Genomic DNA, 57671 nt, shown 5'->3' on the forward strand with positions numbered 1-57671 from the left:
TGAATCAAATTGTGTTAATGTCCAAGTCAGTGAATCTAGAATCCGCTGCTCATCCTCCGGCTGATAGTTTTTGAATTCCTTTGACAAGTCCACAGACGCTACTCCATCCTCCGTAATGTTGACCGAAACATCCGTATCTGCCGGAAGGACCGCCCTGAACCCATTCGGCAGCATCTCTGAAATCGGCCCATTCTCGACCAGATATTTCACAGCCTGCGTTGCCACAGCGGTTGTCTTTGGAAGGTTTAATGTCTGGGAAACAACATATCCATTCTTGTCGATAAGATAAAGCTCCGTTTTAATCGTTTCCACGGCTTCGGAAGCTGTGCTGTCCTTGATGGAGCTTGCGAGGCCGCTATCTTTTGGATATGCCGTGCTTTTTGGCGGGTCGATTTTTTTAACTGTTTCCGCTCCAAACAGCCCGCACCCTGACAGAATTAATGAAGAAATAAGAAAGGCCGATGCCAGGACTGTTTTTTTATTATTGGACATGATAATCCCTCCTGAGACAGTTTGTACTACATATATACGAGCCCTGGCTAAAAATAGACCAGGCCCGAAAAAGAAAATTCCTATCCCCGAGAATTAAAAAATAACCCGGCTCAATAAAATCCGGGCTTTGACAAGGGATCTGGCGTAATTTATGGAGTGCTTTTATAGGAGGAACTGGCTTGCCATCATCTCAATTGGGTGCTTACATTTGATCCGCTTTGGAGAACTTGCTGACACGGATCAGCGCTGAGTGACACCTTTTCGGCTTTTGGGCAAATCTTTGTCGCTCATTCGGATTTGAGTGACTTCCTTTCCGGATTTTCGCCCGATAAGGTCACTTAACGGGATTTGAGTGACATTCTTTCCAGAATTGGGCTGGAAATTGTCACTCATCCGGTTTTGTGTGACACCCTTTACAGAGTCCCCGAGATTGACCTCATTCCGTTTTGCTTCCATTCGTTTGAGTAGAGATTTTTTTAAAAAAGCCCCTAAACAAAAAACAAGCCCCCACATAATGGAAGCTTGTCTACTTTCCTAGCTCAATTGTCCTGACATCGTTAACATCATAACCGAGCCATTTCGATGCAATCCTTGCAAAAATCAAATTCGACCCGGTTGTATAAAATTCATGCTTTGGAGTACCTTCCCCGCTTTCAAGCATTCCCCGGTAATCAAGGATTGTGCTGACCTCGCGGGCCGTTTCATCACCGGAACTGATTACCTTCACTCCGCTGCCCACCACATCTTTAATTAACGGCTCCAGTAATGGGTAATGTGTGCAGCCGAGGATAAGGGTATCGATCTTTTCCCCCTGTAAGGGCTGAAGTGTTTCTTCAACGACCCTTCTTGCCAAATCGCCATCCACCTCGCCGCTCTCTACTAGAGGTACAAATCTCGGACAGGCCAGGCTTTTGACAGATACCCTGCTGACCAGCGATTTAAGGGCCTTTTCATAGGCGCCGCTCTTCACTGTCCCAATTGTCCCGATGACTCCGACCTGATAGTTATCCGTATTCTTGATGGCTGCCCGCGCACCGGGATAGATAACTCCGACAACCGGGATATCCAACTCCCTGCGGATATCATCCAGGACGGCCGCGGTAGCTGTATTGCAGGCAATGACCAGCATTTTAATATTTCTTTTTAGCAAAAAACGTGTCAGCTGCCAAGTGAATTTCTTTACCTCATGGACCGGGCGGGGTCCGTAGGGGCATCTCTTCGTATCTCCGAGGTAAATAATTTTCTCCTTAGGAAGCTGCCGCATAACTTCCTTGGCGACTGTTAAGCCGCCAACCCCAGAATCAATGATCCCTATTGGCTGTTCCAAACCTCTCGCCTCATTTTCCTCGCATTTCATGGTGCAATTTAGTCATGTTGCTGTGTAAAAGCTGAATTTCATCTGATGTAAAGTTCTTTAATATATCCTCCAAGTAATTCTGGCGCTTTTTGATTACCTCATCAATAATCCGTTCGCCTTCCTCTAGAAGATGGATCCTGACCACCCTGCGGTCCTTTGGATCCTTGACCCGCATGACGAGGCTGCTCTTCTCCATCCTGTCGACCAGGTCGGTCGTTGTGCTGCAGGCCAGGTACATTTTGTTCGATAATTCACCAATCGTCATGTCGCCTTCCTCGAATAGCCACTGGAGCGCAATAAACTGCGGAGGAGTAATCGTGTAATTGCTAAGCATTTCCCTGCCCTTTTGCTTAATAATTCCCGATATGTATCGAAGGTCCTTCTCGATGCTCGCCACTATATTCATATCAAGCTTTTCGGTTTCAGCCTGTTTCATTTTTACCACTCCCATCCTGGAACCTTGGGGAATAGGCATTCCTCGCGTCCCCTGGTTGCTCTTATTTTCTACTTTTTCCGGAAAAAATTCAAGGATTTAAAATTGAGACCGGCCTCCAGGATGGATGCCGGTCATGTTCACAGTTCAAGCTCTCCCATTCGCAGGAGCTCTACAACTGCCTGGGAACGCCCCTTTACGCCGAGTTTTTGCATGGCGTTCGATATATGGTTCCGAACCGTTTTCTCGCTTATATATAAGTCTCCAGCGATTTCTTTTGTTGTTTTGTCTTGTACCAACAGTTCGAAAACTTCTCTTTCCCGTTTAGTGAGTAATGGTTTATGGCTGAATCCGTTATCCTTCAAGTATTGTAACCCTCCTTGCCTTCGCCAGTTGTGAACCGTGGGATGGGTATATATTTAGTCACGATATAGTATGTAACAAACGCTTTATGAGTGACTGATTTTACTTGAAGATTAACGGTTTCCGGGAGATAAAAGGAGCATTTTCTCCTCCTCGCTCCATGGTACGCCCTTACCGGTTTCCCTGGATATCTGGACCATTGTCCCCCGTCCTGTAAAGCATATTTCCCCTTTTTTGTTTTTACCCATATAATTCAAGTCTACAGATGAAGTGCCGACCTTGTTCGCCTTCACGTAAATTCTTATTTCATCGTCGAAAAATACCTGCTTCAGAAAATCGCACTGAAGGTCTGCGACTACAGGAATAACCGGATTTCCCGGCTTAAGCCAGTCCCCCATGAAGCCGATCGCTTTAAAAAATTCAATCCGGGCCAATTCAAAATAAGTGAAAGGAACTGTATTATTCAGATGCCCGTACATATCCGTTTCAGAAAAACGCACCTTTACCGGATAATAAAAATCGAATTCCTCTTCCCACTCCGGCATGGAGGCGATATAGCCAATTCTCCCCACGTCCATCCTCCTTTAAAAATGAATGTCCATTCATTATATTATAGCCTTCATGAAGGAATAGAGAAAGTTTTATAGTTCATCCTAAAAGACGCTTGTCTGCAATTCAGTTTAGTTAACCTTCACCGGCTTTGCATAAATGATATATCTTTCTGGTGCATTTCCTACATAGCTGAACGGATAGCATGTTGTGAGAATTAATTCTTCCTGTTCACTCTGCAGTGTAATAATGGACCGGTCTTCCGCGTCAACGATTTTTGTTCTCTCTATTTTATACTTATGCTCACTTTTGGGCAGCCGGACCCTTAAAATATCCCCCGGTTTAAGCTCACCGAGGCGCCTGAATACCGTGTCCCTATGCCCAGACAGAACAATCTGACCCTCTTCACCCGGGAGATAGGAACCGCTATAATGGCCGACCCCTTTTTTTAGGTCATCCGGATCGGTTCCTTCAACAATCGCCAATTCGGAATCGATTGCGGGTAGTTCCAGGAGGCCAACAATCTCTCCAAAACCAGGTTTTGCAGGTTGCTCGGCTGTCTTTTCCCCCGGCATTTGCGCCTTCGCTTCAATTGGTCCGCTTTTAACGAGCCTTCTTGCTTCTTCAAGCGATTGGCCGCTTTTCATTTTCGTCTCTGCGAGTTGAAAACCACCAACCGCAAGAACAACGATGCCTGCAAATATAAAGATCCATGGCAAAATTGCCTTTCCAATCAATGGCCTCACCCCATTCTAGGTTTGCACCTTCCTACAATTATATCAAAACCGGCATAATCGGCATACCGCCTAAATACCTGCCCTAGCAAAACCTCAAACTGACCAATAATATACGCAAAAAAGCTGCCCCAATCGCGTTGGGGCAGCTTTTAAAATCAACATTCTGTTACGCTTGGTCGCTGCCGAAGAAGTTCCGGAACGATTGGAATGTCGTGTCACGGTTAAGGGCGGCAATCGAAGTTGTAAGCGGAATGCCTTTCGGGCAGGATTGGACGCAGTTCTGCGAATTCCCGCAGTTTACAAGGCCTCCATCACCCATAATCGCATTCAGGCGCTCAGCCTTGTTCATTTCACCAGTTGGGTGGGCATTGAACAGGCGAACCTGGGAAAGCGGTGCCGGCCCAATGAAGTCCGACTTGCTGTTTACATTTGGGCAGGCCTCAAGGCAGACGCCGCATGTCATACACTTTGAAAGCTCATATGCCCACTGGCGCTTTGTTTCAGGCATGCGCGGGCCAGGCCCCAAATCATAGGTTCCGTCAATTGGAATCCATGCTTTTACCTTTTTCAAAGAATCAAACATCCTGCTGCGGTCAACCTGCAGGTCACGGACGATTGGGAATGTTTTCATCGGCGCTAGGCGAATCGGCTGTTCCAACTGGTCTACCAATGCTGTACAGGATTGGCGCGGCTTTCCGTTGATAATCATTGAACACGCCCCGCAAACTTCTTCAAGGCAGTTCATTTCCCATGTGATTGGAGTTGTCTGTTTCCCGTTCTCATCTACAGGGTTCCTCCGGATTTCCATTAATGCGGAAATGACATTCATGTTCGGTCTGTATGGCAGGACAAACGTTTCTTCGTAAGGGGCGGAATCCGGTGTGTCCTGGCGAGTGATGATAAACTTGACTGTCTTGGTCGCTGTCGCAGTCTTTTCGGCTGCCATTGTTTCAGTCATCCGTTTCTACTCCCCCTTCTTTTTCGAATAATCGCGCTTCCGCGGCTTAATCAATGAAGTATCCACTTCTTCATAATGGAAAGCCGGAGCCGATTTTTGGCCTGTGAACTTGGCCATTGTAGTTTTCAGGAATTTGTCATCGTCACGTTCAGGGAAGTCAGGCTTGTAATGGGCCCCCCTGCTCTCGTCACGGTTCAACGCTCCAATTGTGATTACACGGGCAAGCTGCAGCATATGCTGAAGCTGGCGTGTGAAAGCTGCTCCCTGGTTGCTCCAACGTGCCGTATCGTTGATGTTGATTTGGTCATAACGTTCAAGCAATTCCTGAATCTTTTCATCTGTCTTGCGAAGCTTGTCATTATGGCGGACAACCGTTACGTTATCAGTCATCCACTCGCCGAGTTCTTTATGGATGACATAGGCGTTTTCAGTGCCATCAAGCGACATGATGTGATTCCATTTTGCTTCTTCTTCCATGACATGGCTTGAGAATACAGACTCTTCCAACGCATCCGCGCTTTTTTCAAGCCCATTGATATAACGGACAGCATTCGGGCCGGCAACCATTCCCCCAAAAACAGCAGAAAGAAGCGAGTTGGCGCCAAGGCGGTTCGCACCATGTTGGGAATAGTCACATTCCCCAGCGGCAAAGAGGCCAGGGATGTTGGTCATCTGGTCATAGTCAACCCACAGGCCGCCCATCGAATAGTGGACTGCCGGGAAGATCTTCATTGGGACCTTGCGCGGGTCATCGCCCATGAATTTTTCATAAATTTCAATGATTCCGCCTAGCTTAATGTCAAGCTCATGCGGATCCTTATGGGAAAGGTCCAGGTAGACCATGTTTTCTCCGTTTATTCCGAGCTTCTGGTTCACGCACACATCAAAGATTTCACGCGTCGCGATATCCCTTGGAACCAAGTTTCCGTACGCCGGATATTTTTCTTCAAGGAAATACCAAGGTTTTCCATCTTTGTATGTCCAAATGCGCCCGCCTTCACCACGTGCCGATTCACTCATCAGGCGAAGCTTGTCATCCCCTGGGATGGCTGTTGGGTGAATTTGGATAAATTCCCCATTCGCATAATAGGCGCCCTGCTGGTAAACTATTGAAGCCGCGGAACCGGTATTGATGATTGAGTTTGTCGATTTTCCAAAAATGATTCCAGGACCGCCGGTAGCCATGATTACAGCATCAGCGGGAAATGCCTTGATATCCATGGAAGTCAGGTGTTGCGCCGTAATTCCGCGGCACGTCCCGTCTTCATCAACGACAGCACCGAGGAATTCCCAGCCTTCATACTTCGTCACAAGGCCGGCTACTTCAAAGCGGCGAACCTGTTCATCAAGCGCATAAAGAAGCTGCTGCCCGGTTGTCGCTCCGGCAAACGCGGTGCGATGATGCTGTGTGCCTCCAAAACGGCGGAAATCGAGCAGGCCTTCTGGCGTCCTATTGAACATAACGCCCATACGGTCGAATAAATGGATGATTCCAGGCGCAGCATCGCACATTGCCTTAACAGGAGGCTGGTTGGCGAGGAAGTCACCACCGTATACAGAATCGTCAAAGTGCTCCCATGGGGAGTCGCCTTCACCTTTCGTATTGACGGCGCCGTTAATGCCGCCCTGCGCACAAACGGAGTGGGAACGCTTTACCGGCACAAGCGAAAACAATTCCACCTGTGTCCCGGCTTCAGCTGCCTTGATGGTAGCCATCAAACCAGCAAGCCCGCCTCCGACAACAATTATCTTTCCTTTTGCCATTCTTGACTCACTCCCTAATTAATTCCTAATCTATCAGGACCGACCTAATTTTTCAGATTACATAAATGCTAGCAAGGCGCGAATCCCGACAAAGGAAAGGGCAAAAAAGAGGCCCATTGTAAAATACGTGGAAATTATTTGTGAGCGCGGAGTCACAGTGACGCCCCAGCTGACAAAGAATGACCAAAGCCCGTTCGCGAAGTGAAAAATAGTAGAAATAACCCCTAAGAAGTAAAAAACAACCATGAAAGGAGAGCTTAAAATGTCTGCCATCATGTTATAATCTACTGTCGCGCCAAAAGCTGCCGCGACCCTGGTTTCCCATACGTGCCAGCTTACAAAGATCAGCGTAATTACGCCTGTAACACGCTGGATTGTGAACATCCAGTTACGGAAATAACCGTATCTGCCCGGGTTATTGTCTGCTGTAAAAGCGATATAAAGTCCATAAATTGCATGGTATAGCAAAGGCAAATAAATCACTACGGTTTCCAGGACAAGCCTGAAAGGGAGATTTCCCATAAAGTCTGCCGTTTTATTGAAGGACTCCGGACCTCCTGTTGCAGAATAGTTCACGAGCAGGTGCTGCATGAGAAAAACTCCGACCGGGATGACTCCCAGTAGCGAATGCAGCCTGCGGTAAAAAAACTCTCTGTTACCCGCCATAATCATACCCCCTAGTTAATGCGATGAAGGCTCCCCTTTTAGAATATAAACCTATCATCATTGTGAAAAAGTTATGAACCTTTAGTTACATTCATGTGACATGTTCATTTTACTCTCAAGGTGGGAGAGCGTCAAGAAAACGAATACATTATTTCTCATATAGACACAATCTTAAAAATATACTGATATAAGGATTATTTGAAGAGCGTCCAAGTGGAGGAAGTCACCGAGAATTCTTCGGAAATTCGTAGGAGGGGGAAGGGAAGGTAAAATAATTTGTAATAATTTTAAAGATTTTGCAATGGAAAATATGTATATAATAGAATGATAGAAAGAGAGGGAGTCGTTTGAAAGATACAGCTTCTGAATTACAGCAAACTGAATCCGTTAGCAAATTCGGCTATGAATTGATTAGGGATACCCTATTGCCGGAACTTCTTGGCAAAAATGCGCCCGAGCTTCTTTATTGGGCTGGAAAGCTGCTTGCCAGGAAATACCCGCTGAATACATTAGAAGAAGTCATCGCATTTTTTTCCCGGGCTTCATGGGGCACTCTGGCTATCCGAAAAGAATCAAAAAATGAAATTGAATTCGAATTGGCCGCTGTCCTTCTTCCATCACGGGTTACTTCCAAGGCGGAGTCCTATTTCCAAATTGAGGCTGGTTTTCTAGCCCAGCAAATCGAATTGCAAAAAGGGGTTGTGGCCGAGGCGTTCGAGCATCCGGTCAAGCGTTCCAAAATTGCTGTTTTCACAGTCAAATGGGACAGAAAAGACCCTATCGAAGGATAAACAAAATTCTAAAAATAGCCCCCCTTTCAATCCGAAAAGGGGGGCTATTTCCGTTTCAATTTAAGAGTGGATTTCGCTGCCTGCTAGGGCAAAAGCGTCATGCAGCGCTTCAACTGCTTTGACCATGAATGTCTCGTCAATTACAACGGATACCTTTATTTCCGATGTGCTGACCATTTTTACCTGGATGCCTTGATCTGCCAGTACGCCAAACATTTGCGCTGCAACTCCGGGGTTCGATACCATGCCAGATCCGACAATGGATACCTTGGAAAGGCCGGTCTCCGTTTCAATCCTGCCGTATCCCAATGCTTTTCTACTCGCTTCAAGGACCTCGATTGTTTTTTCCAAGTCTTCCGTCTTGATGGAGAATGAAAGATTTGCTGTACCATCACCTGTGATATTTTGGATGATAATGTCCACGTTAATACTATTCTTCGCCAGGGAAGCAAAAATCGACGGCAGGCCATTCAGAGATTCAGCCAAACCGATTACGGATACCCGTGTAATTTGGTCTTCAAAAGCGACTCCGCGTACAATTAAATTTTCTTCCATTGATACTTCCTCCTCTATAATGGTCCCTTCCTCTTTTTCCATGCTGGAGCGCACGACAAGCGGAATTCCGTAATTTTTCGCAAACTCGACTGCCCTAGGATGGAGGACTCCCGCACCTAAATTGGCAAGTTCCAGCATTTCGTCATAGGAAACAGATAGAAGTTTCCTGGCATTTTTCACCATACGCGGGTCTGTCGTGAAAACACCGGTCACATCTGTATAAATATCGCAGCGGCTGGCTTTCATGGCTGCCGCCAGGGCAACGGCAGTCGTATCTGATCCGCCCCTTCCGAGTGTGGTAATTTCACCATGCTCGGTAGTCCCTTGAAATCCAGCCACGATAGCAACTTTACCTTCATTTAGGATGTTTAGAACTTTTTCCGGATCAATGTCCATGATCCTTGCGTTCCCATGGACATCTTCTGTTTTTATCCCGGCCTGCCAGCCGGTAAAGGAGACTGCTTCCTTCCCTAATGCATGTAATGCCATTGCCAGCAGGGAAATGGTCACCTGTTCCCCGGTTGAAAGGAGCATGTCCATTTCTCGCTTGGAAGGCGATGAGGTAAGTTCCTTCGCCAGTCCGACCAGTTGGTCCGTTGTTTTCCCCATTGCAGAAACGACAACTGTTACACGATTGCCTTTTTCACATTCTTCCATGATCCTCCTGGCCACATTCATAATCCGCTCAGGCGAACCAACAGAGGTGCCGCCAAATTTCTGTACAATGATTGCCACTGTTTCCCCAACTTTCTCTAGTATCTTTTTTCTGATTGGAAGTAAGGTATCTGCACAAATAAAAAGGGCAATGAGAGTTATCTCATTGCCCGGATACGTGACACATCTACGCATCTATGTGAGATAGCCCTCCAGGGTAGTAAACCCTGACAATCCTGCATTTATTCAATACAGGACCAGCAAGCGTCTGGAATGGCCCATTCGCCGCTTCGGCGGTCTACCCTTTCAAAATCCCTCCTGGAATCCATTTTTCTCCGGATTTTTACTCTTGAAGCCCGCGCCTCTACCTTCACTTTAGAAATTAAAGTGATAGTATATGAAATTATCCATGATTATAACACAACTGTTTTTTATTCGGCAATCCTAAGTATTTAATTTTTTGAGAAGTTCTTCCGCAATTGGGCCCGGTATGCCGATTTTAAGGAATTCCTCCGCACTTGCTTCCTTCATTTTTTTTACGGAACCAAAATTCTTCAAAAGCAGCTTCTTCCGTTTTTCGCCAATCCCCGGAATGGAATCGAGGATGGATTGGAATGCGCTCTTGCCTCGAAGCTGCCTGTGGAAAGTAATCGCAAACCGGTGGACTTCATCCTGAATGCGCTGCAGCAGGTAAAACTCCTGGCTGTTGCGTGGGAGAGGAATTATTTCCAGCGGATTGCCGTACAGGAGCTGGGATGTTTTATGCTTCTCATCCTTCACAAGTCCGGCGAGTGGGATTTCAAGTCCCAGTTCATTTTCGAGTACGTCTCTCACAGCTTCGACGTGGCCTTTCCCGCCATCGATGATAATCATGTCCGGAAGCGGAAGTTCTTCCTTCAACGCCCGCGAGTATCTTCTTCTGGCCACTTCCCTCATCGATTCATAATCATCAGGTCCTTTAACCGATTTAATTTTGTATTTCCGGTATTCCTTTTTATACGGTTTCCCATCCATGAACACGACCATCGCCGAAACGGGGTCGGTTCCCTGGATGTTTGAGTTATCAAAAGCCTCAATCCGGTTTGGGGTATGGATGCCCAGTAGCATACCTAGATTATCGACAGCCTTAATGGTCCGGTTCTCATCACGTTCGATTAGCGAGAACTTTTCAATCAGGGCAATTTGCGCATTCTTCACGGCAAGCTTGACGAGGTCCTTTTTTGCCCCGCGCTGCGGCTGAAGGACTTTCACTTCAAGCAGCTCCTCGGCCATTTTGCAGTCTACGCTGTCCTGGATAAGGATTTCTCTCGGTTTGAAATGGTTTGCTTTTGAATAAAACTGCCCAAGGAAGGTGAGCATTTCCTCCTCCGGCTCTCCGTAAATCGGGAACAGGGAAACATCCCTTTCGATCAGCTTCCCCTGGCGGACAAAGAACACCTGGACGCACATCCAGCCCTTATCTACCGCGTAGCCGAACACGTCCCGGTCCGTAAAATCGGTCGTCGTCATCTTCTGCTTTTCCATCGTTGCTTCTATATGAGCGATTTTATCCCGGTATTCCTTGGCCCGCTCAAAATCAAGCTGCTCAGCCGCCTGGGACATTTTTTCGGTGAGCTCTTTTTTAATCTCCTTGTAGCCGCCATTTAGGAACCTAGTTATTTCATCTAACATCCGTTTATATTCCGACTCCGGAACCTGCTTCACACATGGGGCCAGGCACTGGCCTAGGTGATAGTATAGGCAGACGCGGTCTGGAAGCGTCGCGCATTTTCTTAGCGGGTATATCCGGTCTAGCAATTTCTTCGTTTCGTTGGCAGCCTGAACGTTCGGATATGGTCCAAAATACTTTCCTTTATCCCGCTTCACCTTCCTAGTGATGATCAGCTTAGGGTGGCGCTCGGCTGTCAGCTTGATGAAAGGATAGGTTTTATCATCCTTCAGCATGATATTGTATTTTGGATCATATTTCTTGATCAGGTTCAACTCAAGGATGAGCGCTTCAATATTGGAGGAGGTTACAATATATTCAAAATCCTCGATTTCACCGACCAGCCGCTGAGTTTTTGCATCATGCGAACCGGAAAAATAGGACCTTACCCTGTTTTTCAGAACCTTTGCCTTCCCCACATAGATGATTGTCCCCTGCCTGTCCTTCATTAAATAACACCCAGGCTGGTCCGGCAGCAGGGTCAGTTTTTGACTAATTAATTCATTCATTTGGCCGGCCATCCCCTTTCATTACTTTTTCCATCTATATAAAGTGTTTTCACGGTAAGTTCAGTTCAAACAGCGGGTTGAATGGAACACCCCGCTTTTTTAATTTTACCATGGAAGTCCACAGCTTGCCGCAAGAAACCTTTGGCCATTTTTCCGGTGATGCATAATACCTTTCAAAAAAAATACCCCCGGCGCAACGAACAGCCAGGGGAGGGATGTTACATATGGTTTTGCAGAAGGCTAACGAGGTTTTCTTTTGGCTGGTAGCCTACAACCTTGTCAACCTGCTCGCCGTCTTTGAAAACAAGCAATGTCGGGATGCTCATAACGCCGTATTTTGCTGAAGTTTCCGGGTTTTGATCAACATCGAGCTTAACAATCTTGACCTGGTCGCCCATTTCGGAATCCACTTCTTCAAGTACAGGAGCAATCATCTTACAAGGGCCACACCATGGTGCCCAAAAATCTACAAGAACAAGGCCTGAACCGATTTCGCCAGCGAAGTTCTGGTCTGAAACATTTGAAATAGCCATAAAAAAAAGCCTCCTAAATTTCATTCTAAAATCTACCGAAAGTATACCACCATTTGAAAGTGCATGCTAATAATATGTTCTGCACTATCGTTCCCTTGCTATTGCGGGACTATTCCTTTTCGTATCCGGCTTCTATTGAAAAAAGGACGGAAGAATCCGCCCTTTTCACATTTCCTGCTTATGAGTGGATCTTCAGCTTTTTAAACTCCTCTGTCAAAAGCGGTACGACCTCGAACAAGTCTCCGACAATCCCATAGTCCGCGATTTTAAAGATGTTGGCCTCCGGATCTTTGTTAATGGCAACGATAACCTTGGAATTAGACATACCGGCCAAATGCTGGATGGCTCCCGAAATACCGCAGGCAATATACAGGTCAGGTGTGACAACTTTTCCTGTCTGGCCGATTTGGAGCGAATAATCACAATAATCAGCATCACAGGCTCCCCTTGAAGCCCCGACCGCTCCTCCTAGCAAGTTTGCCAGCTCTTTCAAAGGCTCAAACCCATCGGCGCTTTTTACTCCGCGCCCTCCAGCGATTACAACCTTTGCCTCGGAAAGGTCGACGCCCTCACTTGCTTTCCGTACAACCTCTTTCACAATTGTCCTTAAATCCTTAATTTCCACTGTCACAGCGGCTACTGTACCGCTTGCGGCTTCACTCTTTTCGAGCGGAGCGATATTGTTCGGGCGGATTGTCACGAAGATCAGGCCGTCTGTAATAATTTTCTTTTCAAAAGCTTTACCCGAATAGATTGGCCGTGTGAACACAATGTTTCCACCAGCTGACTCAATGGCTGTAACGTCAGAAATCAGGCCGCTGCCTAGTTTCGCGGCAATTTTTGGCGCAAGGTCTTTTCCAAGAGCCGTATGGCCGAAAATCATTCCATCTGGCTTCTCGGAATCGACAACCGCCATTAGTGCCTGTGAAAATCCGTCTGGAGTATAATTATTCAGCTTTTCGTCCTCAACTGCGATTACTTTGTCCGCGCCATATTGGTAAAGTTCATTTCCTAAAGAACTCACAGCGTCGCCTATCAAAACACCGACCACTTCTCCGCCTTCTGCTACCGTTTTTGCCGCTGCGATCGCTTCAAAGGAAACGTTCCTGAGCGAACCATCGCGGACTTCTCCCAAAACCAACACTTTTCTCGCCATATCCTCTACCTCCTGCACTTTATCAATCTAGCTTTCATGCTAATTGGATTCTTCTTTTTTTCCATTTTAAAGCCAAAATGGATCAGATGACTTTAGCTTCCGTATGCAGCAGTTTGACCAGTTCGTTGACTTGTTCTTGTAAATCTCCCTGCAGAACCCTTCCTGCTTCTTTCTTTGGCGGCATAAAAAGTTCAATTGTTTTGGTTTTCGCCTCTACGTCATCTTCTTCGAGATCAAGGTCATCGAGCTCGAGCTCCTCAAGTGGCTTCTTTTTCGCCTTCATAATTCCAGGTAGCGAAGGATAGCGGGGATCATTCAATCCCTGCTGCGCAGTGACAAGAAGCGGAAGAGATGCTTCAACGACTTCTGAGTCACCTTCAATGTCCCGGACTAATGTTGCCTTCCCGCCATCTATGTCCAGCTTTGTAATCGTCGTTACATATGGAATGCCGAGCAGTTCAGCAACCCTCGGACCGACCTGGCCAGAACCTCCATCAATGGCTACATTCCCGCCAATGATAAGGTCCGCATCCTTGTCTTTTAGGAACTCGGCAAGAATTTTGGCTGTCGTAAATTGGTCAGCGTATTCGACATCATCTTCTGTATTGATCAGGACAGCTTTATCAGCGCCCATTGCCAAAGCGGTCCTAAGCTGCTTTTCAGCTTCCTCCGTCCCGACTGTCACAACGGTCACCTCACCGCCTTGGGCATCGCGTACCTGGATGGCTTCCTCAATGGCATATTCGTCATAAGGGTTGATGATGAATTCAGCACCATCCTCATTGATTTTGCCGCCAGCCATTGAGATTTTTTCTTCCGTGTCAAATGTTCTTTTCATCAGCACAAAAATATTCATAAAACATTTCCCTCCCAAAATTAACTATTCCGCAAGTTTAAGAGATAAAATTTAGATAAAACGCTTACATTTTATCTTTTAAACCAGGTGCGAACCTGGTACTTGAACGTTATTCCCCTTTAAAGTCGGGTTCTCGTTTTTCAAAAAATGCCTGGATTCCCTCCTGGCCATCTGCCGACATGAAAACTTCTCCGAATAACTCTGCTTCCCTTTCAACGCCTGTGTAAAACTCCCCAGTTTTTGTGAAATTCAAGAGCTCAATGGCGGCTTTTAATGAACCGGAGCTCTTTTTGGCAATTTTCTTTGCAAATGTAAAGGCATGTTCCAAAAGTTCTTCTTCTGGATAAGCATGGTTTGCCAGGCCATATTGGACTGCCTCAAGCCCCGTAATTGGCTCAGAAGTAAAGAGCATTTCGGCCGCGCGGGCCTGCCCCACAAATTTCGGAAGCCGCTGTGAGCCGGCAAATCCAGGAATAAGCCCTAGCTGAAGTTCCGGAAGCCCAAGCTTTGCTGTTTCACTTACAAGACGGAAATGGCAGGCCATGGCAAGCTCCAGGCCTCCTCCGAGAGCCGCACCGTGAATGGCTGCAATTATTGGCTTCGGGAATTTTTCCATTCTGTCAAACAAGTTTTGGCCGAGCTTGGCAAGATTTGAAAAGTCGTCTGCCGTTGTGATTGTCGTAAACTCCTTAATATCCGCCCCTGCGGAAAAAAATCTTCCTTCACCGCGAAGTAAAATCACTTTGATTTCCTTTTCCGCTTCAATTTCATCCAGCACTGATGAAAGCTCTTTTAAAACTTCTGAAGAAAGAGCATTGGCTGGCGGCCGTTGAATCGTGATCCCGGCAATACCGCCTTCATTTGACCATTTTAAAAATTCCAAACTGATCCCCCCTCATTTCACGGCGGAGGGCCCGGCTATGCCCGCTCCGCATCCATTTAACAAAAGCTCATGAACAGGAGCACTCAATGAGTGCAACTCGTACTTTTGTTCATTCATTATCCATGTGGTGACCGTTTCATCTATCGTCCCAAATATCATCTGCCGGGCAAGGCGGATATCGAGCGATTTGGAAAACTCTCCATTTTGTTTGCCTTCCAAGAGAATTTGATCAATGATTTTCAAATACCCTTTTAGAACCTCATTGATTTTTAAACGTAATTCCTTATTCGACTGCCTTAACTCGAGCTGGGTGACAATCGCAAGGCTTTGGTCCTCTGAAAGCATTCGGAAATGGGAATTGATCAACAGTAATAACTTCTCTGCCGCCGTCTCTTTTCCTGCTATTACTGGCTCAATTTTTTCAATATATGATCCCATCTTTTCTTCGAATAAAGAGACGAGGATATCTTCCTTGTTTTTAAAATACAAGTAAATCGTCCCATCCGCTACTCCCGCTTGCCTGGCAATTCTCGAGACCTGGGCCTGGTGGTACCCAGTTTCAGCTATGACGGAAACAGCGGCATCTATGATTTGCATGTATTTTGGCCTGTTTTTCTTCACCTCTATTTACCCTCCTTCGAAGAAAGAAACACTTGGAATGAATGAACAATCATTCATATTTTAATAATAAAACTGCCCGGGTTTTTCTGTCAAGCAGCCCGCGGCCTTCGATCATGTTGTGCATTGTATTTCTATCATATAATGATTGGCCGAAAAAGGGAAATTCCTTTCTTGGGAACAAAATGCGCAAGCGCCTTGGTCAGCCCCGACCAGCATAAGACTGGGCCCGCAGGACGGGCCTGCCCTCCGGAGGGAGCCGGCTTATGACCTCGAGGGGCTAGGCGCTGGAGCTGGATTAATATAACTTATTTTGAATTATCCACAATGTTCTATTTTATAACCCCTAGACGCCAAAAAGGGAAAGCCGCATAGCGGCTCCCCCTTTTGTCAGGCATGCTTTTGCTCTTCCTCCTGCAGCTTTTTCCGTTCCTCATCAACAAGGACGCGCCTAAGAATTTTACCGACCGCGGTTTTGGGAAGCTCCTTCCTGAACTCATATATTCTCGGAACTTTGAAGGACGCCAAATGCTTACGCGCAAATTCATCCAGCTCCTCCTCTGTGGCATGCGCGCCCTCCTTGAGGACTACATACGCCTTGACGGTCTCTCCTCTGTATGGATCAGGAACCCCTGCGGCAACCGCTTCCTGGATGGCGGGATGTTCATAAAGGACTTCTTCAATTTCCCTTGGGTAAATATTAAAGCCTCCCGCGATGATCATATCCTTTTTCCTGTCGACCACATAGAAGTAGCCGTCTTCATCCATATAGCCCAAATCACCGGTCAAAAGCCAGCCGTCCCTTAATGTCATGGCTGTATCCTCCGGGCGATTCCAATACCCTTTCATCACCTGTGGCCCTTTGACGGCTATTTCCCCTATTTCGCTTGGTGGCAGCCGCTCCCCATTTTCAAATGAAAGAATTGCCGCATCTGTATCCGGCCATGGAACACCGACGCTTCCCTTTATCCTTGGCCGGTCCCACAGGAAGTTTGAATGCGTAACTGGGGAGGATTCGGTGAGCCCATACCCTTCAACAAGCTTTCCGCCTGTTATTTTCTCAAATTCCTGCTGGACTTCCGCGGGAAGCGGAGCCGATCCACTTATGCAGGAATCGATTGATGATAAATCGTATTTGTTCAAATCAGGACGGTTCAACAGGCCAATATAAATAGTTGGCGCCCCCGGAAATAAAGTTGGACGCTGTTTTTGAATTGTCTTCAGTGTTGTTTCAGGATCGAATTTAGGCAGCAGGATCATTTTGTACCCTTGCATGATTGACATGATCAAGACCGTCGTCATCCCATACACGTGGAAAAACGGAAGGATACCCAACACACTTTCCTCGCCGCGCCTGCATTTATACATCCATTTATTGCACATCAATACATTGGCTGCAATATTTTTATGGGTGAGCATAACTCCTTTTGGGAATCCTGTCGTACCCCCGGTATATTGAAGCAGAGCAAGATCCTCTTCAAAATCGAGCGGATACTGCTCAATGGCGCCAGCTGGCATTTTCAGGATTTCAGTCAGCAAATGGTTGCTTCCCTCATGTTTTACCTTCACAACGATCCCGTATTGTTTTTTCTGGATGAATGGGTAGATCAGATTTTTCGGGAATGGGAGAGAGTCCTTGATGGCGGTAACAATGATATGCTTCAAATCCGTTTTTTGAACAATCTTTGAAACTCGTGGATAGAGAATATCGAGGGTGATGATGGCAAGAGCCCCAGAATCCTTCATTTGGTATTCCAGCTCTCGTTCCATATAAAGAGGATTGGTCTGGACAACCACTCCCCCCGCCAGCAGGATGCCATAAAAGCCGATGACAGCCTGGGGAGTATTTGGGAGCATGATTGCGACCCGGTCGCCTTTTTTAATTCCGAGTCCTTGCAAGTAAGCAGCCAATTTTTCCGCGCCTTCCCTTACCTCACGGAACGACAGCTCTTTCCCCATAAAGTGAATTGCGGCTTTATCGGGGAATTCTTCCGCTGATTTGATCAAGTAGCTCTGCAGTGATTCTGTCGGGTAGTCTATGGAAGCCGGGATTTCCTCTGGATAATGCTTGAGCCAAGGCTTTATCTCAATCATAGGAACCTCCTGTATAGAGAGTTTTTTAAAAATTCTATCTATTTGTTCCATTATAATCCATCGGCAATAAATCCACAATCAGATACACTTTACGCTTTAATCAACTTCATCTCTAAATCAATACTGCCCAAAATAAAATTATATGGATTAATCAAAATTTATATTCTAATGTCCCTTGCCGTCTATTTCCGCTACAGGCACACGCTTTCCGCGGAGGGTCAGTGGAGCCTCCTCGGCGCTCGCGCCTGTGGGGTCTCCCCTTGCCGCAGCATCCCGCCGGAGTCGGTGCCCTCCGCTGCAATCAACTAACCTTTTAAACAATTGTGTAAGAATTAATTTCAAACTAAATAAGAAAAAACCGCTGCATTATGCAGCGGCGGTTTCTTAGGCAATGAACGCCATATAGATGATTCCTATCAGAATAAATAAGCCGCAAAGGCCCAAAAGAACTTTTGCTAGAGTTTCCACTTTGTTTCCTCCGTTTAGATTCCAGCTCCGACTATGTAGGATAATCCGATTGAAATCACCATTGATATAAATCCGACGGCCCGGTTGTCCTTTTCGATTTCTTCATCCACATTGAATTTAGGAGTGAGGAACTCAAAAATGAAATAGCCGACAAGCAGGAGGGCAAAGCCGTATACTCCCCAACCGATCATTGCCAGAACCGAAGTGTGTTCTTGAATAGCATGTCTGAAGATATTTGCAATCCCAAACATTTTTCCTCCAGTTGCCATGGCAACGGCCAAATTTCCTTTTTTGATTTCCTCCCAGTTATTATACTTTGTAACCAGCTCAAATGCAGCGAGGAAGAGGATGATACAGAGGATGACCAGGCTATAGTATGCTGCAATCTGGATAAATTCATTTTGCCAAAAGTGTTCCATGCCGATTAGCTCCCCAACCCTTATTTAAACTCCGCAATCGTGACTCCGGTCCCGCCTTCACCGGCATCCCCGAACCGTATTTTCTTAACCGAGCGGTGGTTCCTCAAATATTCCTGTACTCCCTGCCTCAATGCCCCGGTTCCTTTTCCGTGAATGATCGAGACGCGCGGATAGCCCGCCAGAAGGGCATCATCGATATATTTTTCTACCTTTACCAATGCATCCTCATACCTTTCGCCGCGTAAATCGAGTTCAAGTGAGACATGGGTGTCCCTGCCCTTTACGATTGCCATCGGCTTCACTTCCTTTGGCTTTGGCGCATTGATGTATTCCAAATCCTTCTCGGACACCTTCATTTTCAAAATCCCAATTTGGACCTGCCATTCTTGGCCGGACGTTTTTTCAATGAGGGTTCCTTTTTGGTCAAAGGTTAGGACCTTTACCTCGTCCCCAGGCATGAAGGTATGCTTTGCTGCCTTTTTCGCCCCCGGTTTTTCAGTCCTTTTTACCTTTGGGGCTGCTCCGGCAAGCCGCTGCCTCGCTTCGATCAATTCATGCTCCTTGATCTCGGCATTCTTCTCGAGCCTCATCCTCCGCAGGTCGCCGATTATCTCCTCTGCTTCCTCCGCCGCTTTTTCAACAAGCTTACCAGCTTTCTCGGCCGCCTTTTCCATAAAGGAATCACGTTGCTCGTATAATTCAATCACTTGTTTTTGCAGATCGGCATGAAGCTTTTCCGCCTGTTTCCGCAATTCGTGCGCCTCGGAAAGCTCATTTTCGGCATCACGCCTGCTCTTTTCTAGGCTTGAAATCATATTTTCAATTTGCGAGCTGTCCTCGCTTACATGGGATTTCGCATTTTCAATAACGCGTTCATTCAGGCCAAGCCGGCGGGAAATTTCGAACGCATTGCTCCGGCCGGGCACACCAAGCAGCAGCCTGTATGTTGGGCTGAGGGTCTCAACATCAAATTCGACACTTGCATTCATGACGCCTTCACGGTTGTAGCCATACGCCTTTAATTCGGGGTAATGGGTCGTAGCAATCACCCTGGCCCCCCGCTTGTATACCTCATCCAAAATCGAAATCGCCAGCGCCGCCCCTTCCTGTGGGTCGGTGCCCGCCCCTAGTTCATCGAAGAGTACGAAGCTATTGTGGTCGGCTTTGTTGAGTATATCGACAATATTGACCATATGGGAGGAAAATGTGCTTAAGCTTTGCTCAATGGACTGCTCATCGCCAATATCCGCATACACCGCGTTGAAAACAGCCAGCTCCGATCCGTCAAGCGCCGGTATTTGAAGCCCTGCCTGCGCCATCAATGTGCATAGGCCGACTGTTTTCAGTGTCACTGTCTTTCCGCCTGTATTCGGACCGGTGATCACGATTGTAGTAAAGTCCTTGCCAAGCAAGATGTCATTGGGCACAACTTGATCCATGGGTATCAATGGATGGCGGGCCTTGTAAAGCGCAATCCTGCCCTCATTGTTCATTGTGGGCTTTGACCCTTTTATAGTTCGTCCATAGCGTGCTTTTGCAAAAATGAAATCAAGCTCCCCGAGAACATCGGAAATGACCTGCAGTTCAGCACTATGTTCAGCCGACAGTGCCGAAAGCTCGGCGAGGATCCTTTCAATTTCAAGCTGTTCCTTAACACGGATATCCTGGACCTGGTTGTTCAACTGGACAATCGCCTGCGGCTCAATGAATAGCGTTTGCCCCGATGAACTTTGGTCATGGATGATTCCGCCATAATGCCCCCTATATTCCTGCTTCACCGGAATGACGAACCTGTCGTTCCGAATCGTGACAATTGCATCGGACAGCATCTTTTGCGCGCTGGTGGATCGAATCATGCTTTCAAGCTTTTCCCTTACCTTCGATTGATTCGACCGGAGCTGCTGGCGAAGAGCCCTCAATGTATCGCTCGCTGTATCAAGGACTTCCCCGCCTTCGTCAATTGCCATCTTGATTGCCTGTTCGAGGTTTGCCAGCGGAATAATCCTGCTTACATAGTCAAATAGATATGGGATATTGGTGTTATCTTCATGAAGGTTTTCGATAAACCGCTTGATTTGCCTGCTTGCCGAGATGGTGCTCGCGATTTGGACAAGTTCTGCCGGGCTCAATATCCCGCCAATTACCGACCTCTTTATATGAGCCCGTATATCATGAATGCCAGACAGCGGCACATTCCCTTTTAACCGGAGCGCCGTTGCTGCCTCATCCGTTTCCTCCTGGAGCCTTTCTACTTCCTGAAAATCCGAGGAAGGAATGAGCTTCGATATTTTATCACGGCCAAGCGGCGAAGAAGCATGCCCCATGAGCTTCTCCCTTACTTTGAAAAACTCGAGTACTTTCAATGTTCTATCTTGCATGGAGAAACCTCTCCTTTTTGCCTAAGTGTTTTGTCAGCTTCTGTGATGTAAAAATTGAAGTAAATCCTCCAATTTGAAAGTGTTCAGAACAGAGCTGCTTTTTATCCAGCCTTTCCTGGCTGCTGCAACCCCGATGCCCATATGGCTCAGCATCGCGGTTTTGTGCGCATCGGTATTGATGGCGATTTTCACTCCGGCTTCCTGCGCCTTTTTCAGGTGGACGTATGAAAGGTCGAGCCGGTGCGGATTCGCATTCAATTCAAGCGCGGTATTCGTGTCTTTTGCTAAAGAGATTAGCATGTCAATATCCACATCATATCCATCCCTGCGCCCTATCAACCTGCCAGTTGGATGGGCGATAATGTCGACATTTGGATTTTCAAGCGCGTTTCTCAGCCTCATCATGATTTTTTCACGCGGTTGCGAAAATGCCGAATGAATCGATGCTATCACGATATCGAGTTCTTTTAACAGGTCATCATCATAATCCAAGGATCCGTCCGGAAGGATATCCATTTCGACCCCTGACAGGATTTTAAAATCCGTATACTTTTCATTAACCCGCTTTATTTCCTCATGCTGCTCACGGAGACGTTCCGGCGTCAAGCCATTCGCCACTTTCAAGAACTGTGAATGGTCGGTGATCGCAATATGAGAATAGCCCATTGCCCTGCAGGCTTCCGCCATTTCTTCTATTGTATGGGCGCCATCGCTCCATGTGGAGTGCATATGGAGGTCCGATATTATGTCCTTTATATCTACAATACCCATATCAGGTGAGTAGATTTCAACTTCCCGTCCGTCCTCGCGAATTTCGGGAGGAATGAACGGCAGGCCAAAATGGGCATAAAACTCAGCTTCTGATGTAAAGGTTTTTATGCCTTCCGCTGATTCAACTCCGTACTCACTGATTTTCTCGCCGCGCTCCTTTGCCAGCTGCCTCATCCGAACATTATGATCCTTTGAACCTGTAAAGTGGTGGAGGGCAGTCGCGAATTCCTCACTGCTGACCAGGCGGAAATCCGCCGAGATATCATAGTCAAAGCCAAATGTTACGGACACTTTGGTATCGCCGGCACCGATGACTTCCTTTAGGTCTGGGAGTGCGAGGATTTGCTCCCTTACCGATTCTGGATTTGAGGTGGCTATGATAAAATCAAGATCCTTTACGGTTTCAGCCCATCTTCTAATACTGCCAGCCTTTGAAAATTGTTCAATATCGTCCATTTCAGAAAGTTGAGCTTCTATTTTAGCCGCAATCGGAAGCATATAGGCGAGCGGAAGCCTTTCCGGACGTTCGCCCGCATTTTCAATCGCAGCCAGGATTTTCTCTTCCGATTTTTTCCCGAAGCCGGGAAGCTCGGAAATTTTATGCATCCGGCACGCTTCCTCCAGATCGGCGATATCTTCAATCCCAAGCATTTCGTGCAGCTTGGCCAGCTTTTTGCCGCCGAGGCCAGGAAGCTTTAATAAAGGAACAAGTCCTGCAGGCACTTCCTCCTGCAATTCCTTCAACACAGATGAACTACCCTCTTGGATAAATTCCTCTATGACTGCAGCCGTTCCCTTCCCGATACCGGAAATGGCCGTAAAATCAGTGATTCCCGCAAGGCTCCTGTTATCTGTTTCAAGAGCGAATGCCGCTTTCCTGAACGCAGAAACCTTAAACGGATTTTCCCCCTTAAGCTCAAGGTAAATCGCGATTGTTTCAAGAAGGGCAATGACATCTTTTTTATTTTTTTCCATCCCAATAGCACCTGCCTTATCTGTTGTACGCAAACGTCTCAATAAAGTTCCATGAAAGAAAGAAGAACTTCCCTGCTGTCAGAGAAGTTCAAGCAGCTACATATTCTATCCAAAGTTCCTTCAATTGCTCGGAGATGACAGGCGTATGTTTGACAATCGCCTCCGCTATGATCGAATCCTCAAGAGGCTTTTGGATTGCTTCCATCGGGACAAGCGCAGCAATATACAAGAGCAATAACAAAACCAAATACACTTCCACGAACCCAAGCAAACCGCCTGCCCAAACATTCAGCGTCCTCAGGATTGGAAGATGCGCGATAAAGTCGAACATGGAGCCTATTATTTGGACGAGCACCTTAACCGCAAAGAAAATAACTACAAAAGCAAACGCCCTGTAATAGGCTTCTTCCATACCGGTATTGGATGCGAGGAGGGAAAGCGGCGAGGTCTCACCAAGAGTCGGATAGGGAATCCATAGCTTCAGTTTCGGCGCCAAGCTGTCATAATACATATACGCTACAATGTAGGCGAGCACGAAGCCGGCAAGATGAAGCACCTGGAGGATAAAGCCGCGCTTTAGTCCTATGAAAAAGCCAATAATAAAAAGAAAGATAAGTACTAAATCAAGCATTTCGTTTATCCCTGTTCCCTTTCCATTTCTGATTTCAGCCGTTCAAGCTGGTCTTTAAGTTTAATAAAGTCGTTAACAGCATTTACTGCGGTAAGGACAGCCAGTTTGTTCACATCAAGTGAAGGATTCTTGGAACCTATTTCCCGCATTTTATCATCGACTAGTGAAGCGACAAGCCTTACATGGCTCGAGCTTTCCGGCCCAATAATGGTATATTGCTGCCCATATATATCGACCGTTGTCCGGTTTTTATTGTTATTCGACACGTAGTTGCCTCCATTCAAAGAATCCTATTCCCTATCATAACACGAACGTGCTTTACTGGAAAAGCGAAAGGATAAGCTGTTGCCTGTCCATAAAGGTGCTATGTTTTAAAACGGGGAAGAGCCTGATTAGCTGTCGGCAATAATATGATAAAATAGACAGATAAACAACCAAAGGAGTGCAGCCGTCTTGGGCCAAGCAGTCATTACCGCAACACCAACTCAAATAGCAGCCTTGAAAGAACACTATTCGCGTTATTTAATAGAAAAACTCCCAACTGGAAGCGTGTTTGCCGCAAAAACCCCTTCCTGCACCATCACAGCCTACAAGTCCGGCAAAGTCCTGTTCCAGGGAGTTAGTGCGGAAAGCGAAGCCACTCAATGGGCCGGCAGCACGCCTACAGCCGTACCCAATAGTAAAAAAACTTTGCCAGGGAAGCCTGTGCCCGGATCCCATCTCCCTACAAACTTCGGCACTTTGTCCGTGATTGGTTCTGACGAAGTTGGCACAGGGGATTTTTTCGGACCGATTACTGTGGTCGCGGCCTATGCAAGAAGACAAGACCTTCCCCTTCTTAAGGAACTTGGGGTCAGGGATTCAAAGGATCTAAACGATGAAAAGATTGTTTCGATCGCCAAGGACATCAAGAACGTCATCCCCTTCAGCCTGCTCACCTTGCACAATGAAAAGTACAACGAACTGCAGCAATCAGGAATGTCGCAGGGGAAAATGAAAGCAATCCTGCATAATCAGGCGCTGAACCATCTTCTTGGAAAAATCGCCCCTGAAAAACCGGAGGCACTTCTTGTCGACCAGTTTGCCCAGCCTGAAATTTACTACGCTCACCTTAGGGGACAGAAAAAGGTTGTCCGGGAAGATGTCTTTTTCAGCACAAAAGCGGAGGGGCTGCACCTTTCTGTAGCAGCGGCATCAATCCTCGCAAGATATGCGTTCATCCGGCACTTTGAAAAACTCAGCGAAGTGGCTGGGTTCACCATTCCGAAGGGCGCAGGCGCCAAAGTGGACGAAGCGGCCGCCAAACTCATTTTAGCCAAAGGGCAATCCGCCCTGCCACACTTCGTCAAACTCCATTTTGCGAATACACAAAAAGCGATGGGGCTGGTTGCCAAGAGAAGGGGCAAGTTAAAAGATTTTTGATTAACACGATTTGGACACAATGCCAAAAAAAAGAGACGGTTATCGAAAAAATGATAACCGTCTAATTAAAACAATTCACTTTAGTTCATTCCAAAAGAAATAACCCATTGCTTTATCAAAGTCGAAAACACATTTTCTTTGCCATGGAACTAAAAAAACTTGTTCAGGCAAGCGTTTTTCATTTTCAAATGCCTTTTTAACTAAATTTAGATATTCTTTAAATTTCTGTTTATCATTAATAAATTTATTCTGCCTCATTTAATACTCAGCTGTAGGTTTCCCTTGATTTGATTTGTCACGAACAGTATATTTTGCACCATCCTTGCTAACCGATTTCTTCCAACCTCCCTCTATAAATGTTGGTATATCAACGGTTTAAGCCGTTGTTGGGGTGTCAAAAAAATATTTTTTGACACGCGTACTAACAGATAATCACAAAAATGTGTTTCTCTTACAACTGGTGGATACGCTACGCGGTCACTACTGGCTATTTCTGGTTGGTAGTGATGGATTTATATGTGATGCACAATGGATCTCTGCGTTGCTTATGATGACGTACCCTCCCATGTCTCTTGGCATCTGAGTGCCTACATTCCTTCGTTCGGTCTAGTCATAAGGCAGAGGCCAGCGAAGCTCCTTTAGGGACTCGGGGTCGGATGGAAAAAATAGTGCCGGCTTCTCCGTGTCATCCTGTTGTCTAGGTCTTCAAAGGTATAGGCTAATCAGGCAGCCTTTTCAATACAGGGGATATCCTTCATCATTCGCTGTGCGTCGAACTTCCTGTGCTTCGTCACGATGCCATGTAAAACTTTTAATAGCTTTCCGCAAAGTACCACAATAGATTGTTTCTTCCGCAAGGGGTTTACCGTGCGGGTTGTATAATACTCGTGTAACTTTTTAAAGGCCTCATTATGCCGGACGAGAGGCATCATGATCCTGAACAGGACAGCCCTCAATTTTCTTCTGCCTCTCTTCGAGATGCGTTTTTGACCTTTATGCTTACCGGAGGAATTCTCACGCAGTGTGAGTCCCGCGAGCTTTATCAATTGGCGTGGATCCTCATAGTGAGAAAAGCTTCCTATTTCGGCAAGTAAATCAATGATGGTGGCGTCTCCCATCCCTGGGACGGATGAAAGGAATTCATATTCTATGGAGGTCCGCACAAGCTCGACTAGACGCTCGGTGAGCTCCTCAATTTCCTGTTCCAGTTGGCGGTAACGGCGGACGAGTGTGGCAATTTCATAACGGGCCATCTTGCGTCCTTCTGTTACTCCGATGGAGTTGGCAGCGACTTCGATGAGACGTACTGCCTTTGGTCTCTGCGGGGATTTCATCCCTTCGCTCTTTCGGTAGAGTTCAAGCAGTTCATCAGGCTTTTTGTGAAGCAAATCCCCTGGAAACGGGGTGAATTCAAGTGCAGCCAATGCCATCTTCCCGAGGCTAGGAAAGACTTGGCTGAACTCAGGAAAATAGCGGTCCTGCCACCGAATGATCATATTCTTGACTGTTCCCAATTCCTCTGTCAGCTTACCCCTGAGTGTCGATCCAACACGCAGTTCGGCTTCCATATCCTTTAGTATTCTTGGATAGCTGAAGCGGCCATCCTTAATGAGTCGTGCGATAACCAGCGCATCCTTCTTATCATGCTTTGTGGGCAGATTGTCATCGAGTTCCTTGGAACGCTTTACATGCATGGGATTAGTCATTGCCAAGGGGATACCTCGGTCCTCAAGGAAGTAGGCTAAGTTAAGCCAATAATGGCCGGTGGGCTCAATCCCAACAATGACTTCGGTTTTGCCGTTTTCCTTCATAGCTGATAAGATCCGGCTGTACAGCTTTTCAAATCCATCCCGTGATTGGGATACGGAGAAAGATTTCTGGAGCACCCGTCCACGGTCATCAACGAAGCAGGCGTAGTGCGTACGCTTCGCTATATCGATTCCTACGACCAGGGATTTTTCGGTGACTTGATTAATTTTATGATTTTGTTTAAAATCCATTAGGAGTCCTCCTTGGTTACAAATTAGGGGTCATTTCGTCCAGATTTGACACCCCGCATCATACCAAGAGGGCTTTTTTTGTTCAAGTCCCCCAAAATCCTTCTAACAGGAATGCTCCTTTAATAAACTCTTCTCAAAATCAGTTCTCGTAACATTTGTGTCAATATTTCGTACACTTTTCCCTACTGTAATGTCCTTGTAACCACATTTCGTATTATGCAACCAAATGCCTAAATCCGTTACATAGTACGTATGGTAGTCCGCAACTGTAAAGTTATAGACTGTAACTGGATCGTCTAATTAAAAAAACTCGATTTTTTCAATCGTTAGATTACTTCTATCAGCTTTCTGGAGTTTATCACCAATTTGGAATTCATCTGCGAAGACCCATCCTTTGCCTTCCACCCAGAACGGATGGTTGTCTGTCGTTTCAATGACTTGCTCCCCAACATGTAACTTAATAATATCATCTCGTTGGTTGCGGTATAAAGTCGTGACTTCCTTGTAAGCCAATTCTCCATCAGGATTATTCTTATCCTTCGCGAGAACCTTATCTCCGACCTTAATTATCGTTAGGCTTCCTAATCATAATTTTAAGGCATGCTAGGAATAAAAGGAGGCGGCCCCTTTTTGTTATTTATTGTATATTTTATGTTATAGGATATTTTCAATAGTAATAATTATCAATCAAAAAAAAGAAAACTTGATAGAATGACTCTATCAAGTGAAAGTATAAAACTTTTTAATTATATATACTTTTTATATCTATATTCGAACCGTCTTAGTCATCAATACCAAAACCTTCTACCCAAAAACTTTCATTTATCCTATACTCATCAATATGAAAACATTCTAATGGATGGTTTTTAAATCCTGGTTTATCTTTGTAAATTTCTACAATTGCCTTTTCTGCTTCTTTACGTGAAGAATATATTCCTAATGTTTTAGTTTCTTCAATAATACACTCGTTAGGACAATATTCACGATTAAACTCATAGCTATGCTGTAGAAGATATACACACGTATCTTTCATCCTTACTCCTCCTTTATTTCTCAAATGCTCTGTCTCCCCACTTTTTAATTTTATTAAACTCGGAGTCTGGACCTGTTTTATAATTTCCAGGGCCATACTTATCATCCATTAACCTTTTTGCAAATTCTGTTCCACTTTGTCCTTTATATGGTTTATAGTGTTTAGCCCAACTAGGAACATCTTTTGCTGCTTCTTTCGCAGACTTTCCAGAGATAGGCTTTTTAAAGCAGTTCGTATTATGTACCCAAATACCTAAGTCCGATACATAATACGTATGATAATTCGCAACCGTAAAGTTATAAACCGTAACTGGCTTATCTAGTTTTATACTCAACCTTATTAATCGTCAGGTTACTTCCGTCAGCCTTCTGTAGCTTATCGCCTGCTTGAAGTTCATCTGCGAAGACCCAGCCTTTACCTTCGACCCAGAACGGATGATTGTCTGTCGTCTCAATAACTTCGTCTCCGACTTGTAACTTTATAATATCATCACGTTGGTTACGGAAAAAATTGGTGACTTCCTTATAATACATCAGGGTTATTCTTATCCTTAGCAAGAGCTTTATCTCCGACTTCAATGTTTTCGATATTTTTATTCCCTTCTTCCGTTAACACCTTTGTACCAGCTGTAATCGTGATAAATTTCCATTTTAAAAAATTGTTTCAGCACTGGAAATCCAAAGAAAGACCTTGAGGGGAAAATCCGTCAAGGTCAGTTAATGTTAATACCCGTATGCTTTTTCTGTTACCGTACAAAGTTGTTTAGTCCGATTACCCATCATATTTTTTGCTAAATCAATAATCTCTCTCTCTGTAATTAATAATTCAAGCACTGAAACAACTAACACTTCCTGGACTTTTTCGTCATTACAAAGAGCCATCTCTTCAAGAAAATCAAATAAAGTTGTTACTTTTTGATTCTCTTGTAGCTGCTTAATAATGAACGGAGTTACTATAATTCCAAAAATGACATGGGGCAAATCTTCTTCAAGCCATTCAATCTCTTCTTCATACATTGGTCTAATTTGAGGAATATCATTTAACAGCCTGTTAATAAGGTTATTATACTCCAAGTTGATTCTCACCTCTTTATTTCCCTGACAACGCTTTTTGTAGATCATTATATAGTGCTTTTGCAATAGCTTGGTCTTGTGCATTCAAATTTCCACTGTTAATTAATTTATTTAAGGCTCTACTATATTCCTGTCCCTTCTGACTATGGAATGTATTACCTACAGGTTGCCCAGTTTTTAGTTCATGCCGTATTGCATCCATTGTCGTCCCATTTCCGGTAAGGTCCGGCATTTTTTGACCCTTATATAGGTCTTTAACTACATTTTGCAATTTAGAATGTGTGACAGTTGGTTTGACATTAATATTAAAACAACTGTTATGCGTCCAGATACCAAGGTTAGACACAAAATAAGTGTGATAATCTGCAACTTGGAAGTTATAGACAGTCACATGTTCCTTTTTAACCTCAATCTTCACAATGGCTAATTCCTTGGCATTAGAGGTCGTTAGAACATCCCCCACCACAAGATTCTTAGCTTCCACCCAGCCTTTACCGACAATCCAAAACGGATGCTCATCAGTTGTCGTTATGACTTCATCACCAACAGTAATATTATAAGTCTCAACGACTTCACGTTGGAAGAGCCATTCAACTTCCTTGTAAGCCATTTCCCCTGTTACATCATCCTTAGCAAGAACCCTATCTCCGACCTCAATGTCTTCGATATTCTTCTCTCCTTCTTCTGTTAACACCTTTGTGCCGGCTGTAAAGCAATTACAAGCCCCTTTTAGAGCAGTAGAAAAACTTTTTGCATTTTTCGCCGCATCGGGTCCTGTGAAGATTATTTTTCCTCCCTTTACCACGTAAGATCCAGGTACCAAAGGAATGAACGCTGCGGCTATATCCCATGCGAGAAATCCAGCATTGACCAAGCTTGGATTTTTAATGAAATCAGCAGTACTTAGACCTATACTTACAGCGTCTAATAAAGTTTCAACAAAGTGGCCAGAAGGATCAACATACTTATGCGGATTATTTTTAACATATATATAGCGGTTCAAGCTCTGGGGATCTTTTACGTCCCCCTCGTATGTGTCCTCATTCAGGAACCTTCCCATGGCCGGGTCGTACCATCGGGCCCTCAAATATTGCAGTTTTGTCGAATCATCCCAGTATTCACCGGAATAGCGGAACGGATTTTCAACTGTGGAAGTACTGTTGGCAGCCTGTATAGGGTTCCCCCATACATCATACTGGTACTCTTGGAGTACCTTCCCAGCCTTGTCCGTAAGGGAAACTACATCACCATGATTGTTATGATGATAATACGCAATCCCCCCGAAAGCAGTCTTTTCCTCAGCCTTTTCGCTTACCTTCGCAATAAGCTTATTATCGCCACGGATGTACCTTGCCCTGAGTTGAGGCGTTCCATTTATCAGAACGGCTTCAGCTATTATGTCTTCACCATCATAATAATATCGCCTGGTTTCCTCATTCTCTGTCCGCTCGTAAAGATGACCCATACCATTATAATTGTAATCCACCTTTTTCAAATCCATCTGGACTTGTGTCAATCGGTTGTGGTCATCGTACCGAAAATCGGCTGTTCCCGTTAACAAGTCTTCCGAGGAAACCTGTGTTTTACGATTTCCCGAGGGATCATACGAGAAATTCTCATTATTAATGGAAGAAGTCAGGATTTGGTTAAGTGAATCATAGGTGAACTTCCTAGTAATGCCCTTATCTAATATCTGGGTAATGTTTGCATTGGCATCATATGTGATTCCATAGGATGTCAGGGTACTGTTGTCCGAAAGCTTCTTGTCCGTCAGGCCGCTTAATAGCCTTCCATCGTATGTCCATTGGCTGATGGAATGATTATTTTTTGTTGCGGACTTAAGAAGACCTCCATAGCTGTAAGCATAGGACTCTGAGATGTTGAATTCAACTACGCTTACGTTGCTCAGGCGATTTACTTCATCGTAACTGTACCGGGTGGTCCACGGGGTTGAGCCTCCAACCTGAATCTTCATGGAATCCTTAGCGCCATTCGGATTGTACGTATACGTGAAGTTGGACTGATCCGGGAGGACAACCGACTTTAGGGAACCAATTTCCTTGTTTGCTTCGCTGTCACTTGGCAAATAGTAGCTGTAGGTGGTGGTCCCGGTTGAATCGACCATTTTGGTCTGACGGCCGCCATCATCCCATGTAAATTCTACAGAGTCCACGAGGGTTGTTCCCTTATATGCTTCCTTTTTCTTCAGAAGGTTTCGATAATTATATTGATTCAGAAACACCGTCTGTGCCTTGTCAATATACTTTGAAACGTTGCTGCTGGCATCATAATAAAACTTCTCTATTGCGCCAGCTCCATCCTTCTTTTGGATAACCCGCCCCAGTTCATCATAAATGTTCGTCCTGGTCCGGTCGCTTCCATCCGTCGAGGAAAGCAAATTGCCGGTGAAGTCGTACGTATAGGATGCCCTGACAGGCACCGGGACTGTAGGACTGATCGGTTGAAGAACGGATTGAAGCCTTTCCATTTCGTCAATTGTATAGGATGTGACATACCCATTGCCGTCCGTAACTGTGTAGTCGTTCCCTGTATACGTTATCCTTTCCAATAGGCGGGATTGAGTATAACCATTCTTGATCCATTTCTCAGTTTTGGAGGACGGCCTCCCAAATTCGTCAAACTTTTCATCCAACGTGTTTTGGTCAAGATCCGTGCTTGTTACGATGTAGTTGATATCATCGTAAAGGTACGTTGTTTTCCCGCCGGTATTGCTTGCCAGGCTGAAATCCGGAAGATAAACCTGTGTCTTTCGACCGAATTCATCGTAATCGACAGTTGTAGTGTAACCCCTAGCATCCGTCGATGTCATTAAGCGGCCAAAACCATCATAATCCTGTTGCACCTTGCTTTTATAGGACCCGTTCTCGCGGACATACTCCCCGGTTTTCCAGCCCATTGGATTCCAGGTATGTTTAGTTTCAATCCCAACTTCATCCATCAGTACTATTTCATTGTTTATATCGTCGTACTGGTAGGTCAGTTTTGGGGATTGATCGAGTGTTCTTGCCGGATCTTTGTATGTTACCTTTGTCGGACGGTCACCCAAATCATACTGGACATGGATTTCATTCAGGTTTCCATCTTTGAATTTTGTTGTCAAGCCAGTTGCTTTGTCATGTTGCTCTTCCAAGGTGACAACGCTTTTTATATTGTCTGCATTTGTAATTTCCACCTCGTATTTATTTGGAAATGAATTATTACTTGCTTCGTCATAGTCAATGAAGTAGGTGGCCTTTTTATTGACAGTTTCGCTCTCGTAAGACTTGTACTCCACCATTTTGGTCATATTCCCGAATAAATTAAAATAGCCCTCACTCTTCGAAATGACCTTATTATTGGAAATAGAAGTTATGACCTTACTGTCCACATTGCCATCTGCTCGATAATTGTATTTGAAGGCGGTCGAAATGGTCTGGTCATCTCCGGCATTGCTTTTTTTCTTGACCGTTGTTATATAATCGGTGACATACTCCTCATAGTGCTGCCTTTTTCCGTCTGGAGTTACAAGGTTAATACTATGAAGCTTGTATACTGTTGCACTCGTCTCAAGGTCGGTCGACTGCTCTATGATATTGCCAAATTCGTCGTAACGAACTGTCGTTGTGACAGGTTTTGATTTGACTGATGCCTTTTGATTGTAACTAGTTGCCTGTTTAGGAAACGTGATTTTCCGGGCCTCTTCATAAACATAATCGACAACTTTTTCAACTGACGCGCCTTCTTCTTTTACTTGCGTTGTATAAATCGTCGGCGCTGCGTCCTCCGTCGTAACCACTTTCTTATTCTTATAGGTGGTTCTTGTCAACTGATTACTCACGATGGTACTGAAGGTTGCATTTACACCATAGCTGTCTCCAATGTCCTCTGGATAGATGATATTTTTCTGATTATACTTCCTTGTTCCCGTTGTATAAGTGACTTCATCATGTCTCATAACCAGACGGTAAACCTGGTTCACAGCATCTTTGGACAGGTATCTAATTTTTGGTGTATCCTCATACGTATAAACAGTTTTAACACCGGTAGGGTGTATGATTTCTTTCAAGAGGAAATAAGCATTGTTCGTATTTGGTGTTGTCCCCACAAGACTGAACATCGCATTTTTGACATCATAATCGTATGTTGTTTTCTGATTTAATGGATTAATGACTTGTGTCAGAACTTCCTTCCCCGCGGTGAGCTTCTTCTTATAAATGGTTTTCTTTGCTCCATTAGTGATGACAACCTCACTTGCTGAATAAGTGATGGAAATTTTATTTCCGATGTCGTCTTCAATGGTGCTTAAAACGTTCCCATAGTCGTCATGTTTTTGATAAGTGAACCTGATTTTATTCCCGTAAGAATCGGAAATAATTAGTAGATTCCCTTTTTCATCAAAGTAATAGTTCTTCCCCTTGCTTGTCTTTACCACATGTTTTGATTGGACACCTGACTGGGTGACAGAGTTGTCTTCTCCAAACGTGATTCCTTCCCACATATAGTCTTTAAGTTTGTCTCCATCCACTTCATAGGAGGAGCCGTCACCTAAATACACATATTTTTTACTGAGCCCACCAACATCCTTTTGCTCGATAAAAGGAATATTCCAGCTCCATCCCTTTCCTATAGGGAATTTTTTTTCATAAGTTGATATTTCTGTATCACTAGAAATTGAAGTATTCGCTGTAAATGGACCTTCAATAGTTCCACTTGTATAACTTAAGAATTCATAATGTGTATATCCATTTATATTAAGAGTATTCATCCCAAATATTAGGCCTTCCATTTTTTCTATGTCTTTATTTGCCTCATTTATAGATGAATAAGGTCCGAAGTATTGGTATTCCTCTCTAACATTTGAACTCACTAATTCTAGTTCACTTTTTACAATCAAGTTCTCGGCAAAGTAAGCACTCCTGGTCCTCAACGATGAATATTGTAATTTAGTTAAATCTGGAACAGCTTGGCGACAATCAAATCTTGGATCACATAACGGTGGTGGCTCATAATACGGCGGTGGCTCAGTTGGTGGTGGTTCATATGGCGGTGGTTCAGGAGGTGGTTGTCCTGTTCCTGGGTCTGGATATTCGCCACCTATATATTCACAATTTGACCACTCCCCAACTCCCAATGGATTAGTAATACTGTTTATAACATCAGATTCTGTGGGGAACTTGGAAGTATCTAAACGAACGGTATCTGAGGTCGGCTCACGATGATCAATCGCTCCATCACAATAATAATCATATTCTTTATACCGTTTTTTTTCATAGCTCCCCTGATATACAAGCTTTTCTAACTCTACCTTTACCTTTGCTTTTACAACAAAGTAATTCTCATTTAAGACATCAATTTTCATGCCATGCATTTGGGAATCCTGGCTGTTATAGGTTCGTTTTAATTCAAATGACATTCCATGTCGACCAGGTAGAATGGCATCCGTTTGTTCATATGACAACGATCCTGAGACAGTTGAAAAAGACTCCTGGTTCTCGCGGACAGAATAGGGGGCTTCTCCTGATTTTGCTGAAATTGATTTTAGTAGATTTGAAGGATCAATTTTTGGGACTACCAAATCATTTTGCGTCGAAAATGAAGTAGTTGTATATCCCTCTGGCAACTCGCTCTTAATTGTACTTTCCGTGGTAGATGAATTATTTACAATACTTGGCTTAAAAGTCTTAAGTACATCATTAAATTGCTTCCCTGATTCTTTACTGACCACTAATGCATTGTGGATGTCAACCAGGCTAAATCCATTTTCAATGTTTTTTTCTATTTGGGACTGGCTGATCCCCAAACTTTTTGCTAAGTGTTTGAATCCCCTGGGCCATTGCATCCATTTCTTCTTGTGCATAAGTCTTTGCTGGTTCAATATTTGCTGCAGCCATGGAGAAAAGCTGGATAATGACAATTAGGAGGATAAAAGATTTTTTTATTCTCATTATTCTATCCTTTCAACGATATAATGTATTTTATTTAGAGACGATTACCTTTTTAACCAAATTTCCATTTGGATCATATTGGTAATCCAATTTTTTTCCATCAACTAATAAGATATAATCCAGCCTTCCGGCAGCATCATATTCATATTGGCTCCCTTTGTTAATTGTGCTCTGGGAAGAAACAGCTTGCCTTGAATATCCTTTTAGAATAAAATAATAAGTTTGTCCCGCATTAAGGTGGTACTCAATGCTTGAATAACGAGTTGCATTTGAGTCATCGTTTAAGGCCAATAATTTTATAAGAGATGTGTCTTCATACATATATAAATAGGTATCGCTTGGATTTCCAATACCATCAATAGGACCGGTAAATATTCTATAAGCCCCTGAAACGGAAGGTGTAAATGAAAATGATTGAAACTGACTTTCCCCTATATTCACATTAAGAGGTGTATTGATGGAAAGTTCTGTATGGTACAACAAACTCTCACTTACTGTGAGCCTGGTGTGAACATTCTTCAAATTGCCGCTCTCAAGTTTGATAAATATTGTGTCACCTTTTCCTAAGTTAACATTTACTCTTGCAAAATAATTTAAAAATGACCAACCATGAGCAATTCCGCGAGTGTTAGAATAATCAGAATATAACGTCAAAAGATTGGAGCTAAATCCCTCTTTGGAATCACCTTTGTAATAAGTTGTAGAAAATTCGTAATTTCCATCCTTCGAGGCTGTAAATGTATAAACATTAAAATCCCCTCGCAGAATATCAACATCTAACGGAGTATTGAGCATAATAGTATCATTTAAAACAAAGGAAGAAACATTTAATCTTGCAAAAACAGATCCAGAGCTACTGGAATGCCTAAGCTTTACATAGTAAGTAGTTCCTTCATTTAGAGATACGACTATTTCAGAAAAATTACTACCTTGATAATAATCATCATTAAAATCAACCAATTTGTTTAATCCGGAGTCAGAAAATATTTCCAAATATGTATTATTATAACTTCCCGTCTCTCCATAAGGACTTGTATAAATTTTATATGTTTGTGTGACTGAAGGAGTAAAGGTATACACTTGTGAATTGCCTGGAGATAAACTAATATCTAATGGTTTTCCTATTTCAAGAACCGCTCCAGATAAAGGTCGTAAATTTTCATTTATTTCTTCCAAAGATAATTGAAGTACCTGAAGATATTGTTTTATTTTTTCTTGATAGTAATCTTCAAGTTTTAGAAAAGCTTCTTGATTTTCAACAAAATAAGACTCAATTGTAAATTCAATACTTTCTTTATTTACTTCTATCTGCCCTGATTCATTTATTTTTTCTAGATTTCTCAATAGCTCCTGATTTTCAATAACAAGATAATTAGCATCATCATCAATCTGTTTGCTCAGTTCACTCATTTGCAATTCAATTGCTTTGTCCTTAAGAATGTACAGAATCATAACCATTCTTGATAATCTGCTTTCATATTTCCTGAGTTCTGTTGTGAGATTAATATCTATAGGAGTACCTGGTTCCATTGGTTCTGAATTGGAGTCCAATCCCAGTGCTTTGGCGACATTGACTAGTCCATTTCCATACTCATTTTTCTGTCCGAGCGGGGTGGCCGATTCTAAAAGGATTTTCTTCACTTCTTCATTCGTTAGGTCCTCTTCTTTCGACCAGATTACCGCAGCAGCACCAGCCACATGCGGAGCAGCCATGGAAGTTCCTGAATTGTATCCATATTCACCATCATAAGTTGTACTGAATATGTTAACCCCCGGGGCCACCAAATCCAGTTCCGACCCCGTACTGGAAAAGCTGGCACGCTGCTTGGTGTTATCAATAGCCCCAACGGATAGAACCTCTGGAAAACGTGCTGGATAAGCTTCCGTTTCTTCCCCCATCCCGAAGTTACCGGCTGACGCAACAAGGAGGATTCCTTTTTCATTCGCTTTTTTAATTGCTTCATGAAGGGCAAGGCTCGGGGTCATTCCCCCGAAGCTCATTGAGATGATGTTCATTTGCTGATCAATTGCCCATTCGATTCCCTGGATGACTTGGGAATAGCTTCCTTCACCCGAATTATTCAAAACTTTAATGGAATATATTTCAGCACCCGGAGCAGTACCAACTACCCCAAATTCGTTATTCTGAGCAGAAAGCGTCCCCGCGACATGGGTACCATGGCCATTGTCATCTGCAAAGTTTGCCGTATCTTTTACAAACGAAACTCCACCTGCGATATGAAGGTCTTTATGTTCGGATATCCCTGTGTCAAATATTGCAACTTTAATCCCATTGCCATAGAAATCCTGTTTGAACCCTTCAGTCGAACCAATTGTCGATATCCCCCAAGGTATATGTTGTTCCTCTTCGGCTTGTCCACTTGTAATGGCCACCGTAGAGTCTTCTTCAAGAATTTTGACTTCTTTATCGTTTGCAAATTCCTTAGCCTCTGCTTCTGTCAGTTCCACTGCAAATGCATTGGTATGTTTGAATTTTTTTGGATTCTTGTCCTTTAGTTTCTTTTCTTTTATCTTCTTTGAGTTGATAAAAGCTTCTTTTTCAACATCATCTTTGAGGACAATCAGATAATTCCTAGAATCCTCTTTGTTCTTTTCTTTTTCTTTTTTTTCTTCATTAGCTGCTAAAAACCCATCAACTGCAAAAATGGAAAAACATAATAATACAATCAACAAAATTTTAAAGACCTTCAAAATTTTCCCCTCTCATTTCTTATTAATTTCAACTACAACCATCTTTAGCCTTCTAAAAACACCTCCTAGAGAAAAACATCACCTAATTGAAGGTAATACTCATAAAAATAATAGCAATTTTTTGTAAATTAGTTTCTATCAAATTTCCAAAAACTTTCAAATATTCTATCATTTGGATAGATTTATAGTTGGGAAAATATTAATCAAAAACCATTGAATTTCTCTTCGGTTGAGGGGATTAAGTGGTTGATAACTCAATTTTCACGTTTTTTATTTGGTGAAATTTTCTACACAGTCGAGAAATTCTAGCATAAAAGGCTATGCATCAAGGTTTTTCAACTGGAGAATACAATTAGGAAGAAAGATATCATAATGAAGGGATGTTGGGAAAATTATTAAATGGTGGTGGAGTAATGCACTAGGAATTAAGTATGAGGGAGGATATAGATTAAGGACTGAAGCAGACTCCATTGGCAAAGGTCTTCCATTCAGTGGTTTGACGCTCCTCTAAAAGCGCGTGCCTCGTAAAAGACAATTACCACCTGTCTCTACTTGGATTATTCATTGAAGTATTCCTTCCAAGGCGGAAATCAACAGTCCAATAAACACAGCAAAATGAAAAAGAGCCGGAACCCAAACGGGTAACGGCTCTTTTTGTTCAAATCTCTAGTCATTCACTTTTTGAAAATTATCCCCTCAGGACGGCTCCTGCCTGCTCCTTCAAAGCTTCAAGCACCTTATCATGCACTTTCGTTACCTCTTCATCCGTAAGCGTACGCTCTGGGTTCGCATACTTGAGCGAGAAGGCGATTGATTTCTTTCCAGCCTCCATATTCGCTCCTTCATACAAATCAAATACAGATGCTTCCTTCAAGAGCGGCTTGCCGGCCTCAAGGATGATGCCGCGCAGCGATCCCGCCGGTGTTTCCTGGTCCGCAACAAGTGCAATATCCCTCGTAATCGTTGGGAACCTTGGGATTGGCTCATAGTGAAGCGGCTCAATTCCAGCCTCAAGCAATTCGCCTAGCTTCAATTCGAATACATACGTATCCTTTAAATCAAGCTCTTTTTGCATGGAAGGATGGACTTGCCCAACGAAGCCGATTCGCTTGCCGTCCAAAAGGATATCGGCAGTCCTTCCTGGGTGCATGCCGTCCAGCTGGCCTTGGGCATATTCGATTCGTTCTTTAAGGCCAAGCTTTTCCGTGAGTCCTTCAAGGATTCCTTTTAGGACGAAGAAATCAACAGGCTTCTTTTCGCCCTGCCATGGATTTGAAAGCCAGAGCCCGGTCATCGCGGCAGCCAGATGCTCTTCCTCAACCGGCAGTTCATCGCCTTTTGCCAGGAAAACAGCTCCGGTTTCATATACTGCAAGACTATCGGCCTGGCGCGCGCCATTGTACTTCAGGACTTCAAGAAGCTGTGGCACGATGCTCAGGCGAAGCAGGCTCCGTTCTTCACTCATCGGCATTGCAAGCTTGATCGCATCTGTTTTTTCAAGCGAGTATTGGGCAACCTTTTCTTCACTCGTTAAAGAATAGGTTACTGCTTGATACAACCCCGCCCCTTCCAGATAACGGCGGACTTCCCGGCGCTTTGCTTGATACGGAGTCAATTTTCCAGCAAGCTGCTCTCCAGCCGGCAAGGTTTTCGGAATATTGTCATAGCCGTAAAGGCGGGCAATCTCTTCAATCAAATCTTCCTCAATGGTAATATCGCCACGGCGGGTCGGGACAGTGACTGTGACGGTTTCGCCTTCAGCGGAAACATCGAATTTCAGTCTCTCAAAAATATCTGTGACTTCATCGATTGACAGCTGCATTCCAAGGAACGTATTTAGTTTATCCATTGTAATGGAAACGACGGCAGGCTCTACTTTTAGCGTATCGGCTTCAACTGTCCCTTCCAGCACCTCTCCGCCGGCATATTCAGCCATAAGGGCAGCGGCACGCTCGCCCGCTTCACGGACACGGTTTGGATCAACACCCTTTTCGAAACGCGCGCTTGCCTCACTGCGCAGGCCATGGTCCTTGGACGCTTTCCTGATTGGGCTGCCGGTAAAATAGGCTGCTTCAAGCAGGACAGTCGTCGTATCCGTATCAACCTCTGAATTCGCTCCGCCCATCACGCCTGCAATTGCGATCGGCTCTGTTCCATTTGTAATCACGAGATGGTCGGAAGTAAGTGTCCGCTTGGAATCATCAAGAGTCACAATCGTTTCGCCATCACGGGCACGGCGGACAAGGATTTCCTTTGAGCCCAACCTATCGTAATCAAATGCATGGAGCGGCTGCCCATATTCAATCAAAATATAGTTTGTTATATCGACAACATTGTTATGAGGGCGGATCCCAGCTGCCATGAGGCGCGTCTGCATCCAAAGCGGAGACGGGCCGATTTTGACATTCTTGATGACCTTTGCCGCATACAAAGGGTTATCTTCCTTTGCATCAACGGTTACTTTAATATAATCGGATGCTTTTTCGTTCGACTCCTCAAGCTTAATTTCCGGAAATTTGACATCCCTTCCCAAAATAGCCCCTACTTCATATGCAACGCCAAGCATGCTCAAGCAGTCAGCTCTGTTTGGGGTGAGCCCCAGTTCAAGGACTTTGTCATCCCGGTTCAAAGCGGCAATCGCATCTTCCCCAGGGGTTACGCTATTCGGGAAAACAAAGATTCCCTCCGCATATTCCTTTGGTACATTTTTGCCTTCCATGCCGAGCTCTTGGAGTGAGCAAATCATTCCGTTTGATTCTTCTCCTCGCAGCTTTGCTTTTTTAATTTTAAAATTCCCCGGTAAAACCGCTCCTGTTTTAGCAACGGCAACCTTTTGGCCCTTTGCAACGTTTGGCGCTCCGCAAATAATTTGGACCGGCGCTTCCTCACCGATATCAACAAGGCATTTGCTTAGTTTATCGGCATTCGGGTGCTGCTCACGCTCAAGTACATGCCCGATTACAACGCCTGTGATTCCTTCGTTAAGGGTATCAACCCCTTCAACCTCAATCCCGCTCTTCGTAATTTTTTCAGCAAGCTCTTCTGCCGTCACCCCGGATAAATCCACATATTCCTGGAGCCATTTATATGAAACATACATGTGTAAAGCCTCCCATTTTCAAAAATTGAGTCTATTCCTGCCTCGAAAACTGCTTTAGGAACCGGATATCATTCGTATAGAAATGGCGGATGTCATCAATGCCGTACTTCAGCATCGCAATCCGCTCAGGGCCCATCCCGAAAGCAAATCCAGTATATTTCTTGGAGTCATAACCGGCCATTTCAAGTACATTTGGATGCACCATTCCCGCGCCAAGGATTTCAATCCAGCCAGTTCCCTTGCAGACGCTGCAGCCGGTTCCGCCGCAAATTTTGCAGGAAATGTCCATTTCGACAGATGGTTCAGTGAATGGGAAAAAGCTTGGGCGCAGCCTGATTTCCCGATCGTCTCCGAACATTTTTTTCGCAAACTCGGCTAGGGTTCCCTTCAGGTCGCTCATGCGGATGTTTTCTCCAACAACAAGGCCCTCGATTTGCATGAATTGATGTGAATGGGTCGCATCATCGTTGTCCCGGCGGTACACCTTGCCTGGACAAATGATCCGGATCGGCCCTTTGCCGCCCTGCTTTTCCATCGTCCTTGCCTGGACAGGCGAGGTATGCGTGCGAAGCAGTGTTTCTTCGGTAATATAGAAGGAATCCTGCATATCACGCGCCGGATGTCCTTTTGGCAAGTTGAGTGCTTCAAAGTTATAATAATCCTTTTCAACTTCTGGCCCTTCAGCAATTTGATAGCCCATTCCAATGAACAAATCTTCAATTTCCTCGATGATTTTTGTTAATGGATGGTGGCTGCCCGCCTTAACCGGCCTTCCCGGCAATGTCACATCGATTGTCTCCGATGAAAGACGCTCGTTTACTGCCGCTTCTTCAAGCTGCTGCTGTTTTGCGGAAATTTCCGCTTCAATTGCTTCGCGGACTTCGTTCACAAGTGCACCCATTTTTGGACGCTCCTCCGCGGATAGCTTGCCCATTCCGCGCAATACCTCTGTAATCGGACCTTTTTTGCCGAGATAGGCGACACGGACATCGTTCAATTCCTTCAAGCTTGATGCCTGCGCTACCTTTTCAAGGGCTTCTTTTTGCAATTCAGTCAATCGTTCCTGCATGAAAAAATCCTCCTTTATAATTGCGGCTAAGTGCGATGCCTTTTTTAAAAAAAGCGCCGGGTAACTTAGTGTTGATTTTCCGCTCCATTCAACTTCATACACTTGTCTTTAACCGTACCTGAACAACAAAAAAAGCCCCTCCCAAATAAGGGACGAGGCTTTTGGTTCGCGGTACCACCCTTGTAAACACGGACGCCAGGGCATTCGTGTTCGCTTCATTGAGATAACGGCTTCTGCCGGCGCACCTTTACATCCGTCATCGAATGGTCCCGGTGCCAACTCGGGAGGTGAACTTCGCCTGCTTCCCGCCTAAAAGTGCTTTCAGTCCAGGGCACTTTTTCCCTAAAAGGCTATCCGTCAAGGTACTTTTCTCCGTCATTGTTTTTCAACGTATGAATTTAGTTGCTATTATAGCGTATTTTTTCAGGTGTTTCAAATTCTTTCGGCGGAATTAATTTACGCTAACAAAACTTTGCTGGTTACTGTTCACCACTAGCCCTTATGCGACCGTAAATAATATAAAAGTACTCCAGCCGCAATTGCGACATTCAGCGATTCACTTTTCCCATAGATTGGGACATACAGATTTTCGTTTGTTTTTTCCAAAAGGCCTTTAGCTACCCCATTCCCTTCATTTCCGACAAGGAGGGCGAACCGGCTGGCAGGTGTGACTTCTGTATAATCCCTTGCACCTTCAAGTGCGGTGCCGTAAACGGTTATGCCTTTTTCAACCAGTTTTGGTATCCACTCCTCAAGCTCACCTGAAAAAACCGGGAGATGAAAATGGCTCCCCTGGGCTGAACGAAGGACTTTCGGATTGTAGAGATCGACGCTGCCTGTCCCGGCTATGACCGCGTCAATACCGGCTGCATCGGCAGTCCGAATCATTGTGCCGAGATTTCCAGGATCCTGGACGGCATCTAGCAGCAGGAATGATTGCGCCGATTCCAGTGAGGCCTCATTGAATTGTTGCCTGCAGATGGCCATGATTCCCTGTGGTGTTTCCGTTTCGGACATGTTTTTGAAAATATCCCTTGAAACGACTGTAACTGGAGTATCCTTATAATCTATCCGGGGTGGGATGTCGGTCCCATCAGACACGATCAATTCTGTGACTGTTCCAGGACTTTTTAGGGCTTCTTCAACAAGATGGTAGCCTTCAGCCAAGAAAAGGCCGGTCCGTTCGCGCTCTTTTTTCATCGCTAGTTTCTTCCATTGTTTTACCTGAGGGTTTTGGGCAGATTGGATATGCTTCACTGCTGGCTCCCCTTTCCTGAATCACTCATTTTCCTATTATAGCTTAACAGGAGTACATATTAAAACCTCAAATAGAAAAAGCTACTACTGAATGAAACTTAAGAAGGAGGATGAAGCAATGGACCTGAATTTGCGCGCGGCTGTTATCCATAACATTGCCGAAAATACCCAGCAGGAGCTTGAGGACACAATTGTCGATGCCATCCAGAATGGCGAAGAAAAAATGCTTCCGGGGCTTGGCGTTTTATTTGAAATCATCTGGAACAATTCTTCGGAGGATGAAAAGAAGGAAATGCTTCAGGCACTCGAAGGCGGATTAAAGAAATAATCCGCTCAAAAACAAGCTCCCCGTGACAGCAGTCCGGGGAGCTTCATCTTTATCCTAAATTAATTTTTTCAACAGCTTCCTTGTCAAGGCGCTTGATCACTTCAACAATCAGCTTGACTGTGTTTTCATAGTCATCACGGTGCAGCATTGCCGCATGCGAATGGATGTAACGTGTAGCAATTGTAATTGCCAAAGAAGGCACGCCATTATGCGACAAATGAATCGCTCCCGCATCTGTGCCGCCACCAGGAACTGTATCGAACTGATACGGAATGTTCAGCTCATCTGCAGTATCGGTAATGAAATCGCGCAATCCCTTATGGGAAACCATTGATGCGTCATAAAGGATGATTTGCGGGCCATCGCCCATTTTACCGAGAGCTTCCTTTTCCGTCACTCCCGGAGTATCGCCTGCAATGCCGACGTCGACACCGAAGCCGATATCAGGCTCGATTTTCGCTGCTGCAGTCCTGGCGCCGCGGAGGCCAACTTCCTCCTGGATGGTGCCTACACCATAAACTACGTTTGGATGCTCCTCGCCTTGTAATTGCTTTAGGACATCAATCGCGATTGCACAGCCAATCCGGTTATCCCATGCCTTTGCCAACAGCATTTTTTCATTTTTCATGACGGTGAATTCGAAGTAAGGAACAATCATATCACCCGGACGGACTCCCCACTCGGAAGCTTCGTCCCTGCTGGTTGCGCCGATATCAATAAACATATCCTTAATTTCAACAGGCTTTTTCCTTGCCTCGGCTGTCAGGATATGTGGAGGCTTCGAACCGATTACGCCAGTGACATCACCTTTACGGGTAACAACTGTGACACGCTGGGCAAGCATGACCTGGTTCCACCAGCCGCCTACCGGCTGAAAGCGGATAAACCCTTTATCATCGATTTGTGTTACCATGAAGCCGACTTCATCGAGATGGCCAGCGACCATAATTTTCGGGCCGCCTTCCTTACCGGTTTTTTTTGCAATCAGGCTGCCGAGGCCATCAGTCATTACTTCATCGGCGAAAGGAGTAATATACTCTTTCATGACTTCGCGGACTTCCCGCTCATTGCCCGGAATTCCTTTTGCATCCGTTAACGCTTTAAGCATTTGCAATGTTTCATCCAATTGTTGTGCCATTCCATTGACTCCCCTCTTTTTTAAGAAATATTCATGCCTGTTTCCCGCATATCAACGGGGAAAATCTACTGCTGTGTATTCCTCATTGCCCGTCCATTATACAAAAAGCAAAGATGTTTGTAAAAATTTTCTGTGAATAAGCATTTTAATCTTACATAGTTTACTTTAAAATCGTCACTACTATGCCTTTTCTGGCTATCGGGAGTTAAACGCAATTATTCCCGTTCCCCTATATCCCTAAAGGAAAGCATCTCCATTGGGACAAGGGAAAGAGTTGCAGCCTGAAAAAGAAATAGAGTAAAGGGAAAACATTTCAGAATACAGGGTTTACCTTATGGTTTCCTTTCAACTTCTTGTTGAATACACATACATAAAGAGAAGTGTGTATGTAGGGAGCAGGGTAAAAATGGCCTCAATCGTTTTCATAGAAACATACCGGAATGGTTCCTGTATGGAGGGAATCCTTGCTGCAAAAAAGCTTGGATATGATATTCATTTAATTACCGCAAAGAAACGGTATCTTGGATCAGGATTTCCCGAAGTAAATCAAGTACATTTTGTATCCATTCTTGGCGAGAAAACCATTAATGAAAAACTAAATGAAATTAAAAAGGAGATGAATATTGCGTCTATAATTAGCTTCATTGATCCATTTGTTTCCTTAGCGGCTAAGTTGAATCGTATCCATTGTGGAACAAATTTAAGTGTTGATGCACTAAGGATTATGGAAGATAAAATCATCTCCAGAGACTTTCTTCGCCACCTTCCATACACTCCCTCATACCAAATACACAATCACGCGATTCCCCTGAAAAATTTATTGGCCCAATTGAATGGTAATTATCCTGTAGTCCTTAAAAAGCCTTCCTCTCAAGGTTCAAGGGATGTGTATTTGATTCGTTCCGAAACCCAGTTGAAGAACCGCCTTCTGTTTTTAAAAAGTAAAAACCCAAAAGGGGATTGGCTTATCGAAGAATACCTTGATGGTCCTCAATACATCGTTGAAACCATTGTGCACAACAGGGAGATTCATATTGCTGCCATTATTGAACAGGAAATTACCAAACAATTAAAATTCATTGTAACGGGATACAGCCTATCACCTGTGATGGATAGAACCATTATCGAAGGAATTTCAGAAGCAACTGATACAATCCTTAAAGAACTGGATCTGGAAAACGGGAATTGCCATCTGGAGATCCGGTGCGTAAACGGAAAATGGAAACTAATAGAATTGAATCCGCGCATATCGGGAGGGGCAATCAATACATTGATTAAACATGCCTACGGATTTAATTATGCTGAACAAATTTTAAACCTATACATGGGGAAAAAGCCGGTTTTGGAACGGAAACACGAACAAAGTGTTTTTGCCCACTTTTTCACAGTCAATTGTGTAGGCAGATTGCTGAATATAACAGGATTACAGGAAGCGCGAAAAAGCAGAGAAATTGTTGACATGTATATAAAACCAAAAAAAGGACAGATCCTATCTCCCCCGCTTTCCATGGGCCATAGATATGGATATGTCATAGCCAAAGGAGCCACCAAAGAGGATGCCAGGTTAAATGCGTTACTGGCTTCTAGTAAAGTGGTATTTGAATTGGCCCCTCTTGAAAGGGAAGCGAGGTGAGGAAAATGAATGATATTTTGAACAGACGAATGGAATGCTTTGGGGATTTATTGGTAGTGATGCTGAAAGAAAACAAACCTATTTGCTTATACACGGAATGCGGGAATCCTTTCAAAGTTTTCACCTGCTTTTCCATGTATTGTGTGGATACTCCTGTATTTATAGTGAAGAAGATAGATAAGAAAAAGGGTTGCATCGTGTTATCGCCTTTAGTTCCAGTCGATATAGAAGGTTGCCCGGTGGACTTTTGTCCAGACTTATACTCCCTTGAAGAGACTAATGCATTCTTCACTTTCCAGACGGACTGCATTTGCGGAATAATAGGGCTGCCATCTGACCTCGTAAATCGGTATTTGCCGCCAATCCATCCAAAATGTTAACGGGCTCTATAATTGAGAGCCCTTTTTAACAGAATTCAGAAATTGGAATGTCATTCGGCCATCAGCTGACGAATACTCCGGAATGAATTTCTCATTGATTTTTTTATTAATACGAGCGTGCTTGTGTCCATCTTCTTTGCCAACATCTCGACTAAATGCCCTTCATCATCGAGGATGGTGATTTCTTTCGGGTTCATTCCAAGGTCAAGCGCCCTTGCTGCAATGTATTTCGATTCATGGCCTATCGTAATCAGCTGATCAATTTTATATTTAATGATTAAATCGCCAATTTTTCTATGCTCACTCTCCGATATGGCGCCAAGCTCCTCAATATCCCCCAGTACCGCGATTGTTTTTTTTCCTCCCGAAATAGATGACAGGACTTCAAGTGCTGATTCAATTGATTTTGAATTTGTATTCCAAGTATCATCAATAATTGTACTTCCGTTGATGCCTTTTTTTAGTTGTAGGTGGCTCTTGACCGGACTAAATTTCTCTAGCCTCTTTGCAGCATCCCTTAGTTCTATTCCCAGGGAGACAGCAACAGCAAGGGCAGCAAGAGCATTATATACATTATGGATGCCTAGTCCATTAATTTTACATACAGCAAATCCGTTATGGCCGTGCACATAAAATTTCATGCCGCCTTCTTCATATTTTATATGGCTTGCCCTGATCTCAGCCTCTTTATTTAGCCCAAAGTAAAGTATTTTCCCCTTAAAAGAGCGCAAATCAAGCTTCTGAATAATTTGATCGTCTTTATTGAGGATGAGGATTCCATCTTCTTTATCCAGTACTTTTGCCATCATAGCTTTCTCCTTGATATATGCTTCATGGGTTTTAAATCCTGAAACATGGTCAATGCCTATATTTGTAATAACCCCGATGGATGGGTGGAAATAGTTTGCGAACTGCTCAATGCCTCCCGGAAAGCCTACCCCAACCTCAATGACAGCAGCATCCGTCTTTTCGTCAATCTCCATTAAATATTTAAAATTCCTGAAACGTGAATTCCTGCTTAAAATGGTTTTTACAATGTTCCTATCCACTTCCAAAATCGACGCTACCATTTCTTTCGTAGTTGTCTTGCCGCATGTTCCGGTAATCCCAATCACATCCAGGCTGAATAAGCCGCGGTAATAGGCAATAAATTTATTGTACGCTATTTTTGAATCCTTAACGCTTACAATCGTAAATGAATTTTCAAGGTCTTTAAACAGGTGTGGCCTTTGGGTGACGATCACTGTTGACTTCAATTCCAGATTGTCTTTCACACTTGATTTATGCGGGAAAAAGACGAGTGTATAATTGGTTATCCGGTCAGATTTCCTTGTTGCAATCCTATTAATAAGAGGATCATCCACTGTTTTACTTACAATAGTCCCATCAATGATATCAATGATTTCACTTAAAAGAAGATGTTTCATACATTCACACTCACTTGTAAAATCAATTTTTTCCAGGAGCACTTAAGGGCTTTAAATGAAACTTCATTTCTCCCGAAGCTTCTTTGGCAATCTCCTTTGCAATGGAAGCTTCATGGGATGTTGCAATGACATACGCATATCTGTATCCCATGCTGCTAGGCGGGTTTAAAATAGCCCCCCTCCTAGGGATGACAAATACTTTTTTCACTCCAGGATAATTTGACGCCCTTTTTTTTCCCGTGACTTTTAGCAACTCTCCCCTTTCCCCGACGGTTAGGAACTGAGCATACACATATTGTCTGCATGTGAAATCACTTTGAGGTTCAATCCCCAAATACAGGTTTATCGTCTCTTTCGCAAGGTCAACCCCGCAGCCTTTCTGGATAATTTGATTCATGGCAAAGCCCGACATTCTCGGATTTATTTCAATAAGTTTCCATTCCCCATTTGTTAATCTCATTTCCAAATGGCAAGTTCCTGTCTCAAGGCCTAAATGGTTGATAATACTTTCGACTGTTTCTTCCAATTTTCCCCTTGCCTCAGGCCTTAAGACCGCGGGAAAGGCATAGCCAGTCACAACAAAGTTGTCATTCAGCTCTTGCTCAATAACACCTGCAATGGTGATTTTCCCTTTAAAGACGAGGATCTCCACTATATATTGGGTTCCGTCCACAAATTCTTCTATTAGGATAGGGGGGTTATGTTTTTTTAGTAAGAAATCGAGGCCTTTGTAAAAGCTGTTCTCCGAATCAACGAAAAAAATATCCTTTGATCCATTAGAAACGGGTGGCTTTATCACTAGTGGAAAGTGTGATTGGCAGTCCTGAAAACAATGTTCCAATGATTGTTCTCCAGTATAGACCATAAAGAAGGGGTTTGATGGATGGGCGGCAAGCACCTTCCTAAAACGGGTTTTGTCTTCCATTGTAAATAGCGCTTCGGTAGATGCATGTGAAAGACCCATCATTTCGGATAATTTAGCTGCCAAATGAACATAGGGATCAACTAAACTGATACAGAGCCGTATGCTTTCCCCACTTTCCTGTAGAGTTAAACACTTGCTCAATAAGTTTTCGAAACTCATATTTTTGACGTATATCATTTCATCCACATCAGGAAATTCATCCCTCTGGGTTAAATATCTTTCTATAGGAGTAAATAAAATTGTATTGAACCCCAGCTTTTTAGCTGCCTTTATTCCGTCCCTGCTGCTGCCTGATTTTCTAGTGCCTACGAAAACAATTACTTCCATAGCAATTCACTCCCTTAGTTATCCATTTGCTCCTATCTGTAAATACCTTTATATAGTATTCAGGAGAGTGTATTTTGGTATTTTAAAGGATGAAAATAGGTGCTTTTTATGATTATTCAGCGCTTAAAGTTAAAAAAGAGCCAAAAAAAGAGAGGCTCCCTCAATGGGAATCTCTCTCGTCGTTTAAACGAGTGGATGTTTGTGTAGGATGGTCGCAAAGGCAGATGATTTGTAAAAATTTTCTGCTAATAATCATTCTGCTGCCGTTCATAATTCACTTCGTTTTTCATGCAGTAGGCTTCTTCAATATCAGCTCCGGTAAAGCCTAGGAGGTTCGCGAGATGCATATAGGAGTCGAACATCCTTCTATACTCTGATTCAGCCCGGTTTTTTCGGAATGCGGAAATGTCATCGAAAACCTTAATAAATTGTTTCGTAGCGTTAGCTTCTCCATTTTTCGTAAACGTGATACTCCCAGTAAACCCTGCTTCTATCCCAAGCGACAGGATGAAATGGATTCCATCGACGAATTCCTCCAGGATAGTTTCTCTAGGGGAAGATGGTTTTTTGCTCCAGAATTTAAAACAACGGGTCTCATTGGCCAACTCCCCTACTTCAACTAACAGGGCAAGGACCTTCTGGTCGAACAAATCTTGATCTTCCAGACCATGATTCTCTTTGATATGGGCGTCAAGAGCCCTTTGCATTTCAAATAATTTTTCCAGTTGCATTACGTCCTCCTTGTTGTCTTTGAGAATGTGGGAACCTTTTACCTTTTGGTTCGTATGTATAGAATACAGCGTTAGAAAGATCGGAACCCGTCCACTTAAACTTGCAAACCGGCTTCTACCCTTTGAAAAATCGGAGCGAACTGATTCCAATGCCAGGAGGGCGTTAATATGGTTACGCTATTGCGTCTAACAGGTCTAGCTTTACTTACCTATTTTACTTACAAGATTGGTAAATTCATTTTCAGCAATCCGAGGAAGCTGGAGGCTGCGAGAGCCCAGAAACGTTTCCTCCTTCTTGACGATAAGGGCGATCCCCGGAAAAATTTTCTCCTTACATACAAAGGGGCTGTTTTTGAAGGCGCAAAATACCTCGGAATTACGGGAGAAAGTTTCGGTGTAATCTCTATTTCTTTATGGCCCAGGGATGCGGCAATGCTAAGGGGCATGGAGCATTCTGATTTTCTATTCATCCAAAATGAATTGGCGAAATCCTATCCCCATTCGTCCATTGAGTGGAATGGCTCTATTAAGGAGCATCTCCGCCAACTCTTATCCTCATAATCCTTGAAAAAAAGCTACATACAGAATCAGCCCGAAATCGAGGCAAGCCAAAAGAGGAAGGCCGTATTTGAAGGCCGGGTGCTTTGTCTTATGCCTGAAATAACTCATGCCTAAAGCCGCCCCTGGAGCCCCTCCAGCAAGCGCCGACAGCCAAAGGGTCCGTTCACTGATCCTGAATTGGCCGTTCTTTGCCCTTTTTTTATCAATCCCCATCATTGCAAAAGCCAGTACGTTCACAATGAATAGATAGACAGTAACCCCTACGTCCATGCTTCATCCCCCTAAAACGGCTAATCCGAATACATTCAAATTTTACTAAACAGTTTTCAAAGATACCATCCACATTAATAGTATATAGCAGAAAAGCCATTCCCTCTTCAGGAAATGGCTTTTACATTATTCTTATTTATCGTATTGCTGCTTTGCAACGTTTGCAAGTTCAGCAAATGCTTGAGCATCGCTAACTGCAAGCTCAGCAAGCATTTTGCGGTTTACTTCGATACCTGCAAGCTTAAGGCCATGCATTAAACGGCTGTAGGATAGGCCGTTCATGCGAGCTGCAGCATTGATACGGGTAATCCAAAGTTTACGGAAGTCGCGCTTCTTTTGGCGACGGTCACGGTATGCGTACATCAGGGATTTCATAACCTGCTGGTTTGCAACTTTGTATAATGTATGTTTTGAACCATAATAACCTTTTGCTAATTTAAGAACTTTTTTACGACGCTTGCGCGTAACAGTACCGCCTTTTACACGTGGCATGTATTTTCCCTCCTATATGAATCGATCGCTCGATATTACTTAAGATTGTCCAACATTTGACGAATGCGTTTGAAGTCACCTTTAGAAACCATTGCTGATTTACGAAGCTTGCGCTTTGCTTTAGTAGACTTGTTCGCGAACAAGTGGCTTGTATAAGCGTGGCCACGCTTCAGTTTACCAGATCCGGTCTTTTTAAAACGCTTGGCAGCGCCGCGGTGAGTTTTCATTTTTGGCATTGGGATGTCCTCCTTGTTACTTTTCGTTTTTAGGTGCTAAAACCAGGAACATGCTCCGGCCATCCATCTTTGGATGGGATTCAATCGTCGCAACGTCCTTGCACGCTTCAGAAAAACGGTCCAGAACACGCTGGCCGATTTCTTTATGGGTGATCGCACGGCCCTTGAAGCGGATTGAAGCTTTTACTTTATCTCCTTTTTCAAGGAACTTGATCGCATTGCGAAGCTTTGTGTTGAAGTCATGCTCATCAATGGTCGGGCTGAGGCGTACCTCTTTTGTTGTAATGATTTTCTGGTTTTTGCGCGCCTCTTTGTCTTTCTTTTGCTGCTCGAATTTGAACTTGCCGTAATCCATTATCCGGGCTACCGGCGGCTTTGCATTTGGTGCGACCAGTACCAAATCAAGATTTACACGGCCTGCAATTTCCAGGGCTTCAAATTTCGTTTTAATTCCAAGCTGCTCGCCGTTCTGGTCAATCAGGCGAACCTCCCGGGCGCGAATTCCTTCGTTCAACAACAACATGTCTTTGCTAATAGTTAGCCACCTCCAGGTTTTAATAACGAATACGTTGTCCGGGGCAAAGGGCTTCCAGCTCTAGGCCGGACAGGTTTTTTTGCAATAAAAAAAGTGCGGATGAAGACACCCACACTTTTACGAACAGAAAAAGGTTTAAACTAAACCATTCACGTAAAACCTGCCAACAGCTAGAGCGTCAGCCAGGTGAGAAGCGGGTGCTTCTTCTTACCCAATTTTTCGTATTCAATTCTACCTTCGTAACTATATCACACACCACCAGGGGTGTCAAACATGTTGTTTTGATGGCAACGATATGTATTTTACCAGATAGCTCAACAAAATTCAACATTGTTTTTCAATAAACAGCGAAAAACTTTTTCCAAATAAATCCGCAATTACCACCTATTCTGTGTTTTTAAGCCTGTTTTAAAGGGAAAACCCTCCATACGCCCCGCTTTAAGGGCAGTGAAAAAAACATCCAGGAGGCTGATCGATATGGTTAAAAGAGTTGTTGGAGTATACAACACAGAAGAAGAGTTAATTGAAGCGGTTGACCGTTATCAAGCTGAAGGCAATACGCTGAACAACCTGTCTGTATTCGGAAATACGAGCGGCTCCATGTCCCATTTAGGAAATTTGACAGGTCTTCGGGAAGAAACACTGCATGAAGATGGCGTGGATAGGGACAAGGGGTTTTTCGCAAGCCTTGCATCTGCTTTTGAAGGGCCAGATGAAACAGGAGAAACTTCATATTATGATCGCCTTGTCCGACTTGGCCTTAGGGAAAACGAAGCACGCGAGTATGCGGGTGATTTGGAAACGGGACGAATCATCCTATTTGAGGATACTGATCAATCCGGCCAGTTTGCAGACGGGCAAACGAGGTTTACGGATTGGGACAAAAATGTCACCGGAAATTCTCTTAACACGCTTGACTCCGACAGGCTTGATGACGAGGATGAACGTACGTTAAAGCTTCGTGAAGAGCAGCTCGACGTCCAGAAGGATCGCGTTCAGACCGGGGAAGTGAGGGTTCACAAAGACGTAGTCGAGGAACGGGAGTCTGTCAATGTCCCTGTATCCCGCGAAGAGGTCTACGTTGAACGGCGCCAAGTCGATGGTCTCGAAGCCGATGCCGGGGAAATTGGCGATGATGAAACAATCCGCGTGCCAATCGTGGAGGAAAAAGTAGAAGTTACAAAAAGGCCTGTCGTAACGGAAGAACTCGTAATCGGCAAAAAGGAAGTCCAGTCAACCGAGAGGGTTGTCGAAAATGTTAAGCGTGAAGAGGCGCACATCGAATCAGAGGGTGAAACTGATTTTGATGAAAATAGAAACAGGTTCGACAAAGACCGGAACGAAAGATTCTAAACAAATAAAACAGCTGCCGGGGTTTCGGCAGCTGTTTATTTTTTATCGCTTAACGTCTTCTGTCAGGACAGAGGCAAAGTTTTCAAAAGGCATCGTTTCAGACTTCTGTTCTCCGTATTTACGGACATTCACTGCGCCTTCCTCAACTTCTTTATCTCCCACAACAAGCATGTACGGTATTTTTTGCATCTGGGCTTCACGGATTTTATAACCGATTTTTTCATCGCGGTTATCGAGTTCAACCCGGAATCCTTCCTGCTGCAGCTGCTCCTGGACCTTGCGCGCATATTCGTAATGGGCAGACGGCGATACAGGGATGACCTGGACCTGTACAGGCGCAAGCCATGCAGGGAATGCTCCTTTGTATTCCTCGATCAGAAACGCCACAAAACGTTCCATAGTGGACACAACGCCGCGATGGATGACAACCGGGCGATGAGGCTTCCCGTCTTCGCCTACATAGGTAAGGTCAAATCTCTCCGGAAGCAAGAAATCAAGCTGGACAGTCGAAAGAGTTTCGTCTTTACCAAGTGCAGTCTTAACCTGGACATCAAGCTTAGGGCCATAGAAAGCGGCTTCGCCATCAGCCTCAAAATAATCAAGGCCAAGCTCGTCCATTGTTTCCTTCAGCATTGCCTGCGCCTTTTCCCACATTTCATCGTCATCAAAATATTTTTCAGTGTTTTCAGGATCACGATAAGAAAGCCTAAAGGAATAGTCAGTGATGTCAAAATCCTTATAAACATCAAGAACCAAATTGACTACCCGCTTGAATTCATCTTTAATCTGGTCAGGACGGACAAAAATATGGGCGTCATTCAATGTCATTCCGCGCACCCGCTGCAAACCGGAAAGAGCACCGGACATCTCATAACGATGCATCAGCCCGAGCTCCGCAATCCGGATTGGCAGCTCACGGTAGCTGTGCTTCGAATTCTTATACACCATCATATGGTGCGGGCAGTTCATCGGCCGAAGAACGAGCTGTTCATTGTCCATTTCCATAACCGGGAACATATCTTCCTGGTAATGATCCCAGTGGCCAGAGGTCTTGTACAGGTCAACACTTCCCATGACAGGTGTGTAGACGTGATCATATCCAAGCCTTGTTTCCTTATCAACGATATAGCGCTCGATGATCCGGCGGATAGTCGCGCCTTTTGGGAGCCAGACTGGCAGGCCTTGGCCGACCTTTTGCGAGTTTGTAAACAGGTTTAGCTCCTTGCCGATTTTCCTATGGTCACGCTCCTTCGCTTCTTCCAGCAGGCGGAGATGTTCGGCAAGGTCCTCTTTTTTGAAAAATGCAGTACCGTAAATGCGCTGGAGCATTTTATTGTCGCTGTCGCCGCGCCAGTAAGCACCGGCAATGCTAAGCAGCTTGAATTCCTTTATTTTCCCTGTTGAAGGGACATGGACTCCACGGCAAAGGTCAGAAAAATCTCCTTGGTCATAGATTGTGACGGTTTCATCGGCAGGAATCGCTTCAATGAGCTCAAGCTTATATTCGTCGCCAATTTTCTTAAAGAAGGCAACCGCTTCATCACGGGTAACCTCCCGGCGGACAACATCCAGGTTCTCATTTACAATCTTGGCCATTTCCTTTTCGATGACAGGCAGGTCTTCCGGAGTGAGTGACTCCTCCAAATCGAGATCATAATAAAATCCGCCATCAATGACCGGCCCAACGCCAAATTTTGCGCCTGGGTATAATCTCTTGATTGCCTGTGCCATCAGGTGGGCTGTACTGTGGCGAAGCACCTCAACTGCATCAGGGGAATCCTGGGTAACAATCTCAATTGATGCATCTTCCTCAATTGGCCTGCGCAGATCATACATTTTCCCATTCACTTTTCCGGCAATCGCCTTCTTTTTAAGCCCTGGGCTAATGGATGAAGCAATATCTTCTGTTGATGTGCCTTTCGCGAATTCTTTCACATTTCCGTCAGGGAACGTAATTTTTAATTCTGCCATGTCTTTTTCCTCCTTCTATTGATAGCCAGGCGACAATCCGCCTGTTGATTGTTATAAAAAAACAAAAAAGCCCGCCCCTGGAAAAGGGACGAGCTGTTACACACGTGGTTCCACCCAATTTTTCATTTAAACAGGCAAAAATGCCCATTTGAAAAAATGACTTTGATCAGATAACGGCTGTGGCCGCCAGCAATTACTCATTTCCATTTTCACGGCTGGAGTTTAAAGGGGGTAAGCAATCCTCTCGTGCTGGGAAGTTTCCACCTTTCCTTCCCTCTCTGTGAGCCGTAAAGAGACGCCCATGTCCTTATCATTACTTTTGCTTCGATAGTAGCTATGTACGTTATTATAAGTATTTGCCGTCAAAAAATCAAGTGGACTTGTTTTTTTCTTCCTTCTTCCTTAAATGCAGGCATGCCCCGGAAAATCCGCCGGTTTATGGAGCTCGACTCTTTCCTCGAAAATATTCAATATTGTCCGAATGAGTGGAACTTCCGGTTCCTCCGCATACAGATGGATTGCCGCCGGGGCAATCGACAGAAGAGGGGCGATTGAGTAGGAATCCACATAAACAGGGTGGTTAATTAATAGCTTTCTGTCAATCATTTTTACCAGTTCAGCTCTCCTTATTTCCACGAGTTTTTCATCATAAAAGGTGATTTCCTCACCGGCAAGCACATGGAGGAGCTCCATCCTTGCCGGCCTGCCCTGGACAAACTCCCTTAGTGATTCAATGAATATAAGGTATTCCTGTTCCATCTTGTATTCGTCGATAGAAAGCGCCGCGACTTCTTCCATATAGTCAAAAAAAGGGCGCAGCCTGAATTTTACAAAGGAGTCAAACGAAAAAGCGGTGCCTTCCCTTAACATCTGCCCAATTGACTCCTTGACATAACCCTCCGCGCCATTTTGCCCGAGGAAAACGGATAATTCCCTTCTGTCCCCCTCAAGGATGGAGTGCATAATATCAATGATTTGCTGTTGCTCGGCCTGGTCACTAAAATAATAGGTTTCTTGTAATAATGTCCTGAACCACTCGTCCCATTTGGCTCCGGTAATATATTCCCAGAATGCCAGTTTCATATTATTGAATGAATCCCCTGTAAGGGACCCATATATAATTTTTATGCAATGGCTGTCTTCTATTAACTGAATGTCCGAACGATGCCCTGCCTCTTTTAGATACTTTTGCACGTGTGTATAAAAGCTCCTGGCATCATGCCCGTTCTCAAAGGTCATTTCTCCCAACCATACCCCTCCTTGTCCCCTTGAATCCTATAATCATATATATGGGGGACAATCAGGGATTAGAAGTCCCGCAGCCCTTTTGATGCCTTTCAAACAAATAAAAGAAGCTGCCGGAATGGCAGCTTCTTGTTGAGGAGTATTCTTTTTACTGACGGCGGTTCGGGCCATCAAGCATAATCGGATCACTCAGATATTTGATTCTCTCCATAATCCGGCGCGCCTTCACTTTTTCCTCTTCCCCACGCTGGCTGTAGGTTAAATGATGTTCCAACTGCTTAAAGTTGAAATTAGAAGAAAAGAAGGTAGGCAGGTTTTCAAGCATTCGGAACTGGAGGATCGGGCCGAGAACTTCATCCCTCGTCCAGCTTGACATCGCCTCGGCTCCAATATCATCAAGCATTAAAATCGGCTCTTTTTTCAGGGCATCTATCTTTTCGTTTAGGGTATGATCACCTATCGCACTCTTCATTTCCCGAAGCAACTCGGGTACATAGACAATCATCGATGATATTTTCTTTTTCGCAAGCTCTCCGGCAACGGCTCCAAGCATAAACGATTTCCCAACGCCAAATTCACCGTACAGATAAAGGCCTTTAGGCTTATTTCCTGCCAGATAATTCATGACGAATGCAGCGGCTTTTTCCGCCGCATCCAGCCTGCCAGGAGTACCCTCAAGTTCAAGGGTTGAAAAGGATGCTTGCAGGATTTCACGCGGAACATGCAGGCTTCTAATTAGCTTTTCATTCTTCCGTCTTTCATCCTCCATTACCTTGCGCGGGCATCTGTCGTATTCGACATCAATCGAATTGCGCTGCAAGACCAACTCAGGATGGTACCCAGGCATAAGGTTTTTGCATTCACCGAGGCTCGGGCAGCCCTCGCACCGTTTGCTCTGATTGATGAATTCAAACAGCTTGACCATGCTTTTTTCAACCATGCTGTCCGTAACCGAATCCTTGTTGGCTTGAAGAAACGACCTGACATCCTGATCAGCCATGATATCACTTTTCATTTGTTCATACCGCTTCATGAAGTTTTCATTGGAGGCAAGCCGTTTCAATGTCTGGTTAATCCGCTCCATCTAATCTCCTCCTTTCTAGTCCCGGAACGCTTTCAGCATTTCTTCCACTTCTTTTTTCCTTGCTGCTATTTCTTCCGGGTTTTCTGTTTTCCCATTACTTTCAGGA

At 44.4% G+C, this 57671-nt stretch carries 52 protein-coding genes, 1 pseudogene, 1 riboswitch and 1 other annotated feature (2 of these 55 running past the window's edge); of the genes and pseudogenes, 7 read left to right on the plus strand and 46 right to left on the minus strand.

Translation table 11 applies throughout. The features are described from left to right. The 9 genes from AR337_RS07135 to AR337_RS07180 form a co-directional block, all read right to left on the minus strand. Positions 1–492 carry the 5' portion of a GerMN domain-containing protein gene (locus AR337_RS07135; RefSeq protein ID WP_059171320.1) on the minus strand. Its footprint begins 564 nt before the window's first position, so 492 of the gene's 1056 nt are visible here — the first part of the coding sequence; its start codon is at positions 490–492; its stop codon lies off the left edge, out of view. A 526-nt stretch (positions 493–1018) separates the two neighbouring features. Beyond that, positions 1019–1819: a glutamate racemase gene (racE, locus tag AR337_RS07145; protein ID WP_059171322.1), complete on the minus strand. Its 801-nt coding sequence runs from the start codon at positions 1817–1819 to the stop codon at positions 1019–1021. A 10-nt stretch (positions 1820–1829) separates the two neighbouring features. Next, positions 1830–2285, minus strand: a complete 456-nt coding sequence (locus AR337_RS07150) for a MarR family winged helix-turn-helix transcriptional regulator (protein WP_082686905.1) — start codon at positions 2283–2285, stop codon at positions 1830–1832. Between the two features lie 137 nt (positions 2286–2422). Beyond that, complete coding sequence (locus tag AR337_RS07155; protein WP_048825928.1) at positions 2423–2647, minus strand: response regulator transcription factor; 225 nt, start codon at positions 2645–2647, stop codon at positions 2423–2425. 111 nt (positions 2648–2758) lie between these two features. After that, entirely contained in the window at positions 2759–3190 is a 432-nt protein-coding gene (locus AR337_RS07160; RefSeq protein ID WP_156424347.1) for a thioesterase family protein, read from the minus strand. A 135-nt stretch (positions 3191–3325) separates the two neighbouring features. Beyond that, positions 3326–3928 carry a class D sortase gene (locus AR337_RS07165; RefSeq protein WP_059171583.1) on the minus strand — a complete coding sequence of 201 codons (603 nt, stop codon included), beginning with the start codon at positions 3926–3928 and terminating at the stop codon, positions 3326–3328. Between the two features lie 169 nt (positions 3929–4097). Then, positions 4098–4877, minus strand: a complete 780-nt coding sequence (sdhB, locus tag AR337_RS07170; RefSeq protein ID WP_059171584.1) for a succinate dehydrogenase iron-sulfur subunit — start codon at positions 4875–4877, stop codon at positions 4098–4100. A gap of 18 nt (positions 4878–4895) precedes the next feature. Next, the gene (sdhA, locus tag AR337_RS07175) at positions 4896–6653 is read right to left on the minus strand and encodes a succinate dehydrogenase flavoprotein subunit (protein WP_059171324.1); all 1758 of its coding nucleotides are present in this window, start codon (positions 6651–6653) and stop codon (positions 4896–4898) included. Between the two features lie 57 nt (positions 6654–6710). Continuing rightward, positions 6711–7319, minus strand: a complete 609-nt coding sequence (locus tag AR337_RS07180; RefSeq protein WP_059171325.1) for a succinate dehydrogenase cytochrome b558 subunit — start codon at positions 7317–7319, stop codon at positions 6711–6713. A gap of 347 nt (positions 7320–7666) precedes the next feature. On the opposite strand from AR337_RS07180, the gene AR337_RS07185 reads away from it, so the two are divergent. Beyond that, positions 7667–8110 carry a YslB family protein gene (locus tag AR337_RS07185; protein WP_059171326.1) on the plus strand — a complete coding sequence of 148 codons (444 nt, stop codon included), beginning with the start codon at positions 7667–7669 and terminating at the stop codon, positions 8108–8110. A gap of 60 nt (positions 8111–8170) precedes the next feature. Here AR337_RS07185 and AR337_RS07190 read toward each other — a convergent pair whose 3' ends face one another. The 13 genes from AR337_RS07190 to zapA all read right to left on the minus strand — a co-directional run bounded on the left by AR337_RS07190 (position 8171) and on the right by zapA (position 23584). Next, a complete protein-coding gene (locus tag AR337_RS07190; protein ID WP_059171585.1) occupies positions 8171–9400 on the minus strand; it encodes an aspartate kinase in 1230 nt (409 codons plus the stop codon). Between the two features lie 116 nt (positions 9401–9516). Beyond that, positions 9517–9694: riboswitch (Lysine riboswitch) on the minus strand. 69 nt (positions 9695–9763) lie between these two features. After that, the gene (uvrC, locus tag AR337_RS07200) at positions 9764–11536 is read right to left on the minus strand and encodes an excinuclease ABC subunit UvrC (protein ID WP_059171586.1); all 1773 of its coding nucleotides are present in this window, start codon (positions 11534–11536) and stop codon (positions 9764–9766) included. A 218-nt stretch (positions 11537–11754) separates the two neighbouring features. Next, positions 11755–12069, minus strand: coding sequence for a thioredoxin (trxA, locus tag AR337_RS07205; RefSeq protein ID WP_059171328.1), 315 nt, complete (start codon positions 12067–12069; stop codon positions 11755–11757). 178 nt (positions 12070–12247) lie between these two features. Then, complete coding sequence (locus AR337_RS07210; RefSeq protein WP_059171329.1) at positions 12248–13225, minus strand: electron transfer flavoprotein subunit alpha/FixB family protein; 978 nt, start codon at positions 13223–13225, stop codon at positions 12248–12250. Between the two features lie 82 nt (positions 13226–13307). Further along, on the minus strand, positions 13308–14081 hold the full coding sequence (locus AR337_RS07215) for an electron transfer flavoprotein subunit beta/FixA family protein (RefSeq protein ID WP_059171330.1): 774 nt from the start codon (positions 14079–14081) through the stop codon (positions 13308–13310). A gap of 109 nt (positions 14082–14190) precedes the next feature. After that, positions 14191–14964, minus strand: a complete 774-nt coding sequence (locus tag AR337_RS07220; protein WP_059171331.1) for an enoyl-CoA hydratase — start codon at positions 14962–14964, stop codon at positions 14191–14193. A 12-nt stretch (positions 14965–14976) separates the two neighbouring features. Continuing rightward, complete coding sequence (locus AR337_RS07225; RefSeq protein ID WP_059171332.1) at positions 14977–15585, minus strand: TetR/AcrR family transcriptional regulator; 609 nt, start codon at positions 15583–15585, stop codon at positions 14977–14979. Between the two features lie 387 nt (positions 15586–15972). Further along, the gene (locus AR337_RS07230; protein WP_059171333.1) at positions 15973–17676 is read right to left on the minus strand and encodes an AMP-binding protein; all 1704 of its coding nucleotides are present in this window, start codon (positions 17674–17676) and stop codon (positions 15973–15975) included. Positions 17677–18158: 482 nt separating this feature from the next. Further along, complete coding sequence (locus AR337_RS07235) at positions 18159–18563, minus strand: DUF350 domain-containing protein (protein WP_059171334.1); 405 nt, start codon at positions 18561–18563, stop codon at positions 18159–18161. 20 nt (positions 18564–18583) lie between these two features. Further along, a complete protein-coding gene (locus AR337_RS07240) occupies positions 18584–20941 on the minus strand; it encodes an endonuclease MutS2 (protein ID WP_059171335.1) in 2358 nt (785 codons plus the stop codon). A gap of 33 nt (positions 20942–20974) precedes the next feature. Next, a complete protein-coding gene (polX, locus tag AR337_RS07245) occupies positions 20975–22687 on the minus strand; it encodes a DNA polymerase/3'-5' exonuclease PolX (protein ID WP_059171336.1) in 1713 nt (570 codons plus the stop codon). Positions 22688–22775: 88 nt separating this feature from the next. Continuing rightward, a complete protein-coding gene (locus tag AR337_RS07250) occupies positions 22776–23318 on the minus strand; it encodes a CvpA family protein (RefSeq protein ID WP_059171337.1) in 543 nt (180 codons plus the stop codon). A gap of 5 nt (positions 23319–23323) precedes the next feature. Further along, a complete protein-coding gene (gene zapA / locus AR337_RS07255; RefSeq protein ID WP_059171338.1) occupies positions 23324–23584 on the minus strand; it encodes a cell division protein ZapA in 261 nt (86 codons plus the stop codon). A 187-nt stretch (positions 23585–23771) separates the two neighbouring features. Between zapA and rnhC the strand changes: the two genes are divergently transcribed. Continuing rightward, positions 23772–24740, plus strand: a complete 969-nt coding sequence (rnhC, locus tag AR337_RS07260; RefSeq protein WP_059171339.1) for a ribonuclease HIII — start codon at positions 23772–23774, stop codon at positions 24738–24740. Positions 24741–24815: 75 nt separating this feature from the next. On the opposite strand, the gene AR337_RS07265 is transcribed toward rnhC, so the two are convergent. The 12 genes and pseudogenes from AR337_RS07265 to AR337_RS07325 form a co-directional block, all read right to left on the minus strand. Further along, positions 24816–24998, minus strand: coding sequence for a hypothetical protein (locus AR337_RS07265; protein ID WP_059171340.1), 183 nt, complete (start codon positions 24996–24998; stop codon positions 24816–24818). Between the two features lie 464 nt (positions 24999–25462). Further along, positions 25463–26740: an IS110 family transposase gene (locus tag AR337_RS07270; RefSeq protein WP_059171341.1), complete on the minus strand. Its 1278-nt coding sequence runs from the start codon at positions 26738–26740 to the stop codon at positions 25463–25465. A 102-nt stretch (positions 26741–26842) separates the two neighbouring features. Continuing rightward, positions 26843–27310, minus strand: a pseudogene (locus AR337_RS23710) (polymorphic toxin-type HINT domain-containing protein). A 211-nt stretch (positions 27311–27521) separates the two neighbouring features. Further along, complete coding sequence (locus AR337_RS07280) at positions 27522–27773, minus strand: hypothetical protein (protein ID WP_059171343.1); 252 nt, start codon at positions 27771–27773, stop codon at positions 27522–27524. A gap of 13 nt (positions 27774–27786) precedes the next feature. Beyond that, positions 27787–28107 carry a polymorphic toxin-type HINT domain-containing protein gene (locus AR337_RS23590; RefSeq protein ID WP_059171344.1) on the minus strand — a complete coding sequence of 107 codons (321 nt, stop codon included), beginning with the start codon at positions 28105–28107 and terminating at the stop codon, positions 27787–27789. Continuing rightward, positions 28088–28306, minus strand: a complete 219-nt coding sequence (locus AR337_RS24025; RefSeq protein WP_059171345.1) for a polymorphic toxin-type HINT domain-containing protein — start codon at positions 28304–28306, stop codon at positions 28088–28090. The genes AR337_RS23590 and AR337_RS24025 overlap by 20 nt, the downstream gene beginning before the upstream one ends. Positions 28307–28495: 189 nt before the next feature. Next, positions 28496–28846 carry a hypothetical protein gene (locus tag AR337_RS07295; RefSeq protein WP_059171346.1) on the minus strand — a complete coding sequence of 117 codons (351 nt, stop codon included), beginning with the start codon at positions 28844–28846 and terminating at the stop codon, positions 28496–28498. 16 nt (positions 28847–28862) lie between these two features. Further along, complete coding sequence (locus tag AR337_RS07300; RefSeq protein WP_156424336.1) at positions 28863–34685, minus strand: polymorphic toxin-type HINT domain-containing protein; 5823 nt, start codon at positions 34683–34685, stop codon at positions 28863–28865. A 136-nt stretch (positions 34686–34821) separates the two neighbouring features. Continuing rightward, positions 34822–37503 (minus strand): S8 family serine peptidase, encoded by a 2682-nt coding sequence (locus AR337_RS07310; RefSeq protein ID WP_059171349.1) that lies wholly within the window; start codon positions 37501–37503, stop codon positions 34822–34824. A gap of 688 nt (positions 37504–38191) precedes the next feature. Beyond that, positions 38192–40603 (minus strand): phenylalanine--tRNA ligase subunit beta, encoded by a 2412-nt coding sequence (gene pheT, locus AR337_RS07315; protein WP_059171350.1) that lies wholly within the window; start codon positions 40601–40603, stop codon positions 38192–38194. A 31-nt stretch (positions 40604–40634) separates the two neighbouring features. Beyond that, positions 40635–41672, minus strand: a complete 1038-nt coding sequence (gene pheS / locus AR337_RS07320) for a phenylalanine--tRNA ligase subunit alpha (protein ID WP_059171587.1) — start codon at positions 41670–41672, stop codon at positions 40635–40637. Between the two features lie 492 nt (positions 41673–42164). Further along, complete coding sequence (locus tag AR337_RS07325) at positions 42165–42929, minus strand: RNA methyltransferase (protein ID WP_059171351.1); 765 nt, start codon at positions 42927–42929, stop codon at positions 42165–42167. A 118-nt stretch (positions 42930–43047) separates the two neighbouring features. Between AR337_RS07325 and sspI the strand changes: the two genes are divergently transcribed. Next, positions 43048–43257 (plus strand): small acid-soluble spore protein SspI, encoded by a 210-nt coding sequence (gene sspI, locus AR337_RS07330; protein ID WP_059171352.1) that lies wholly within the window; start codon positions 43048–43050, stop codon positions 43255–43257. A 49-nt stretch (positions 43258–43306) separates the two neighbouring features. On the opposite strand, the gene AR337_RS07335 is transcribed toward sspI, so the two are convergent. Beyond that, a complete protein-coding gene (locus AR337_RS07335; RefSeq protein WP_059171353.1) occupies positions 43307–44395 on the minus strand; it encodes a M42 family metallopeptidase in 1089 nt (362 codons plus the stop codon). A 406-nt stretch (positions 44396–44801) separates the two neighbouring features. On the opposite strand from AR337_RS07335, the gene AR337_RS07340 reads away from it, so the two are divergent. After that, complete coding sequence (locus tag AR337_RS07340) at positions 44802–46028, plus strand: ATP-grasp domain-containing protein (protein ID WP_059171354.1); 1227 nt, start codon at positions 44802–44804, stop codon at positions 46026–46028. A 59-nt stretch (positions 46029–46087) separates the two neighbouring features. Then, on the plus strand, positions 46088–46408 hold the full coding sequence (locus tag AR337_RS24030) for a CotY/CotZ family spore coat protein (RefSeq protein WP_367576252.1): 321 nt from the start codon (positions 46088–46090) through the stop codon (positions 46406–46408). 50 nt (positions 46409–46458) lie between these two features. Here the strand turns inward: AR337_RS24030 and AR337_RS07350 are convergent, their stop codons facing one another. The 3 genes from AR337_RS07350 to AR337_RS07360 all read right to left on the minus strand — a co-directional run bounded on the left by AR337_RS07350 (position 46459) and on the right by AR337_RS07360 (position 49818). Beyond that, positions 46459–47835 (minus strand): Mur ligase family protein, encoded by a 1377-nt coding sequence (locus AR337_RS07350; protein ID WP_156424337.1) that lies wholly within the window; start codon positions 47833–47835, stop codon positions 46459–46461. A gap of 22 nt (positions 47836–47857) precedes the next feature. After that, positions 47858–49087 carry an ATP-grasp domain-containing protein gene (locus tag AR337_RS07355; protein WP_059171357.1) on the minus strand — a complete coding sequence of 410 codons (1230 nt, stop codon included), beginning with the start codon at positions 49085–49087 and terminating at the stop codon, positions 47858–47860. A gap of 245 nt (positions 49088–49332) precedes the next feature. Next, positions 49333–49818: a dUTP diphosphatase gene (locus tag AR337_RS07360; protein WP_059171358.1), complete on the minus strand. Its 486-nt coding sequence runs from the start codon at positions 49816–49818 to the stop codon at positions 49333–49335. A 168-nt stretch (positions 49819–49986) separates the two neighbouring features. Between AR337_RS07360 and AR337_RS07365 the strand changes: the two genes are divergently transcribed. After that, positions 49987–50379, plus strand: coding sequence for a hypothetical protein (locus tag AR337_RS07365; RefSeq protein WP_059171359.1), 393 nt, complete (start codon positions 49987–49989; stop codon positions 50377–50379). On the opposite strand, the gene AR337_RS07370 is transcribed toward AR337_RS07365, so the two are convergent. The 4 genes from AR337_RS07370 to infC form a co-directional block, all read right to left on the minus strand. Further along, entirely contained in the window at positions 50374–50649 is a 276-nt protein-coding gene (locus AR337_RS07370; protein WP_059171360.1) for a DUF1294 domain-containing protein, read from the minus strand. The two genes, AR337_RS07365 and AR337_RS07370, sit on opposite strands and share 6 nt — an antisense overlap. Before the next feature lie 132 nt (positions 50650–50781). Continuing rightward, positions 50782–51141 carry a 50S ribosomal protein L20 gene (gene rplT / locus AR337_RS07375; RefSeq protein ID WP_059171361.1) on the minus strand — a complete coding sequence of 120 codons (360 nt, stop codon included), beginning with the start codon at positions 51139–51141 and terminating at the stop codon, positions 50782–50784. A 35-nt stretch (positions 51142–51176) separates the two neighbouring features. Continuing rightward, entirely contained in the window at positions 51177–51377 is a 201-nt protein-coding gene (rpmI, locus tag AR337_RS07380; RefSeq protein ID WP_059171362.1) for a 50S ribosomal protein L35, read from the minus strand. 16 nt (positions 51378–51393) lie between these two features. Then, positions 51394–51900 (minus strand): translation initiation factor IF-3, encoded by a 507-nt coding sequence (gene infC / locus AR337_RS07385; RefSeq protein ID WP_172797519.1) that lies wholly within the window; start codon positions 51898–51900, stop codon positions 51394–51396. 93 nt (positions 51901–51993) lie between these two features. After that, positions 51994–52127 (minus strand) — a sequence feature (ribosomal protein L20 leader region). 262 nt (positions 52128–52389) lie between these two features. Here infC and AR337_RS07390 point away from each other — a divergent pair. After that, positions 52390–53265 carry a YsnF/AvaK domain-containing protein gene (locus tag AR337_RS07390; protein ID WP_059171363.1) on the plus strand — a complete coding sequence of 292 codons (876 nt, stop codon included), beginning with the start codon at positions 52390–52392 and terminating at the stop codon, positions 53263–53265. A 42-nt stretch (positions 53266–53307) separates the two neighbouring features. Here the strand turns inward: AR337_RS07390 and thrS are convergent, their stop codons facing one another. The 4 genes from thrS to AR337_RS07410 form a co-directional block, all read right to left on the minus strand. Further along, positions 53308–55236: a threonine--tRNA ligase gene (thrS, locus tag AR337_RS07395; protein WP_059171364.1), complete on the minus strand. Its 1929-nt coding sequence runs from the start codon at positions 55234–55236 to the stop codon at positions 53308–53310. Positions 55237–55638: 402 nt separating this feature from the next. Next, complete coding sequence (gene ytxC / locus AR337_RS07400; protein ID WP_253701573.1) at positions 55639–56475, minus strand: sporulation protein YtxC; 837 nt, start codon at positions 56473–56475, stop codon at positions 55639–55641. A 154-nt stretch (positions 56476–56629) separates the two neighbouring features. Next, positions 56630–57565, minus strand: a complete 936-nt coding sequence (dnaI, locus tag AR337_RS07405) for a primosomal protein DnaI (RefSeq protein WP_059171366.1) — start codon at positions 57563–57565, stop codon at positions 56630–56632. Between the two features lie 15 nt (positions 57566–57580). Then, a protein-coding gene (locus AR337_RS07410; RefSeq protein ID WP_059171589.1) for a replication initiation and membrane attachment family protein crosses the window boundary here: on the minus strand, positions 57581–57671 show its end. Its footprint extends 1316 nt past the window's final position; only the last 91 of its 1407 coding nucleotides appear in the window; its start codon lies off the right edge, out of view; the stop codon is at positions 57581–57583.

Origin of the sequence: Bacillus sp. FJAT-27445, assembly GCF_001510665.1 — a bacterium.
Classification (GTDB): Bacteria; Bacillota; Bacilli; order Bacillales; family Cytobacillaceae; genus Bacillus_D.

Coding starts and splice junctions, on each gene's coding strand:
- AR337_RS07150 (WP_082686905.1), bottom strand. CDS start 2,285: ATGAAACAGGCTGAAACCGAAAAGCTTGATATGAATATAGTGGCGAGC.
- AR337_RS07160 (WP_156424347.1), bottom strand. CDS start 3,190: ATGCCGGAGTGGGAAGAGGAATTCGATTTTTATTATCCGGTAAAGGTG.
- sdhB (WP_059171584.1), bottom strand. CDS start 4,877: ATGGCAGCCGAAAAGACTGCGACAGCGACCAAGACAGTCAAGTTTATC.
- sdhA (WP_059171324.1), bottom strand. CDS start 6,653: ATGGCAAAAGGAAAGATAATTGTTGTCGGAGGCGGGCTTGCTGGTTTG.
- AR337_RS07180 (WP_059171325.1), bottom strand. CDS start 7,319: ATGGCGGGTAACAGAGAGTTTTTTTACCGCAGGCTGCATTCGCTACTG.
- uvrC (WP_059171586.1), bottom strand. CDS start 11,536: ATGAATGAATTAATTAGTCAAAAACTGACCCTGCTGCCGGACCAGCCT.
- trxA (WP_059171328.1), bottom strand. CDS start 12,069: ATGGCTATTTCAAATGTTTCAGACCAGAACTTCGCTGGCGAAATCGGT.
- AR337_RS07210 (WP_059171329.1), bottom strand. CDS start 13,225: ATGGCGAGAAAAGTGTTGGTTTTGGGAGAAGTCCGCGATGGTTCGCTC.
- AR337_RS07215 (WP_059171330.1), bottom strand. CDS start 14,081: ATGAATATTTTTGTGCTGATGAAAAGAACATTTGACACGGAAGAAAAA.
- AR337_RS07230 (WP_059171333.1), bottom strand. CDS start 17,676: ATGATTGAGATAAAGCCTTGGCTCAAGCATTATCCAGAGGAAATCCCG.
- AR337_RS07235 (WP_059171334.1), bottom strand. CDS start 18,563: ATGGAACACTTTTGGCAAAATGAATTTATCCAGATTGCAGCATACTAT.
- AR337_RS07240 (WP_059171335.1), bottom strand. CDS start 20,941: ATGCAAGATAGAACATTGAAAGTACTCGAGTTTTTCAAAGTAAGGGAG.
- polX (WP_059171336.1), bottom strand. CDS start 22,687: ATGGAAAAAAATAAAAAAGATGTCATTGCCCTTCTTGAAACAATCGCG.
- AR337_RS07250 (WP_059171337.1), bottom strand. CDS start 23,318: ATGCTTGATTTAGTACTTATCTTTCTTTTTATTATTGGCTTTTTCATA.
- AR337_RS07265 (WP_059171340.1), bottom strand. CDS start 24,998: ATGAGGCAGAATAAATTTATTAATGATAAACAGAAATTTAAAGAATAT.
- AR337_RS07270 (WP_059171341.1), bottom strand. CDS start 26,740: ATGGATTTTAAACAAAATCATAAAATTAATCAAGTCACCGAAAAATCC.
- AR337_RS07280 (WP_059171343.1), bottom strand. CDS start 27,773: ATGAAAGATACGTGTGTATATCTTCTACAGCATAGCTATGAGTTTAAT.
- AR337_RS24025 (WP_059171345.1), bottom strand. CDS start 28,306: ATGTATTATAAGGAAGTCACCAATTTTTTCCGTAACCAACGTGATGAT.
- AR337_RS07300 (WP_156424336.1), bottom strand. CDS start 34,685: ATGCAATGGCCCAGGGGATTCAAACACTTAGCAAAAAGTTTGGGGATC.
- pheT (WP_059171350.1), bottom strand. CDS start 40,603: ATGTATGTTTCATATAAATGGCTCCAGGAATATGTGGATTTATCCGGG.
- pheS (WP_059171587.1), bottom strand. CDS start 41,672: ATGCAGGAACGATTGACTGAATTGCAAAAAGAAGCCCTTGAAAAGGTA.
- sspI (WP_059171352.1), top strand. CDS start 43,048: ATGGACCTGAATTTGCGCGCGGCTGTTATCCATAACATTGCCGAAAAT.
- AR337_RS07335 (WP_059171353.1), bottom strand. CDS start 44,395: ATGGCACAACAATTGGATGAAACATTGCAAATGCTTAAAGCGTTAACG.
- AR337_RS07340 (WP_059171354.1), top strand. CDS start 44,802: ATGGCCTCAATCGTTTTCATAGAAACATACCGGAATGGTTCCTGTATG.
- AR337_RS24030 (WP_367576252.1), top strand. CDS start 46,088: ATGCTGAAAGAAAACAAACCTATTTGCTTATACACGGAATGCGGGAAT.
- AR337_RS07350 (WP_156424337.1), bottom strand. CDS start 47,835: ATGAAACATCTTCTTTTAAGTGAAATCATTGATATCATTGATGGGACT.
- AR337_RS07355 (WP_059171357.1), bottom strand. CDS start 49,087: ATGGAAGTAATTGTTTTCGTAGGCACTAGAAAATCAGGCAGCAGCAGG.
- AR337_RS07360 (WP_059171358.1), bottom strand. CDS start 49,818: ATGCAACTGGAAAAATTATTTGAAATGCAAAGGGCTCTTGACGCCCAT.
- AR337_RS07365 (WP_059171359.1), top strand. CDS start 49,987: ATGGTTACGCTATTGCGTCTAACAGGTCTAGCTTTACTTACCTATTTT.
- AR337_RS07370 (WP_059171360.1), bottom strand. CDS start 50,649: ATGGACGTAGGGGTTACTGTCTATCTATTCATTGTGAACGTACTGGCT.
- rplT (WP_059171361.1), bottom strand. CDS start 51,141: ATGCCACGTGTAAAAGGCGGTACTGTTACGCGCAAGCGTCGTAAAAAA.
- rpmI (WP_059171362.1), bottom strand. CDS start 51,377: ATGCCAAAAATGAAAACTCACCGCGGCGCTGCCAAGCGTTTTAAAAAG.
- infC (WP_172797519.1), bottom strand. CDS start 51,900: ATGTTGTTGTTGAACGAAGGAATTCGCGCCCGGGAGGTTCGCCTGATT.
- AR337_RS07390 (WP_059171363.1), top strand. CDS start 52,390: ATGGTTAAAAGAGTTGTTGGAGTATACAACACAGAAGAAGAGTTAATT.
- thrS (WP_059171364.1), bottom strand. CDS start 55,236: ATGGCAGAATTAAAAATTACGTTCCCTGACGGAAATGTGAAAGAATTC.
- ytxC (WP_253701573.1), bottom strand. CDS start 56,475: ATGACCTTTGAGAACGGGCATGATGCCAGGAGCTTTTATACACACGTG.
- dnaI (WP_059171366.1), bottom strand. CDS start 57,565: ATGGAGCGGATTAACCAGACATTGAAACGGCTTGCCTCCAATGAAAAC.